Annotated in this window: 62 protein-coding genes (2 of these 62 running past the window's edge); 27 read left to right on the top strand and 35 right to left on the bottom strand. The window is 60.5% G+C overall.

Annotation, left to right across the window (positions count from 1 at the left end):
- Positions 1-2,618, top strand: the 3' portion of a protein-coding gene (polA, locus tag GH975_RS00855) for a DNA polymerase I (protein WP_153712687.1). Its footprint begins 100 nt before the window's first position; 2,618 of the gene's 2,718 nt are visible here — the last part of the coding sequence; its start codon lies beyond the left edge, outside the window; its stop codon occupies positions 2,616-2,618.
- Positions 2,619-2,786: 168 nt separating this feature from the next.
- On the opposite strand, the gene yihA is transcribed toward polA, so the two are convergent.
- Positions 2,787-3,404, bottom strand: a complete 618-nt coding sequence (gene yihA, locus GH975_RS00860; RefSeq protein WP_153712688.1) for a ribosome biogenesis GTP-binding protein YihA/YsxC — start codon at positions 3,402-3,404, stop codon at positions 2,787-2,789.
- Between the two features lie 83 nt (positions 3,405-3,487).
- On the opposite strand from yihA, the gene GH975_RS00865 reads away from it, so the two are divergent.
- From GH975_RS00865 to cysZ, 10 genes are all read left to right on the top strand, one after another.
- Complete coding sequence (locus GH975_RS00865; RefSeq protein ID WP_153712689.1) at positions 3,488-4,102, top strand: c-type cytochrome; 615 nt, start codon at positions 3,488-3,490, stop codon at positions 4,100-4,102.
- 89 nt (positions 4,103-4,191) lie between these two features.
- A complete protein-coding gene (locus GH975_RS00870) occupies positions 4,192-4,815 on the top strand; it encodes a thiol:disulfide interchange protein DsbA/DsbL (protein ID WP_153712690.1) in 624 nt (207 codons plus the stop codon).
- Positions 4,816-4,842: 27 nt separating this feature from the next.
- The gene (locus GH975_RS00875; RefSeq protein WP_153712691.1) at positions 4,843-5,889 is read left to right on the top strand and encodes a 3-deoxy-7-phosphoheptulonate synthase; all 1,047 of its coding nucleotides are present in this window, start codon (positions 4,843-4,845) and stop codon (positions 5,887-5,889) included.
- On the top strand, positions 5,882-6,538 hold the full coding sequence (locus GH975_RS00880) for a glutathione S-transferase (RefSeq protein ID WP_153712692.1): 657 nt from the start codon (positions 5,882-5,884) through the stop codon (positions 6,536-6,538). Before GH975_RS00875 ends, GH975_RS00880 begins: the two co-directional genes overlap by 8 nt.
- Before the next feature lie 103 nt (positions 6,539-6,641).
- Positions 6,642-7,676 carry a substrate-binding domain-containing protein gene (locus GH975_RS00885; RefSeq protein WP_153712693.1) on the top strand — a complete coding sequence of 345 codons (1,035 nt, stop codon included), beginning with the start codon at positions 6,642-6,644 and terminating at the stop codon, positions 7,674-7,676.
- 70 nt (positions 7,677-7,746) lie between these two features.
- Positions 7,747-9,126 carry a phosphate ABC transporter permease subunit PstC gene (gene pstC / locus GH975_RS00890; protein WP_153712694.1) on the top strand — a complete coding sequence of 460 codons (1,380 nt, stop codon included), beginning with the start codon at positions 7,747-7,749 and terminating at the stop codon, positions 9,124-9,126.
- Entirely contained in the window at positions 9,119-10,414 is a 1,296-nt protein-coding gene (pstA, locus tag GH975_RS00895) for a phosphate ABC transporter permease PstA (protein WP_153712695.1), read from the top strand. Before pstC ends, pstA begins: the two co-directional genes overlap by 8 nt.
- A 25-nt stretch (positions 10,415-10,439) precedes the next feature.
- Positions 10,440-11,282: a phosphate ABC transporter ATP-binding protein PstB gene (pstB, locus tag GH975_RS00900; RefSeq protein ID WP_246164801.1), complete on the top strand. Its 843-nt coding sequence runs from the start codon at positions 10,440-10,442 to the stop codon at positions 11,280-11,282.
- Between the two features lie 3 nt (positions 11,283-11,285).
- Positions 11,286-12,017 carry a phosphate signaling complex protein PhoU gene (phoU, locus tag GH975_RS00905; RefSeq protein ID WP_153712697.1) on the top strand — a complete coding sequence of 244 codons (732 nt, stop codon included), beginning with the start codon at positions 11,286-11,288 and terminating at the stop codon, positions 12,015-12,017.
- A complete protein-coding gene (cysZ, locus tag GH975_RS00910) occupies positions 12,014-12,748 on the top strand; it encodes a sulfate transporter CysZ (protein ID WP_153712698.1) in 735 nt (244 codons plus the stop codon). The genes phoU and cysZ overlap by 4 nt, the downstream gene beginning before the upstream one ends.
- Here cysZ and phoR read toward each other — a convergent pair.
- The 6 genes from phoR to GH975_RS00940 all read right to left on the bottom strand — a co-directional run bounded on the left by phoR (position 12,702) and on the right by GH975_RS00940 (position 20,078).
- The gene (gene phoR, locus GH975_RS00915) at positions 12,702-14,039 is read right to left on the bottom strand and encodes a phosphate regulon sensor histidine kinase PhoR (protein WP_153712699.1); all 1,338 of its coding nucleotides are present in this window, start codon (positions 14,037-14,039) and stop codon (positions 12,702-12,704) included. The genes cysZ and phoR overlap by 47 nt on opposite strands.
- A gap of 140 nt (positions 14,040-14,179) precedes the next feature.
- Positions 14,180-14,872: a phosphate regulon transcriptional regulator PhoB gene (gene phoB, locus GH975_RS00920; RefSeq protein ID WP_153712700.1), complete on the bottom strand. Its 693-nt coding sequence runs from the start codon at positions 14,870-14,872 to the stop codon at positions 14,180-14,182.
- A gap of 55 nt (positions 14,873-14,927) precedes the next feature.
- Positions 14,928-15,785, bottom strand: coding sequence for a 4-hydroxybenzoate octaprenyltransferase (gene ubiA / locus GH975_RS00925; protein ID WP_153712701.1), 858 nt, complete (start codon positions 15,783-15,785; stop codon positions 14,928-14,930).
- A complete protein-coding gene (locus tag GH975_RS00930; RefSeq protein WP_153712702.1) occupies positions 15,782-17,074 on the bottom strand; it encodes an HDOD domain-containing protein in 1,293 nt (430 codons plus the stop codon). The genes ubiA and GH975_RS00930 overlap by 4 nt, the downstream gene beginning before the upstream one ends.
- A 23-nt stretch (positions 17,075-17,097) precedes the next feature.
- On the bottom strand, positions 17,098-19,161 hold the full coding sequence (gene recG, locus GH975_RS00935) for an ATP-dependent DNA helicase RecG (protein ID WP_153712703.1): 2,064 nt from the start codon (positions 19,159-19,161) through the stop codon (positions 17,098-17,100).
- A complete protein-coding gene (locus GH975_RS00940; RefSeq protein WP_153712704.1) occupies positions 19,158-20,078 on the bottom strand; it encodes a hydrogen peroxide-inducible genes activator in 921 nt (306 codons plus the stop codon). The genes recG and GH975_RS00940 overlap by 4 nt, the downstream gene beginning before the upstream one ends.
- A gap of 4 nt (positions 20,079-20,082) precedes the next feature.
- On the opposite strand from GH975_RS00940, the gene GH975_RS00945 reads away from it, so the two are divergent.
- The gene (locus tag GH975_RS00945) at positions 20,083-20,952 is read left to right on the top strand and encodes an NAD-dependent epimerase/dehydratase family protein (protein ID WP_170272503.1); all 870 of its coding nucleotides are present in this window, start codon (positions 20,083-20,085) and stop codon (positions 20,950-20,952) included.
- A gap of 1 nt (position 20,953) precedes the next feature.
- Here the strand turns inward: GH975_RS00945 and GH975_RS00950 are convergent, their stop codons facing one another.
- From GH975_RS00950 to GH975_RS12285, 6 genes are read right to left on the bottom strand one after another with little or no spacing between them, the layout of a single operon-like run.
- Positions 20,954-21,337, bottom strand: coding sequence for a RidA family protein (locus tag GH975_RS00950; protein WP_153712706.1), 384 nt, complete (start codon positions 21,335-21,337; stop codon positions 20,954-20,956).
- A gap of 14 nt (positions 21,338-21,351) precedes the next feature.
- The gene (locus tag GH975_RS00955) at positions 21,352-23,439 is read right to left on the bottom strand and encodes a RelA/SpoT family protein (RefSeq protein WP_153712707.1); all 2,088 of its coding nucleotides are present in this window, start codon (positions 23,437-23,439) and stop codon (positions 21,352-21,354) included.
- A 9-nt stretch (positions 23,440-23,448) separates the two neighbouring features.
- Entirely contained in the window at positions 23,449-23,745 is a 297-nt protein-coding gene (gene rpoZ, locus GH975_RS00960; protein WP_153712708.1) for a DNA-directed RNA polymerase subunit omega, read from the bottom strand.
- 35 nt (positions 23,746-23,780) lie between these two features.
- Positions 23,781-24,428, bottom strand: a complete 648-nt coding sequence (gene gmk, locus GH975_RS00965; RefSeq protein ID WP_153712709.1) for a guanylate kinase — start codon at positions 24,426-24,428, stop codon at positions 23,781-23,783.
- 37 nt (positions 24,429-24,465) lie between these two features.
- On the bottom strand, positions 24,466-24,738 hold the full coding sequence (locus tag GH975_RS00970) for a glyceraldehyde 3-phosphate dehydrogenase NAD-binding domain-containing protein (RefSeq protein WP_272482786.1): 273 nt from the start codon (positions 24,736-24,738) through the stop codon (positions 24,466-24,468).
- A complete protein-coding gene (locus GH975_RS12285) occupies positions 24,738-24,875 on the bottom strand; it encodes a glyceraldehyde 3-phosphate dehydrogenase NAD-binding domain-containing protein (RefSeq protein WP_322788859.1) in 138 nt (45 codons plus the stop codon). The genes GH975_RS00970 and GH975_RS12285 overlap by 1 nt, the downstream gene beginning before the upstream one ends.
- 121 nt (positions 24,876-24,996) lie before the next feature.
- Here GH975_RS12285 and rph point away from each other — a divergent pair, with 121 nt between their 5' ends.
- Positions 24,997-25,716 carry a ribonuclease PH gene (gene rph, locus GH975_RS00975; RefSeq protein WP_153712710.1) on the top strand — a complete coding sequence of 240 codons (720 nt, stop codon included), beginning with the start codon at positions 24,997-24,999 and terminating at the stop codon, positions 25,714-25,716.
- On the opposite strand, the gene GH975_RS00980 is transcribed toward rph, so the two are convergent.
- Complete coding sequence (locus tag GH975_RS00980; protein WP_153712711.1) at positions 25,717-26,496, bottom strand: exodeoxyribonuclease III; 780 nt, start codon at positions 26,494-26,496, stop codon at positions 25,717-25,719.
- Positions 26,497-26,555: 59 nt separating this feature from the next.
- Between GH975_RS00980 and pyrE the strand changes: the two genes are divergently transcribed.
- Together pyrE and GH975_RS00990 are read left to right on the top strand one after the other, a co-directional pair.
- Positions 26,556-27,188 (top strand): orotate phosphoribosyltransferase, encoded by a 633-nt coding sequence (gene pyrE / locus GH975_RS00985; RefSeq protein ID WP_153712712.1) that lies wholly within the window; start codon positions 26,556-26,558, stop codon positions 27,186-27,188.
- Positions 27,189-27,225: 37 nt separating this feature from the next.
- On the top strand, positions 27,226-27,822 hold the full coding sequence (locus GH975_RS00990) for a hypothetical protein (RefSeq protein WP_153712713.1): 597 nt from the start codon (positions 27,226-27,228) through the stop codon (positions 27,820-27,822).
- On the opposite strand, the gene argB is transcribed toward GH975_RS00990, so the two are convergent.
- The 4 genes from argB to coaBC are packed head-to-tail and all read right to left on the bottom strand — an operon-like array spanning position 27,819 to position 32,991.
- Positions 27,819-28,712 carry an acetylglutamate kinase gene (gene argB / locus GH975_RS00995; protein WP_153712714.1) on the bottom strand — a complete coding sequence of 298 codons (894 nt, stop codon included), beginning with the start codon at positions 28,710-28,712 and terminating at the stop codon, positions 27,819-27,821. The two genes, GH975_RS00990 and argB, sit on opposite strands and share 4 nt — an antisense overlap.
- Positions 28,713-28,720: 8 nt before the next feature.
- Positions 28,721-31,312: a phosphomannomutase/phosphoglucomutase gene (locus tag GH975_RS12080; RefSeq protein ID WP_153712715.1), complete on the bottom strand. Its 2,592-nt coding sequence runs from the start codon at positions 31,310-31,312 to the stop codon at positions 28,721-28,723.
- A gap of 24 nt (positions 31,313-31,336) precedes the next feature.
- Positions 31,337-31,792, bottom strand: coding sequence for a dUTP diphosphatase (dut, locus tag GH975_RS01005; RefSeq protein WP_153712716.1), 456 nt, complete (start codon positions 31,790-31,792; stop codon positions 31,337-31,339).
- A gap of 2 nt (positions 31,793-31,794) precedes the next feature.
- The gene (gene coaBC / locus GH975_RS01010; protein ID WP_153712717.1) at positions 31,795-32,991 is read right to left on the bottom strand and encodes a bifunctional phosphopantothenoylcysteine decarboxylase/phosphopantothenate--cysteine ligase CoaBC; all 1,197 of its coding nucleotides are present in this window, start codon (positions 32,989-32,991) and stop codon (positions 31,795-31,797) included.
- A 77-nt stretch (positions 32,992-33,068) separates the two neighbouring features.
- Here coaBC and GH975_RS01015 point away from each other — a divergent pair, with 77 nt between their 5' ends.
- From GH975_RS01015 to mutM, 4 genes are all read left to right on the top strand, one after another.
- Positions 33,069-33,692, top strand: a complete 624-nt coding sequence (locus GH975_RS01015; RefSeq protein ID WP_153712718.1) for a JAB domain-containing protein — start codon at positions 33,069-33,071, stop codon at positions 33,690-33,692.
- 97 nt (positions 33,693-33,789) lie between these two features.
- On the top strand, positions 33,790-34,026 hold the full coding sequence (rpmB, locus tag GH975_RS01020) for a 50S ribosomal protein L28 (RefSeq protein ID WP_153712719.1): 237 nt from the start codon (positions 33,790-33,792) through the stop codon (positions 34,024-34,026).
- 11 nt (positions 34,027-34,037) lie between these two features.
- Positions 34,038-34,193 carry a 50S ribosomal protein L33 gene (gene rpmG, locus GH975_RS01025; RefSeq protein WP_153712720.1) on the top strand — a complete coding sequence of 52 codons (156 nt, stop codon included), beginning with the start codon at positions 34,038-34,040 and terminating at the stop codon, positions 34,191-34,193.
- A 69-nt stretch (positions 34,194-34,262) separates the two neighbouring features.
- Positions 34,263-35,084 (top strand): bifunctional DNA-formamidopyrimidine glycosylase/DNA-(apurinic or apyrimidinic site) lyase, encoded by an 822-nt coding sequence (gene mutM, locus GH975_RS01030; protein ID WP_153712721.1) that lies wholly within the window; start codon positions 34,263-34,265, stop codon positions 35,082-35,084.
- Here the strand turns inward: mutM and coaD are convergent.
- From coaD to GH975_RS01050, 4 genes are read right to left on the bottom strand one after another with little or no spacing between them, the layout of a single operon-like run.
- A complete protein-coding gene (gene coaD, locus GH975_RS01035; RefSeq protein WP_153712722.1) occupies positions 35,068-35,559 on the bottom strand; it encodes a pantetheine-phosphate adenylyltransferase in 492 nt (163 codons plus the stop codon). The two genes, mutM and coaD, sit on opposite strands and share 17 nt — an antisense overlap.
- Positions 35,556-36,521, bottom strand: a complete 966-nt coding sequence (locus GH975_RS01040; RefSeq protein WP_153712723.1) for a YheT family hydrolase — start codon at positions 36,519-36,521, stop codon at positions 35,556-35,558. The genes coaD and GH975_RS01040 overlap by 4 nt, the downstream gene beginning before the upstream one ends.
- Positions 36,518-37,054, bottom strand: coding sequence for a 16S rRNA (guanine(966)-N(2))-methyltransferase RsmD (rsmD, locus tag GH975_RS01045; protein WP_153712724.1), 537 nt, complete (start codon positions 37,052-37,054; stop codon positions 36,518-36,520). The genes GH975_RS01040 and rsmD overlap by 4 nt, the downstream gene beginning before the upstream one ends.
- Positions 37,039-37,755, bottom strand: coding sequence for a hypothetical protein (locus GH975_RS01050; RefSeq protein WP_153712725.1), 717 nt, complete (start codon positions 37,753-37,755; stop codon positions 37,039-37,041). The genes rsmD and GH975_RS01050 overlap by 16 nt, the downstream gene beginning before the upstream one ends.
- A 45-nt stretch (positions 37,756-37,800) precedes the next feature.
- Between GH975_RS01050 and ftsY the strand changes: the two genes are divergently transcribed.
- The 5 genes from ftsY to trmB all read left to right on the top strand — a co-directional run bounded on the left by ftsY (position 37,801) and on the right by trmB (position 42,293).
- Positions 37,801-38,958: a signal recognition particle-docking protein FtsY gene (ftsY, locus tag GH975_RS01055; protein WP_246164737.1), complete on the top strand. Its 1,158-nt coding sequence runs from the start codon at positions 37,801-37,803 to the stop codon at positions 38,956-38,958.
- A complete protein-coding gene (gene ftsE, locus GH975_RS01060; RefSeq protein ID WP_153712726.1) occupies positions 38,959-39,615 on the top strand; it encodes a cell division ATP-binding protein FtsE in 657 nt (218 codons plus the stop codon).
- Positions 39,612-40,529, top strand: coding sequence for a cell division protein FtsX (locus GH975_RS01065; protein WP_153712727.1), 918 nt, complete (start codon positions 39,612-39,614; stop codon positions 40,527-40,529). The genes ftsE and GH975_RS01065 overlap by 4 nt, the downstream gene beginning before the upstream one ends.
- Before the next feature lie 159 nt (positions 40,530-40,688).
- Complete coding sequence (gene rpoH / locus GH975_RS01070; protein WP_153712728.1) at positions 40,689-41,558, top strand: RNA polymerase sigma factor RpoH; 870 nt, start codon at positions 40,689-40,691, stop codon at positions 41,556-41,558.
- Positions 41,559-41,621: 63 nt separating this feature from the next.
- On the top strand, positions 41,622-42,293 hold the full coding sequence (trmB, locus tag GH975_RS01075; RefSeq protein ID WP_153712729.1) for a tRNA (guanosine(46)-N7)-methyltransferase TrmB: 672 nt from the start codon (positions 41,622-41,624) through the stop codon (positions 42,291-42,293).
- On the opposite strand, the gene hemW is transcribed toward trmB, so the two are convergent.
- From hemW to GH975_RS01115, 8 genes are read right to left on the bottom strand one after another with little or no spacing between them, the layout of a single operon-like run.
- Positions 42,290-43,405, bottom strand: coding sequence for a radical SAM family heme chaperone HemW (gene hemW / locus GH975_RS01080; RefSeq protein WP_153712730.1), 1,116 nt, complete (start codon positions 43,403-43,405; stop codon positions 42,290-42,292). The two genes, trmB and hemW, sit on opposite strands and share 4 nt — an antisense overlap.
- Entirely contained in the window at positions 43,398-43,982 is a 585-nt protein-coding gene (rdgB, locus tag GH975_RS01085; RefSeq protein WP_153712731.1) for an RdgB/HAM1 family non-canonical purine NTP pyrophosphatase, read from the bottom strand. Before rdgB ends, hemW begins: the two co-directional genes overlap by 8 nt.
- Positions 43,979-44,410: a DUF4426 domain-containing protein gene (locus tag GH975_RS01090; protein WP_153712732.1), complete on the bottom strand. Its 432-nt coding sequence runs from the start codon at positions 44,408-44,410 to the stop codon at positions 43,979-43,981. Before GH975_RS01090 ends, rdgB begins: the two co-directional genes overlap by 4 nt.
- On the bottom strand, positions 44,407-45,006 hold the full coding sequence (metW, locus tag GH975_RS01095) for a methionine biosynthesis protein MetW (RefSeq protein ID WP_153712733.1): 600 nt from the start codon (positions 45,004-45,006) through the stop codon (positions 44,407-44,409). The genes GH975_RS01090 and metW overlap by 4 nt, the downstream gene beginning before the upstream one ends.
- Complete coding sequence (metX, locus tag GH975_RS01100; protein ID WP_153712734.1) at positions 45,003-46,097, bottom strand: homoserine O-succinyltransferase MetX; 1,095 nt, start codon at positions 46,095-46,097, stop codon at positions 45,003-45,005. The genes metW and metX overlap by 4 nt, the downstream gene beginning before the upstream one ends.
- On the bottom strand, positions 46,098-46,679 hold the full coding sequence (locus tag GH975_RS01105) for a YggT family protein (protein WP_153712735.1): 582 nt from the start codon (positions 46,677-46,679) through the stop codon (positions 46,098-46,100).
- A gap of 23 nt (positions 46,680-46,702) precedes the next feature.
- Entirely contained in the window at positions 46,703-47,503 is an 801-nt protein-coding gene (gene proC / locus GH975_RS01110) for a pyrroline-5-carboxylate reductase (protein WP_153712736.1), read from the bottom strand.
- Positions 47,500-48,198 carry a YggS family pyridoxal phosphate-dependent enzyme gene (locus GH975_RS01115; RefSeq protein WP_153712737.1) on the bottom strand — a complete coding sequence of 233 codons (699 nt, stop codon included), beginning with the start codon at positions 48,196-48,198 and terminating at the stop codon, positions 47,500-47,502. Before GH975_RS01115 ends, proC begins: the two co-directional genes overlap by 4 nt.
- A 31-nt stretch (positions 48,199-48,229) precedes the next feature.
- Here GH975_RS01115 and GH975_RS01120 point away from each other — a divergent pair, with 31 nt between their 5' ends.
- The 3 genes from GH975_RS01120 (at position 48,230) to GH975_RS01130 (ending at position 51,307) form a co-directional block, all read left to right on the top strand.
- The gene (locus GH975_RS01120) at positions 48,230-49,267 is read left to right on the top strand and encodes a type IV pilus twitching motility protein PilT (protein ID WP_153712738.1); all 1,038 of its coding nucleotides are present in this window, start codon (positions 48,230-48,232) and stop codon (positions 49,265-49,267) included.
- 9 nt (positions 49,268-49,276) lie between these two features.
- Positions 49,277-50,395, top strand: a complete 1,119-nt coding sequence (locus GH975_RS01125) for a PilT/PilU family type 4a pilus ATPase (protein WP_153712739.1) — start codon at positions 49,277-49,279, stop codon at positions 50,393-50,395.
- Positions 50,396-50,467: 72 nt separating this feature from the next.
- The gene (locus GH975_RS01130) at positions 50,468-51,307 is read left to right on the top strand and encodes an MBL fold metallo-hydrolase (RefSeq protein WP_153712740.1); all 840 of its coding nucleotides are present in this window, start codon (positions 50,468-50,470) and stop codon (positions 51,305-51,307) included.
- Here GH975_RS01130 and GH975_RS01135 read toward each other — a convergent pair.
- The 5 genes in view from GH975_RS01135 to GH975_RS01155 are tightly spaced (at most 43 nt apart) and all read right to left on the bottom strand, a layout consistent with a single transcriptional unit that may run on beyond the window.
- A complete protein-coding gene (locus GH975_RS01135) occupies positions 51,272-52,153 on the bottom strand; it encodes an amidohydrolase family protein (protein WP_153712741.1) in 882 nt (293 codons plus the stop codon). The two genes, GH975_RS01130 and GH975_RS01135, sit on opposite strands and share 36 nt — an antisense overlap.
- Positions 52,150-53,118 carry an aspartate carbamoyltransferase catalytic subunit gene (locus tag GH975_RS01140; RefSeq protein WP_153712742.1) on the bottom strand — a complete coding sequence of 323 codons (969 nt, stop codon included), beginning with the start codon at positions 53,116-53,118 and terminating at the stop codon, positions 52,150-52,152. The genes GH975_RS01135 and GH975_RS01140 overlap by 4 nt, the downstream gene beginning before the upstream one ends.
- 43 nt (positions 53,119-53,161) lie before the next feature.
- Positions 53,162-53,575, bottom strand: coding sequence for a Holliday junction resolvase RuvX (ruvX, locus tag GH975_RS01145; protein WP_153712743.1), 414 nt, complete (start codon positions 53,573-53,575; stop codon positions 53,162-53,164).
- Positions 53,572-54,126 carry a YqgE/AlgH family protein gene (locus GH975_RS01150; protein WP_153712744.1) on the bottom strand — a complete coding sequence of 185 codons (555 nt, stop codon included), beginning with the start codon at positions 54,124-54,126 and terminating at the stop codon, positions 53,572-53,574. The genes ruvX and GH975_RS01150 overlap by 4 nt, the downstream gene beginning before the upstream one ends.
- Positions 54,123-54,374, bottom strand: partial view of a TonB family protein gene (locus GH975_RS01155; protein WP_153712745.1) — the final stretch only. 585 nt of this gene lie beyond the right edge of the window; 252 of the gene's 837 nt are visible here — the last part of the coding sequence; the start codon falls outside the window, past its right edge; it ends in the stop codon at positions 54,123-54,125. The genes GH975_RS01150 and GH975_RS01155 overlap by 4 nt, the downstream gene beginning before the upstream one ends.

Below are 54,374 nucleotides of genomic sequence, written 5' to 3' on the forward strand. Positions count from 1 at the left end.
TCGGTGCCACCCGCGGCATCTTGAACATGCTGAAAAAGCTGTTTGATGTCACCGGCCCGGTCGAAGCGGCGGTGATTTTTGATGCCCCCGGCAAAACCTTTCGCGATCAAATCTACCCGGACTACAAGGCCAACCGGCCGAGTATGCCGGACGACTTACGCGCCCAGATCAAGCCCATTCATGCGCTGGTCGAGGCGCTCGGGTTGCCGTTGATTGTGGTGCCGGATGTCGAAGCGGATGACGTCATTGGCACCTTGGCGGCGCAGTACGCTGCCCAGGGCAAGTCGGTGTTGGTGTCGACCGGTGACAAGGACATGGCCCAGCTGGTCGACCAGCATGTGACCCTGGTTAATACCATGGGCGACCCCTGGACCTACATGGATCCGGCCGGTGTGGTTGAAAAGTTCGGCGTCCCGCCCGAGCGGATTATCGATTTCTTGGCGTTGGTCGGGGACAAGGTCGACAACGTACCGGGCGTTGAAAAATGCGGCCCCAAAACCGCGGTCAAATGGCTGCAGGCCTATGGCAGCCTGGACGGTGTTATGGCCAATGCCGATCAGGTCGGTGGCAAGGTGGGCGAGTATCTGCGGGTGGCGCTGGACTTTTTGCCGACCGGGCGCGACTTGGTCACCATTAAACTGGATTGCGAGTGGCCGGCGGTGCCGTTGGTGGTGCGGGCGCCGGACACCGAAGCACTGCGCGCGCTCTATCAAGAATTGGAATTCACGTCCTTGATGCAGACCCTGGAGCCATCCACTGCCGGGGCTTCGGCGGCGCCCAGCGACGGTGTTTTGACACCTGCGCAGGCGCCCAATGCGCCGGCCCAAACCCATTATCAGTTAATTGAAAACCTCGACGATTTGGACACCGCCTTGGCCGCGTGCCGTCAGGCTGGGACCTTTGCGCTGGACACCGAGACCACCTCGGTGCACGCACACCAGGCCGATTTAGTCGGTGTCGCCCTCAGTTGGGCGCCGGGTCAGGGTGTCTATATCCCGGTTGCGCACCAGGTGTTGGAGCCGCAACTGGCCGTTGATGAGATCCGGGGCCAGCTGCAGGCACTGTTGAAGGATCCGGGCATGGTCTGGGTCGCTCAAAATCTGAAATATGACCTGCGGGTGCTGCGCCGGGCCGGCTTTACGGTCGCCTGCCAAACCCAAGACACCTTGCTGATGAGCTATGCCCTAAACCCGACCGGTGGGCGTCATGATATGGACTCGATGGCGACACGCTATTTGGGGGTCGCCACCACCAGCTACGAAACCGTGTGTGGCAAGGGCGCCAAGCAGGTCGGTTTTGAAACCATTGATTTGGCCACCGCCACGGCCTATGCCGCCGAAGACGCGGACATCACGCTGCGGCTGTATCGGCATTTGAGTGTCGAGTTGGCGCGGGCGGGCGAGCTCAAAGCCCTCTACGAAAGCCTGGAATTGCCATTGGTGCCGGTGATTGCTGATCTTGAAGACTTGGGTGCGCTGATCGATCCGGACGCGCTGGCGCTGCAATCCGCCGAGCTGGGTTTGCGATTGGAGCAGCTAGAGGACGCGGCGCATGACTTGGCCGGTGAGCCCTTTAACCTAAGCTCACCCAAACAGTTGCAGGCGATATTATTTGAGAAGTTGGGCCTGCCGGTGCTCAAGAAAACGCCCAAGGGCGCGCCCTCGACCAACGAAGAAGTGTTGGCTGAATTGGCCGAACAGTACGAGCTGCCAAAGCTGTTGATGGAGCACCGTTCGCTGTCCAAATTGAAGGGCACCTACACCGACAAGCTGCCGCTGGCGGCGGATGCGAATGGCCGTATTCACACCAGCTTGCACCAGGCCGTGACCTCGACCGGGCGGTTGTCATCGTCCGACCCGAATTTGCAGAACATCCCGATTCGAACCGAGGAAGGGCGCCGGATCCGGGCGGCCTTTATTGCGCCGGCGGGGCATGTGTTGATGGCGGCCGACTATTCACAGGTCGAGCTGCGGGTGATGGCGCACTTTAGCCAAGACCCTGGCATGATCGCCGCCTTCCAGGCCGACCAGGACATCCACAGCGCGACCGCCGCCGAAGTGTTTGGCGTCGACACCGTGACGGCGGATCACCGCCGCGCGGCCAAAGCGATTAACTTTGGCTTGATTTATGGCATGAGTGCGTTTGGCTTGGCACGCAACCTGCACATCAGCCGCGGCGAAGCGCAGGACTACATTGATCGCTATTTCGCCCGCTACCCGGGGGTTCTACGGTTCATGGAAACGACCAAGGAAAACGCCCAAGCCGACGGCTATGTCGCCACCCAGCGCGGCCGGCGGCTGTACTTGCCGGACATCAATGGGCGCGATCAAATGCGCAAGCGCGCGGCCGAGCGCCTGGCCATCAATGCGCCGGTCCAAGGCACCGCGGCTGATTTAATCAAACAGGCGATGCTGGATGTGGATGCCTTGATTCGGCGCGATTTCCCAGACGTGCGTATGCTGTTGCAGGTCCACGATGAATTGTTGTTCGAAGTGCCATTGGGCCGGGCCGACGCGTTCGCGGCGGCGTTGAAGCCGGCGATGGAAGGGGTTAAAGGCTTGGATGTGCCGCTGAAAGTCGATATTGGCCGTGGTGCCTCTTGGTATGAGGCCCACTGAAAACTTTTTTAAGAAAGTTGGGAACTTTCCTAAACTGGGGGTGTCTATCTTTGTAGATGAACATGATTCCCTCTTAGGAATGTTCTCCTAGCGCTAGCTTTACCCCAAAGCGAAACGCCTTGACCCCGCCAACGTTTGGCCACGTTTCGGGGTTTTATTTTGCCTGCGTTATTCCGTCTCCGGCGCGCTGGCGTCGGGCAGCATCCATGACTTCAAACGCTCGTCCAACTCTTCAATGCCCTGGCGTTTAAGCGCACTGAACAGTTGCGTGGTACAGCCCTCGGGCAATTCCTTGCGAACTTTCATCAGGGTTTGGTTTTGGACGTTACGCGACAGCTTGTCCGCCTTGGTCAGCACCGCGTGCAGCGGCAACTGCCGCGCCAGCGCCCAGTCCATCATTTGCTGGTCCAGCGGTGACATGGGGTGGCGTGAGTCCATGATCATGACCAAACCGGCGAGGCAGCGACGGTTTTCCAAGAACGCTTGGATGTTGCGTCCCCAGTTCGCGCGCATCGCCACGGGCACCTTGGCGTAGCCGTAGCCGGGCAGGTCGACCAACTTTAACTGTTCGTCCTGTAGGCTAAAAAAGTTGATCATTTGCGTACGCCCGGGTGTTTTTGAGACCCTAGCGAGCGCTCGCTGGTTGGCGATGACGTTGAGGCAGCTACTTTTGCCCGCGTTTGAACGGCCCGCGAAGGCAACTTCGACGCCTTCATCGGCGGGAAAGTTCTGGGGTTTGGTGGCGCTGATTTGGTACTTTGCAGTACGCAATAAGTTGAAAGCCATGCCTTATGCATTCCGTGTATAAGCAATAAAGGTTTATACTACCGAAAGTTATTAGACACTTTTCCTATTTAACGGACTTAGACATGAAACAGCTTGTAATTTTGGCCCTCAGCAGCCTTTTGTCCTTCGCCGCTAGCGCGACCGAAGTCCCGGAACTCGGTCCGCAGGGCGATGCCGCTGCCGGCGAAGCCAAGGCCGCCGTTTGTGCAGGCTGTCACGGTGCAGATGGCAACAGCGCCACCGGCGGTTTCCCGAAATTGGCCGGCCAGCACGCCGCCTACCTGGCGACTCAGTTGGCCAACTTCAAATCCAAAGAACGCGACAACGCCATGATGTATGGCTTTGCGGTCGGCTTGTCGGACCAAGACATGCTCGATTTGGCGGCGTTTTACGCAGCTAAAAAAGTCGCCCCGGGCGTCGCCAAGGCTGAACTGGCCGCGCGCGGCGAGCAGATCTACCGATTTGGTGACGTCGAGCGCGGCGTCGCTGCATGCGCCGCCTGCCATGGTCCGCAGGGCAAAGGCATTGCCAGCGCTAACTTCCCAAGCCTGGCCGGTCAGTGGTCCGAATACACCCTGGCTCAGCTCAACACCTTCAAAAGCGGTGCGCGTCAGAACGCGATGATGAATGGTGTGGCGGTCAACATGCGTGCGGCGGATATGGAAGCCGTGGCCAGCTACATCGAAGGGCTTCGTTAGAGCGGCGAAACCTTTCGTTACAAAGGCGGTCTATTGATCGCCTTTTTTGTGCCCATACTGGGGCCAGACGAATAATTTGGAGTAACGCGATGAAATGGTTGATGGCCGTGCTGGCTTCGGTGTCTTTGTGTGTGTCGACGGCCCAGGCCGCGGATTTTGTCGAGGGCCAGCATTACCAGGCGCTGCCGTTTGCGGTTAAAACCCGAGATCCGGCCGTGGTCGAAGTGGTGGAGCTGTTTTGGTACGGCTGCCCGCACTGCTTTCGTTTAGAGCCCGCGGTTGATTCGTGGAAGGCCGCCATGCCCGCAGGCGTCAGCTTCGAACAGGTGCCGGCGGTATTGGGCCGTTCGTGGGAGCCGCATGCGCGCGCTTTTTGGACCGCCAAGGCACTGGGCGTGCAAGACCAAGTGCACCAACCGATTTTCAACGCGATTCACCTGGAACGCGAACGCCTGGTGCGCGAAGACGACGTGCGTGAATTATTTGCCCGCTATGGTGTCGATGAAAGTGCCTTTAATGCCCAATGGCGCAGTTTTGGCGTCGAATCGCGCTTGAAGCAAACCGAATCTCGGATCAACGCCTATGGCATTACCGGGGTGCCTGCGTTTATTGTGAACGGCAAGTACCGCGTAACTGAGACAACCGCCGGCGGCCAGGCCGCTCTGTTTGACGTCATCAATTACCTGATTCAACAAGAACAAGCCCAGATGTAAGCGTCTGGGCGCTGAAAAGAGCCCAGCATGACTTACTCGAACATGGTGATCGACGACGTTCGCATCGCCCGCATGAAGCCCCTGATTCCTCCGGCCATTTTGCTGGAGGAGTTACCCGCCACCGACCAGATGGCGGCCAACGTGACCCGCCACCGCAATGAAATCCAAGACATCCTGCACGGTCGTGACGATCGCTTGCTGGTGGTGGTCGGTCCGTGCTCGATTCATGACCCGGATGCGGCGCGCGAATACGCGGCGCGCTTGAAACCGCTGGCCGATCGCATCAAAGACAAGGTCAAAGTGGTCATGCGGGTGTACTTCGAAAAGCCGCGCACCATCGTCGGTTGGAAAGGGCTGATTAATGACCCCTTCTTGGATGACAGCTTCCAGATCAACAAGGGCCTGCACATCGCCCGTGACTTGCTGCGTGACATGGCGGCCATGGACATGCCGACCGGCGTCGAGTTCTTGGATTCGATCACGCCGCAGTTCATTGCCGACTTGGTCAGCTGGGGCGCCATTGGCGCACGCACCACCGAGTCTCAGGTTCACCGCGAACTGGCCAGCGGCCTGAGTGCCACCATTGGTTTCAAAAATGGCACCGACGGCCAAGTCGGCATCGCCATCGATGCGATCCGCGCCGCGTCCCACGGGCACCAGTTCTTATCGGTGACCAAGCAGGGTGTGTCGGCCATTGTCGAGACCCGTGGCAACCCGGATTGCCATTTGATCCTGCGCGGGGCGACCTCGGGCCCCAACTATGACTCCGCGCATGTCGGTGCCGCCTGTGACGCTCTCGAAAAGGCAGGGCTGCGCCCGACCGTGATGGTTGATGCGTCCCACGGCAACTCAATGAAAGACCACCGCAACCAGGCACTGGTGCTGGATTCGGTGATCCAGCAGCGGCGCACCGATGCCAGTCGAATTTTCGGTGTCATGATCGAAAGCCACTTGGTCGCCGGTCGCCAAGACTGCAAGGACCCCTCGAACCTGGTCTACGGTCAATCGATTACGGATGCCTGCATCGGCTGGGAGGAAACCGTCAAGGTGCTGGAAGATTTGCACCGTGGCTAAGCTGTGGATTGGTCAGCCCAACTACAGTTCCTGGTCCTTGCGCGGTTGGTTGGCCTGTAAAATTGCCGGCCTTGAAGCGGATATCCGCTGGGTTCGCTTTGATCAAGACGATTGGCACGCCGAGGTCCCGTCCAACGCCACGGTGCCGGTGTTGGCGCTGGACGATGCCACGGTGTGGGATTCCGCCGCCTTGATCGAGGTCTTGGCCGAGCGCCATCCTGGCGCGCCATTTTGGCCGGCGGACCCGGGTCTGCGAGCGCATGCGCGCTCGATTGTGGCCGAAATGCACTCGGGTTTTGTGCCGCTGCGGATGGCCTGTCCGATGAACATTCGCGCGCGAACCACGGACTTCCCGTTGTCGGACGCGGTATTTGCGAATATTGCGCGTATTCAGGACCTGCTCGAAACCGCGTTGATCAATTCCGGCGGACCATTTTTGTACGGCCCCGAGTTTGGCGCCGCCGATGCGTTTTATGCGCCGGTGCTGTATCGCCTGCGGACTTACGCGCCGGTTGCCCAATGTGCATTGGCGGACTACAGCGAGCGCGTCATGGCGCACCCGTGGCTGGTCGAGTGGGAAGCCATGGCGGCGGATGACCCGGCTTTTGCACGCTCCGATGCGCTGTTAAATAATGGCGCAGTGGAGTGATCTGAGAATTTTTTTGGCTCGTCATAAAGCTGTCATAATTCAGGCTTAGAGTGCGCACATCGGCTCAGAACGGGTCGCATTTTTTCAGCTTTGGAGTATCACCATGTTTGTACGTTTAGGATTGGCTGCGGTTGTCGCAGCAAGCATTTCAAGCGCAGCAATGGCACGTGACTACGTCAGCATTGCCGGTTCATCGACCGTGCTTCCGTTCTCAACGATCGTCGCTGAAGCCGCCGGCAAGCGTCCGGGTGTGAAGACACCGGTGGTCGAGTCGGGCGGCTCATCCGTGGGCAAGAAAGGTGCCTGCACGGGCATTGGTACCGAAAACATCGACATTGGTAATGCCTCAAGCCGTATGAAAGTGAGCGAGCTGGACGTGTGTGCCGAAAACAACGTTGAAGTCACCGAAATTAAAGTCGGCTATGACGGCATCGTATTGGCGTCGGATCGCAGCGGACCTGAGCTGGATGTGACCCGCGAGCAGCTGTGGTTAGCCTTGGCGGCCAATGTGCCGAATGCCGAGGGGACTGCGTTTGTGCCGAATTTCTACACCACGTGGAACGAAATCGACGCGTCACTGCCGAACATTGCGATTCGCGTACTGGGCCCGCCGACCACGTCCGGCACCCGTGCATCCTGGGAAGAAATGGTCAATGAAAAAGGCGGCTGTAAGCAAAACGCAGCGGCCAAGGCCATTTTGAAGGCCGAAGGCAAATCCGCCAAAACCTGCCGTCCTTTGCGCACCGATGGCGGCTACGTTGAAGCCGGCGAACAGGACAACCTGATCGTGCAAAAGCTGCAAGAAGACAACAGCTCATTCGGTGTCTTTGGCTTTTCTTACTTGGACCAAAACTCGGACGTCTTGCAGGCGGCGAAAGTGGGCGGTGTTGCGCCAACTTTCGAGGACATTGCGGCGGGCGACTACCCGGTCTCGCGCTCGTTGTTCTTCTACATCAAAAAAGCCCACGTCGGCGTGGTGCCCGGTATCCAGGAGTACGCTCGTGAGTGGACCAAGCACTGGGGCGAGGATGGCATTTTGGCCGAATCTGGCATGATCCCGATGGGCGAAGACGAGCGTGCAGTGTATGCTGATGCCATCGAAAACTTGCCCACCTTGACGGCTGACATGCTCGATTAATTGAGCGGTTGAGGTCGGGTACGACAGAGCTGGCTCGCGAGGGTCAGCTCTTTTTTAATGGAGACGACGAATGTCATCTGATTTGCTGTTGATCGTGCTGCTGGGGATTGGGGCCGCCTGGTTCTTTGCTTCGCGCCGCGCGATTGTGTCCCAGGGCCAAAGCCGTGGCGGCATTAAAGCGATGCACTCTTTACCGCATTACTACGGTTTCTGGGCGGCCATTGCCGCGGTCATACCGGCGTTTATTTTCTTTGTGGTCTGGAGCGCAGCCGAGGAGTCCGTTTTTCGGTCGCTGGCTGAACAGTATTTCCCGGCCGATCGCGCCGACGATTTTCGTCCTGATATTGCCCTGACCCAAATTCAAAATGTGGTCGCCGGCATCCGCGTGGGCGAGGTGCCCGCGTGGGTCGACGAAGCCGCGCTGGCCTGGGTGCGATGGGACGCGCTGGCGTCCAACGCCCTGGCCGCCATCGTGATTGGCATGGCGGCGCTGCTGGGCTTTTTGGCCTACCGTGCGGTCAATCCGGACTTTCGCGCTCGCAATTGGGTTGAACGCACCATCACCGTGCTGTTGGCGGCCTGTTCGTTGGTGGCGATTTTCACCACCATCGGCATCGTGTTCTCGGTCATTTTCGAATCCATTCGATTTTTCGGGATGATTTCGCCGATGGACTTTTTGTTCGGCCTGAAATGGAACCCGCAAATCGAGTTTGGTGAAAATGCCGGCGTCGGCGTCAGCAACTACGGCGCCGTGCCGCTGTTTGCGGGAACGCTGCTGATTTCAGTGATCGCGTTGCTGGTGGCGGTGCCGACCGGTTTGTTCAGCGCGATTTACCTGTCTGAGTACGCGTCGCCGCGTTTGCGCTCGGTGGTCAAGCCGCTGATGGAAATCTTGGCGGGCATCCCGACCGTGGTCTATGGCTTCTTTGCGGCCTTGACGGTGGCGCCGTTCTTTCGTGAATTCGGCCAGTCGATTGGCCTGACGGTGTCGTCGGAGTCCGCGCTGGCCGCGGGTGTGGTCATGGGCATCATGATTATCCCGTTCGTGTCGTCGTTGTCCGATGACGTCATCAACGCGGTGCCACAATCTTTGCGCGATGCGGCGTATGGGCTTGGCAGCACCAAAAGCGAGTCGATTAAGCAGGTGATTTTACCGGCCGCACTGCCGGGCATTGTCGGCTCGGTGTTGTTGGCAGTATCACGCGCGGTCGGTGAAACCATGATTGTGGTGATGGCCGCGGGCTTGGCGGCCAACTTGACCGCGAACCCGCTGGACGCGGTGACCACGGTGACCAGTCAGATCGTGACAATTTTGGTTGGCGACCAAGAATTCAACTCGGCCAAGACGCTGTCCGCGTTCGCGCTGGCCCTGACCCTGATTTGTATCACCCTTGTGCTCAACATCGGTGCCCTGCAGATCGTTAAAAAGTATCGAGAGCAGTATGACTAAGCCGATGATCACGCCGCAGATTGCGGCTGAACGTGTTGCCCGCGGTGTTCAGGCGCGCTATGCCCGCGAACGTCGATTCCAGCTGATCGGCAAGTCCGCGATTGGCTTGGCACTGACCTTTCTGGCGGTGTTGATGACCACGATTTTGATTCGTGGCATCCCGGGATTTTTTCAATACTACGTTCAGGTCGATGTCACCCTGGATGCGCAGCTGATGGATCCGCGTGGCGACCAGAGCATCGACTCGTTCTACGACGGCAATCCGCGCAAGATCATGCAGGGCGCGATTTATGGGTTGACCGGCGCCGAGGGGCGTTCGGCCAAAAAAGAAGCCTTTAAGTTGCTCAGCATCGGCGGTACCGACCGTATTCGTAACATGGTGGTCAACGACCCCAGTTTGTTGGGGTCCGAGCAAAACCTGTGGATCGCGGTGGATGACGATGTCGACAGCTACCTGCGCGGTCACATTAAACGCGCCACCGACGAAGACAACCGCCGCTTAAGCGACCGTCAACTGGACATGATTGACGATTTGGTCGATCGGGGGCTGATTCAGTACAAGATATCCAACTACCTTTTCCAAGGCGGCGCGTCGCGCAATCCGGAATTGGCGGGCGTCAAAGGCGCAGTGGTGGGGTCCTTGTTTACGCTCGCCATTACCCTGATTTTAGCCTTTCCGATCGGGGTCGCCACCGCGGTTTACCTTGAGGAGTTCGCGCCGAAAAACCGCCTGACCGAGATCATCGAGGTCAATATTAACAACCTGGCGGCCGTGCCCTCGGTGGTGTTCGGTATTTTGGGCTTGGCGGTGTTTATTGGGTTCTTTGGGTTCCAACGGTCCTTGCCGCTGGTCGGCGGTTTGGTGTTGGCGCTGATGACGCTGCCGACCATTATTATTTCGTCGCGTGCGGCACTTAAGGCGGTGCCGCCGAGCATCCGCGACGCCGCCTTGGGCATGGGCGCCAGTCGCGTTCAGGTCATTACCCACCATGTCTTGCCGCTGGCGCTACCGGGCATGTTGACCGGCACCATTATTGGCATGGCCCAGGCGCTCGGTGAAACCGCACCGCTTTTGATGATCGGTATGGTGGCCTTTATCGTCGATACGCCCGCTTCGGTGATGGACCCGGGCACGGTGTTACCGGTCCAAATCTTTATGTGGGCGGATTTCGCCGAACGCATGTATGTGGCTAAAACCTCTGCCGCGATCATTGTGCTGTTGTCGTTTTTGATCTTGATGAACGCCATCGCCGTGGTCTTGCGGAAAAAATTCGAACGCCGTTGGTAGGCAAAGGGTAGTAGACTTTATGGACATGACATTGACCACCAGCGAACCCGTATTGACGATCAAGGAGCCGAGTTCTGTGACTGAAAAAACTGTGGGGTCCGTGCACGTGGATAACCCCCGCATGCAGGCCAAAAACGTCGATGTATATTACGACGACAAGCATGCGATCCAAGACGTCACCATCGATATCGGTGCCAACGAAGTGATTGCCTTTATCGGCCCTTCGGGCTGTGGCAAGTCGACCTTTTTGCGCTGTTTGAACCGCATGAACGACACCATTGATATTTGCCGGGTCGAAGGCTCGATTACCATCGATGGCAAGGATATTTACGATCCGTCGGTTGACGTGGTGCCGCTGCGCGCGCGCGTCGGCATGGTGTTCCAAAAACCCAATCCCTTTCCGAAAAGCATTTATGACAACGTCGCCTACGGCCCGCGTATTCATGGCTTGGTCGAGAGCAAAGCCGAGCTGGACGAAGTGGTCGAGCAATCCTTGACCCGGGCCGGTTTGTGGGGCGAAGTCAAAGACCGCCTGGACCAGCCGGGGACCGGTTTGTCGGGCGGTCAGCAACAACGCCTGTGCATCGCCCGCGCCATTGCGGTCAGCCCGGAAGTGATCTTGATGGACGAGCCCTGCTCGGCGTTGGATCCGATTGCGACCGCGCGCATTGAAGAGCTGATCCATGAGTTGTCGGACCAGTTCACGATCGTGATCGTGACGCACTCAATGCAGCAAGCCGCACGCGTGTCCTCACGCACCGCTTATTTCCACTTGGGTAAATTGATTGAAGTGGGGCCGACCAAGCAAATCTTTACGTCGCCTCAGCATGAACTCACCCAGGATTACATCACCGGACGCTTCGGATAACCCATGGACCTTAAATCGTCAGATCTAAACCAGCATATTTCGTCACAGTTCAACGAAGACTTGGAAAGCCTGCGCACGCACGTGCTGAAGATGGCTGGCATGGTCGAACGCAACCTGCGCGATGCGCTGATTGTGCTCGAAACCATGGAGTCTGGGCTGTTGCCGTCGATTGAACAGGCCGAGCACCAGATCAACGCCTTTGAAGTGGCGGTCGATCGCGAAGTCATCAGCATCATCGCGCTGCGCCAGCCGGCGGCGTCGGATCTGCGCGTGGTCATGGCCATTTCCAAGATCGTTCGCGACCTTGAGCGCATGGGTGATGAAGCCTACAAAATTGGCAAGTTGGCGACCGACCTGGCGGGCGATCCGCCGCCGGCGATGGCGCTTAACCTGTCGGTTAGTTTGGGCCGTCAAGTCGCCGAGCTGGTCAAGCGAGCGGTCGATAGCTTTGTACGTTTGGATGCGGATCAGGCCCGCGAAGTGGGTGTCGAAGACCGGAATATTGACGCCGACTACGAAAGCGCGCTGCGTGCGGTATCGACCTTTATGATCGAAGACCCGCGGGCGATTGGCCGATTGGTTAAGTTGTTATGGATTTTCCGTGCCCTTGAGCGCATTGGTGATCACGCCACTAACGTCAGCGAGCAGCTGATCTACGCCGTGCGCGGCAAAGATGTTCGCCACGCCGACGTCACCGAAAGCCAAATCGAAGACATCGTCGAAAACCGCGAATGAATGGACTTAAGGCCCTGTTCGAGGGCTTTGAGCTGATTCTGTCGCCGGGGCTCAAGCGCTTTGTGCTGGTTCCGACGCTGGTCAACCTGATTGTTTTTATGGCGCTGATGGCCAGCCTGTGGGGCCTGTTGGCGGGCTGGGTGCTGGCGGTCACGGACTTTCTGCCTGGGTGGCTCGACTGGGTCAGTTTTCTGATTCAGCCGCTGGCGATGATGATTGCGCTGGTGTTGTTTGTGTTTGGCTTTACCGTCATCAATGGCTTTTTGGCGGCGCCGTTTTACGGCATCTTGGCCGAAAAAGTCGAGCGCAAGCTGGATCCTAATGCGGCCTTACCGGTCGAAAGCTTGGGTCAACTGGTCGGCCGCACGCTGGGCCGCGAAGTGACCAAGTGGTTGTGGTACCTGCCTCGGGCGTTGATGCTGTTGGTGTTTTCGCTGGTTCCGGTGATTAATTTGCTGGCGCCCTTTGCCTGGTTTGCCTTTGGCGCCTGGGTGTTGCTGATTGAATACCGCGACTACCTGAACGACAACCACGCCCAGCCGCTGTCGCTAACCCGTGCCCAAGCCTGGGAACACCCGCTGGACTCATTGGCGTTTGGCGGCTCGGTGTTGCTGCTGATTAGCGTGCCGCTACTGAACCTGTTGATTCCCAGTGCCGCGGTCGCCGGTGCCACCGCGTGGGGCGTCAGGCGTCGTCAGCTTTCACAATCGCCGGCATTGCCGCCGGCTTAACTCGGCTCAGTGGGAACTGGCAGATAAAGCGACTGCCGCTGCCGACCCGGGATTTAATCGTCAGGCGTCCGCCATGACGGTCCATCACATGCTTAACAATGGCCAGGCCCAGCCCAGTGCCCCCAGTCTCGCGTGCGCGGCCCTGGTCAACGCGATAAAAGCGTTCGGTCAGGCGCGGCAGGTCGCGCCGCGGAATGCCCGGTCCGGTGTCAGCCACGGTCAGCAGCGCGTGCGATTCGGTGACCTTCCACGACAGTGTCACCGAGGCACCGTCCGAGCTGTAGCGGACTGCGTTGACCGTTAAATTACGTACCGCGGTCATAACTTCTTTGTGGCTGCCGTTGAGCAGCCAGGCGTCGTCGGCCTCGACCTGGGGGGTGATGGATTTGCCCAGCGCAGTGGCCAGCTCCGCGGCGTCTTGGGCGACACTGTTGAGCAGCGCGCCGACGTTCAGTGGCGTCGGGTCAATCAGGCGGGTATTTTCCAGGCGGTTCAACCACAGCAAGTCCTCGACAATATCTTGCATGCGGTCCGCTTGGCCGGCGATCTGCTGGATCGCCTTGTTGACCGGCGCCGGTAGGCTGTCGGTCATGTCGCCGAGGGTTTCGGCGTAGCCCTTGATGACGGTAATGGGTGTCTTTAACTCGTGCGAGACGTTGCCGGCGAAGTCGCTGCGGGTCTGTTCTAGCTGGCGCACGCGGGTGATGTCTCGAATGATCACAGCCTTGCCATCATCGCCGTTAGGGAAGACGTTGAACTCCAAGGTGCGGCGGTCGTCGCTGGGGCAGGGCGCTACGACTTGCAGCGGTTTGGAAATATCTCCGAGCACGATTTCAAAGGCTGGGTCGCGTAAATAGTTGTCCAGCGGCCGGCCCAAATCTCGCGCCTCACTCAGCGCCAGGAATTTCTCAGCGCTGAGGTTCCACCAGCGCAGGTAGTTGTGTTCCCCAAGCAAAATAAATCCGCGGTCAACCGACGCCAGCGCGGCTTCAATGTGCTCTAGGCGCTCGCTGACGTGCTGCTGGTGTGTGGTGTTGAGGCGGTCGGTTTTGTGGATCTGGTAGGCAATGTCGCTTTCCAGCCCGTCCATAAACGGCAGGATGCGTTCATCACGGGTTTCGACGTAGCGGTGCAGATTAATCCGCGCGCGCGCCGCGATCAGCATCGCGCTGACCAGGACCAGTACACCGGTAATCCAAAATTCGCCGGTGACGACAAACAGGGTGGCCCAAATGGCCAGCACGATCATAGCGTCCTGGACGGTTTGGCGGGTCGCTTTGCTGGTGCTCATGGGGCCCGTCGATATCCAAGTTCGCGAAACACACGCATTGTCGGCCACCCCTAACAGGTCTGGTTATCAAGATCGCCCGGTTGTAAGTGGGCCGCGCTTACCTTAGTCGTCCGAGGCCGGGATGCAAAGCCCAATGCGGTCTATTTTTCGTTTGGACTAAACCGGTAGCCCGTGCCGCGCACGGTTTCGATCAAGGCTTCGTGGTGGCTGCCGATGGCTTTGCGCAATCGGCGAATGTGGACATCGACGGTTCGGTCTTCGACATAGACGTCACCGCCCCAGACCCGGTCCAGCAATTGCGCCCGGGAGAAGGCACGGTTGGGGTGGGTCATAAAGGTTTGCAGCAGCCTAAATTCGAGAGGACTTAGGGCCAGCGGAGCGTCTTGGATCGTGGCTTTTTGGCTAATTGGATCCAGCCGTAGTCCGCTAAATTCGACCGGTTCGTCAATGCCTTTGGGCGTCGTGCGGCGCAGTATTGCTTTTAATCGAGCGACCAGTTCGCGTGGCGAAAATGGCTTGGTGATGAAGTCGTCGGCGACGGATAGCCCGGTAATTTTAGCGTCCTCGTCTTCTTTGGCCGTCAGCATGACAATCGGCACGCCCTGATGGTCGGGGTTATTGCGGACCTTACGCGCGACCTCAAGGCCACTGGCACCGGGCATCATCCAGTCCAGTAGCATCAGATCCGGTTGGTGGGTCGTCAGCATGCGCAGGGCTTGGTTGCCGTCGGCGGCTTCCAGCGTTTCGTAGCCGGCCATTTCCAGTGCCAATACGATCATCTCGCGCACGGCGGTTTCATCGTCAACAATCAGTACGCATCGGGTCGTGTTCATGGTCAAGCATCCTCGTTAGTACGGCGCAGTAAACGCGACAAATGTGACAGTCGTGTTACTGCGCTTGAAAGGCATAGTCCAACAGGACCCCGACAAAGATCACCAGACCGACGCGGTGGTTGGCGACAAAAGCCGCGAAAATCGTTGAGCGGTCGGCTTTTACTATGCTTTTGTGTTGATTGACGAACAAATTGGCGGCAATGCCCATGCCGAGGATAAATGCGAAGCCTAAGCCGGCCTGCCAACCGGCTAGTGCCCACAGCACCCAAGCTGCCGCTTGTAACACGCCGACCATGCGCTGATCGTTGTCGCCAAAGGCGATTGCGGTGGATTTGATGCCGACCTTTACGTCGTCCGGTTTATCGACCATGGCGTATAGCGTGTCATACGCCAGCGTCCATAGTAGGTTGGCAGCGAACCAGGTCAGGGCGTTGGCACCAATCGGTTGGCCGGCGGCGACAAAGGCCATGACGATGCCCCAGCTAAAAGCCGCGCCCAAGAACAGCTGTGGGTAGTTTGTAAAGCGCTTGGTAAAGGGGTACAGCGCGGCCAGTGCCACGGCCACGATGCTGGCCAGCCAAACCATGGGTGTCAGCGTCAATACCAAACCAAAGGCCAGCACCATCAGCAGACCAAAGCAGGCTAATGCCTGACGTGGCGACAGTGCGCCGGTGACCAGAGGCCGCTGGCGGGTGCGCTCGACACCACCGTCCCAGTGGCGGTCGGCGTAGTCGTTGATGGCGCAGCCGGCGCTGCGGGTCAAAAACACGCCGAGCGCAAACACCAGCACCATGTGCACACTGGGGTTGCCGTTGTTGGCGACCCAGACCGCAATCAAGGTTGGCCAAAGCAGCACCAGCCAACCGACCGGACGGTAAAACCGAATTAGGTCCAAGTAAGGTGCCAGCGTCACGCGTCTAAATCCCGGGCCATCGAGTCAAGGTTAGCCGCCCCACCGAGGACCTGAGTCAGTGTGCTGTCCAGCACCGAGCGGGTCAGTCCTAGCTCGTCCAGCAGGGCGTCACTGATGTCGCCAGGTCGGGCTGAGACGCGGCCGTGAGCAGCCAGTAGGCGGGTCGCCACGAACAGCAATTTTGAGTAGCGCGAATTTTCGGTGTTGACGGTGGGCTGGTGCTGATAGCGCAGGGCGTCACACACGGCCTCGGGCAGTCGCCAGCTTTCAAGCAACTCGGCGCTCAGCTGTTCGCGCTCCAAACTCAGCAGGTGACGGTCGATATAGCGCGACGGCACATGCGGATTGACCTGCTGGTAACGCTCAATGTCCCGGGCCTGATCGGGGAACACGTGGGTCAGCACCAACTGGCCAAAGTTAAACAGCAGTCCGCTTAAGTAGGCCAATCCGACGTTCGGGCGGTGGTTTGGCGGGATGGCCTGTGCCAGCGCTTGCATGCTTGCCGCGCAGTAAACGCTTTGGGTCCAAAATGAGGGCTCGCCGCGCCGGCCCTTGGGCGGCGTCACGCTTTTGCCCAGCGACAGCCCCAGCGCCAAGTTAATCACCATGTCGTAGCCGAGCACGCGAATCACGGCGTCGGCGACCGAGGCGACCTGGCCGGGCGCGGCGTAGTACGGCGAATTGGCCCAGGACACCACCTGCGCGGCCAGCGAGGCATCCGTTTCGACGGCCGCGGCGAGCTCGTTGGTGCCGGCGTCCGGATCCAGCTTAAGCCGGATGATTTCGGTGGCCGTGTGCGGCAGCGGCGGCATTTCCAGCGTCTCGTCCAGGCGCTTGCGCACGCGCCGGCCGGTCAGGTTTTCGATCTGGCGGGTGATATGGGCGGTATTTTCCAGCAGCTCCGGCGTCAGTGAGGCCAATGGCCGTGTCAACACATGCACGGCCGTGCGCGGCCAATGGCTGGCGATCTCGCGTTGGGCCATGGCAACCCAGCCCAGCTCGGTTTCGATGTGCCACATGGGTTGATCGGCCAAGGCCTGGTCGAGCAGGGTCGGCGCGTTGGCAATACTGGCGCAACTGGCGGCCTGGCCACCGATGTTGAGGGTCACGGGTGAGCCCGCGCTGCGGCTGATGCGGCCGCCTAAAATACGCTCGACCGCGCCCAAATCCAGCAGCCGGTCGGCGCTGAATAGCAGTTGCAACGGCTGGCCCTGATCGGTGCTGCACAGTACCCCGACCAAGGTTTTTGACGGCGTTGGCCTGTCGCTTAAAAAATGGGTCTCAGACATGGTCAAATTATAGGCCGATTTGGTCACACTTGGGTGTAAATCAGACGCGAGCCGACCCAGCGCTGGATCAGCTTTTGTGCGCGTTGTGGATCATCCGACAGAAGCCGCTGGGCCAGTTGCGCCGTGACCGGCAATAGGTCGCGGTCGCGCGCCAGGTTAGCGACGCGAAAGCTGAGGTCGCCGGTTTGGCGAGTACCTAGCATGTCGCCGGGACCGCGCAGCTCCAGGTCCTTTTCAGCAATCACAAAACCGTCGTTACTGTCACGCAGAGTCTGCAGGCGTTCGCGGCCGTTTTCTGACAGCCCAGGCTCATACATCAGCAGACAATAGCTGGCCCGCCGGCCACGTCCGACACGTCCACGCAGCTGGTGCAGTTGGGCCAGCCCCAGGCGCTCGGCGTTTTCGATCACAATCAAGTTGGCGTTGGGCACATCGACCCCGACTTCGATCACCGTGGTCGCCACCAGAACCTGTGTGGCGCCTTGCTTAAAACCTTCCATCGCGGTTTGTTTTTGCTCGGCGCTCATGCGGCCATGGACCAGGTCCACGGTCAGCCCGGGCAGGGCGTCGGTCAGCCAGGCGTGGCTGGTTTCGGCGGCCTGCGCCGCCAGATGCTCGGACTGCTCGACCAGCGTACAGATCCAATACACCTGGCCGCCCTGGGCGACCAAATGGCCGATCCGTTCGGCCACCAAGTCGCGTTTGCGGGCGCTGATGACGCGGGTGTCGATCGGCGTGCGCCCGGGCGGCAATTCGTCGATCACGCTCATGTCCATGTCCGCGTACAGGCTCATCGCCAGCGTGCGCGGAATGGGGGTCGCGGTCATGATCAGTTGATGCGGGGCTTGGGTGCCGCCTTTGCCGGTCAGCGCCAGGCGCTGGTGGACCCCAAAGCGGTGTTGTTCGTCGACCACCACCAGTCCTAAATCGGCAAATTCGACACCGTTTTGGAACAGCGCGTGGGTGCCTACCGCGATCGCCGCTTGGCCACTGGCCAGTTGGGCCAGGGCGTCGCGCTTGGCCGCGGCTTTCATTGAGCCGGATAGCCAAACCACGCCATAGCCCAAGGGCTCAAACCAGGCTTTAAAGGCGTCCCGATGCTGCTCGGCCAATATTTCGGTGGGCGCCATCACCGTGATTTGGTGGCCTTGCGCCAACACCGGCAGTGCCGCCATCGCCGCGACCAGGGTCTTGCCGGCGCCGACATCGCCCTGGATTAATCGGTGCATCGGCTCGGGGCGGTCCAGGTCGGCCTCAATTTCGGCGACCACGCGCTGCTGGGCGGCGGTTGGGGTGTACGGCAGTGCGGCGCTGAATCGGGCCTTAAGGGGGGTGTCGAGAGGGCAGCGCGGGGCCGGCTTTTGCTTGCGGATGGCTTTGCGCTCCAGCAGCGCCAAACGGTGCCCCAACAATTCCTCGATCACCAGGCGCGAGCGCTCCGGGGCGTCTTCGAAGCGTGCCCATTGGGCCGGCGTGGGGTGGTGCAGGCGCTTCAATGACTGCAATAGATCCGGCAGCTGAAACTCGGCCTCGATGTCGGCGGGAATCAGCGGCTCTAATAGACCATGCGCCTCGACAAAGCTGAGCGACTGGGCGACCAGTTTGCGCAGGCTTTTTTGCTGCAGCCCATCGGTGATCGGATAGATCGGGTCCAGCGTATCGCTCAGTGTGATCAGATCGTGTTCGCCGAATTGAATTTCCGGGTGAACCATTTCCAGCGAATGGGCGCCGACTCGTGCCTCGCCAAAGCAGCGCAAGGCGTCGGCGTTTTCCAGTGACGTGCGCATGCCGCGCGAATAGTGAAACAGTCGCAGGGTCAGGGTGCCGGTGGCGTCGCCGACGGTCACCAGTAGGCTGCGGCGCTGACCCATGACTTCACGGATACCGATTTTTCGGCCCTCGATCAGCACCCGCATGCTGGGCTGTAATGACGCAATCGGTGCCACGCGGGTGCGGTCTTCATAGCGCAGGGGCAAGTGAAAGGCCAGGTCCAGGATCGAGTGGACGTGTAGTTTGCTGAGCTTTTCGAGGACCTTGGGGCCGACCCCGGTCAGCTGTGACAGCGACAGGTCCGCAGCCTCGCTCATGCGTCGACCGGCTCGGCATTGAGATCGCGCGCCAGTGCCTTCAATAGCTGGGCCATCAGCGTAATCGCCCCGGGACGCGGGAAGCTTGCGCGCCACGCCAGCGCGACCGTGCGCTTCATGTCGGCTTCGGCAAAGGGCTTGTTGACCAGGTGCCCGGGCGCGTAGCGATCGGTGCCGATTGCAGAGCAGGGGAGCACGCTGATGCCGAGGCCGCCGGCGACCATGTGACGTAGGGTTTCAAGGCTGGAGCTTTCGCGGTTGTGGTTGGCGCTCAGGCGCTCGCCCAATCCCGGGCAGGCGGACAGTATTTGATCGCGCAAACAGTGGCCTTCACCCAGCAGCATCAGGTCATCGCGGTTGAGGTCGGCCTTGGCGATGCTGGTTTTGCTGGCCAGCGGGTCGCTGTGGTTCATCACCACTTCGAAATGTTCGTCGTACAGCGGCAGGGTCAAGACGTCGACCTCGGTGAACGGCAGCGCGACGATGGCGGCGTCCAATTCACCCCGGCGCAGTCGTTCTCTAAGCTGGGCGGTGTAGGCCTCTTCGATAATCACCGGCATGTCGGGTGCGGCGTCGAGTGCGCGCGGGATCAAGGATGGGAATAGATAAGGGCCGACGGTGTGAATGGCGCCGAGGCGAAATGCGCCGGTCAGGGGGTCGCGCTGCTGGCTTGCCATCTGGGCAAAGTCATGGGCATGCTCCAACACGCGTTGGGCCTGCAATACCAGCGGCTCGGCACTGGGCATCAGGCGCACACCGGCACGGGCGCGTTCAAATAACGCCAGCCCCAGCTCATCTTCCAAGCGCTTGATACCGGCGCTCAGGGTGGGCTGGGATACGAAGCAGCGCTCGGCGGCGCGGCCAAAATGTTTTTCTTGGGCAAGGGCTACAAAGTAGCGAAGGCCAGTAAGGGTCATAAGTGTGACGCAATTAAATCGATGCCTCATTCTGGGGGCAGGGGCGCTAGGCATCAAGCTGGGTTTGCAGCTGCAGCAGGTCGGTCACGAGGTGATTGGCATTCGGCGCAACCCGAGCCGCATTCCGCCGGGGCTAACCGGTGTGGCTGGGGACCTCTCGGACCCGGCCGGCCTGACCTCGATTTGGCGCCGGCATTTGCCGCCCGACGGCGGTGAGCTGTGCTTGATACTGACCCCGGATGGGGGCACGGAAGCGGCCTATCGGCGGACCTTTGTGGAAGGACTGGTGAATGTGGTCGAGTCATTGCGCGTGGCGGACCGTCGTCCGCATGTGACCTTTGTGTCGTCCACCAGCGTTTTTGGTGACTTGGAAGGCGAGGTCAATGAGTTGAGCGCGGTGGCCCCCAAAGCGCCAGGCGCCAAAATACTTTGGCAGGCCGAGCAGTGGCTGGCCGGCCAGGACCTGAAGTTAACCCGGGTCCGTTTTAGTGGGATTTATGGGCCCTCACGCCTGCGCCTGATCGATAACGTGCGCGCGGGTTTGGTGCCGGGCGTGGCCAATGCGCCGACCAACCGAATTCACGAAGACGACTGCGTTGGGCTGTTGCGCTGCATTGTGCGCTCCGCTCAGGCGGGGCTGGCGGTGCCTGGGCTGATTCATGGTACGGACGAAGACCAGGCCACGCTGGGCCAGGTGTGCGCCTACATTGCGCGCAAGCTTGAGCTGCCGTTGCCGGCGTTTGATGGCGTCCCCAGTCGCCGCGGCGGGCGGCGCTGGGTCAACTCATTGGGTATTGATGCGCTGGGGTACCAGCTGCTGTACCCCGATCACCAAAGCGGCTATCAACAGGTGTTGTCGACGCTGCCGCGCTGACTTAATGCAGCTCTAGGACGCCGTCCATTTCGATGCTGGCGCCTTTCGGCAGTGCCGAAATTTCGATTGCCGCGCGCGCCGGGTAGGGCTGGGTGAAGTGCTGGGCCATGATCTCGTTGACCGTGGCAAAGTTCGACAAATCGGTCATGAAGATATTCAGCTTGGCGATGTCGTTGAGCGTGCCACCGGCCGCTTCACAGACGGCGCTCAAGTTGTTGAAGACCTGGTGAACCTGGCCTTCAAAGTCCTCGACCAGTTCCATGGTCGCCGGCACCAGCGGGATCTGACCGGACAGGTACACGGTTTTACCGACTTTGACGGCTTGACTGTAGGTGCCGACGGCGGCGGGGGCTTGGTCGGTGTGGATAACGCTACGGTTGCTCATAAAACTTCCTAAAGTTATTTGCCGCGGCTGATGCCGAGGACGCATTTTTGGGCCCGCAGTCGGCGCATGACCCGAGATAGGTGCAGTCGATCGCGTACGCTGACGGCGATACGAACGACGCTAAGGCGGGCGTCACGCTCTTCGCGTGTAATGCCCTCGATGCTGGCGTCAGCATCAGCGATGGCCGCGGCCATCTGAGCGATCACGCCGTTGGTGTTCTCGACTTCGATGGTCAAATAGGTTTCGAACTCGCCTTGGACATCGTCCGCCCAGGTCACCGCCACCGTGCGCTCGGGGTCGCTTAGCGTTTCGGCAATGTTGCGGCAGCGCTCGCGATGCACAACGACGCCCTTGCCGCGGCTGACACTGCCGATAATCGGGTCACCGGCGATCGGCATGCAGCATTTGCCGTAGGAAATGACTACACCTTCGGTGCCAGCAATGGCCAGCGGTTTGTCACCTGCCTCGGCGGTTAGCTCGCCGCTTAAGCGGTTGGCGATGGTTAGGGCAAAGCGGTCGCCCAGGCCAATTTGCTCCAACAGGGTTTCCCAGGTTTCGGCGCTGTAGACCTCGAGCACTTCGCTGCGCTGCTCGTCGGTAATGTCGTCGTGGGACAGGCCAAAGGAGGTCAGGGCACGGCCCAACAGGCGCTCGCCCAGCTTGATGGATTCGCTGCGCTGGCGTGTTTTCAGGGTGTGTCGAATGGCGGCGCGGGCTTTGCCGGTGGTGACAAAGTTGAGCCAGTCGGACGAGGGTCGTGCATTGGGTGCGGTCAGCACTTCAACGGTTTGACCGCTTTCGAGTGGTCGCGACAACGGCGCCAGCGTCCGATCAACGCGGCAGGCCACACAGCGGTTGCCGACATCCGTGTGCACGGCATAGGCAAAGTCGACCGCGGTGGCGCCGCGCTGCAGTTCCAGTATTTTGCCTTTCGGCGTGAACACATAGACCTCGTCCGGGAACAGGTCGACTTTCGCGTTCTCGATAAATTCGAGGCTGTCGCCGGCGCGCTGTTGCAGCTCCATCAAATCGCGGACCCAGCGATGGGCGCGATCCGAGGTGCCGCCGTCCTGGCCCTCTTTGTAGAGCCAATGCGCGGCAATACCGACCGCCGCCATCCGCTCCATTTCTTCGGTCCGAATTTGGATCTCGATGGGGATGCCGTGCATGCCCACCAGCGTCGTGTGCAGTGACTGGTAGCCGTTGGCTTTGGGGATGGCAATGTAGTCTTTGAAGCGACCGACGCGGGGCTTGAACAGACCGTGCATGGCGCCCAGCACGCGGTAGCAGTCATCCACCGACTCGGTAATCACGCGGAAGCCGTAAACATCCATGATTTCGGCGAAGCTTTTGTGCTGGTCTTTCATTTTGCGGTAGATCGAGTTGGCTTTTTTCTCGCGGCCGATGACATGGCCTTTGAGGCCAAATTCGGCCAGCCGGTTTTCAATCGACGTGGCGATTTCCTCGACCACGCGTTTGCGGTTGCCGGCAATTTTAGCGACTGCTTGTTCAAGCCGCCCCAAGCGCATGGGGTGCAGGGCGCGGTACGACAGCTCCTGCATTTCGCTGCGCATTTCGTACATGCCTAAACGGTTGGCAATGGGGGCGTAGATGTCCAGAGTCTCGCGGCCAATGCGCCGGCGCTTCTCCGGTTTTAGGGCGCCGATGGTGCGCATGTTGTGCAGCCGGTCGGCCAGTTTGACCATGACCACACGAATGTCCTTGGCCATGGCCAGCGCCATTTTTTGAAAGTTTTCGGCTTGCTGCTCGGCGGCGGTTTCGAACTGGATATGGGTCAGTTTACTGACGCCGTCGACCAGGTCCGCTACGGGGGCTCCAAATTGCGCCGTCAAGGCACGCTTGGACACGCCGGTATCTTCGATAACGTCGTGCAGCAAGGCCGCTTGCAGGCTTTGATGGTCCATGCGCATGTCCGCCAGCACACCGGCCACCGCGAGGGGGTGGATGATGTACGGCTCGCCGGAGCGGCGTGACTGACCGGTGTGGGCTTGTTCGGAATAGAAGTAGGCCCTGCGCACTTGGCGGATTTGCTCGAAATCGAGGTAGTCCGCCAGGCTATTGCACAGTGAGTCGATGGTCATCGACAGGTCTTAGGCGTCGTAGGAGTGGTGATCCAGGTGGCTGCTGGTTTTACGCATTTCTTCGCGTGCAGCGTCCTCGGCAGCTTGCTGGCGATCTGCTTCGTCCTGGGCGGCCATAAAGTCACGGTTGACCTTGTTTTCGGCGATTTCACGCAAGGCCAATACTGTCGGTTTGTCGTTTTCAAGCGCGACCATGGGCTCTTTGCCCTGGACGGCGATCTGACGGGCGCGACGCGAAGCCAGCATGACCAACTCAAAACGGTTTTCTACGTTGTCCAAGCAGTCTTCAACGGTTACTCGTGCCATTCGGTGATTCTCCAAAAAAGTGGTAGTAGCGTAGTTTAGCCCAGATCGGTCGTCGGCAACAGTTTTGCAAGCAACGGCGCAATTTTAGGTGCGTAATGCGTGGTTCGGCTGCGCCGGGCGGTGACGATGGTGGCCAATTGATCCAGCGCGGTATCGAAATCGTCGTTGACCACCAGGTAATCAAATTCGTGCCAATGCTTGATCTCGTTTTCCGACGTGTCCATGCGCGCCGCGATGACCTCGGCGCTGTCGGTGCCGCGTCCGGTCAGGCGACGTTCGAGCTCTTCGCGCGACGGCGGCAGGATGAAAATGGACTGGGCGGAGGGCATCCGTGACTTGATTTGCTGGGCCCCTTGCCAATCAATTTCCAACAGCACGTCGTGGCCTTTGTTGAGGTGCAACTCGACCGCGGCGCGGCTGGTGCCGTAGCGGTACTTGAAGCCAAACACCTGGGCGTGCTCCAAAAAGGCTTCGTGATAAACCATATCGACAAAGGTGGCGTCGTCGACAAAGTGGTATTCGCGGCCGTCAATTTCACCCGGTCGTGGGTTTCGCGTGGTGTGGCTGACGGAGAGGTATAGGTTGTCCATGCGTTCGAGCAGGGCACGGGTCAGGCTGGATTTTCCGGCGCCGGAGGGCGCGGCGACGACAAACAAGGCGCCTTGGGGGGTCAATGATTTCATCGATGGAGTTTAACTGCTTTTGGTGGGGGCGTCAGTGTCAACGCTGAGCCAAATCGCACGCGCATCCCACGCCGCCAGCCCCAGCAGCAGTGCGGACGCGAGCAAACAGGCGCCGAGCCCGGCGAGTGTGTAAAGAAATCCGGACCCAACGCGGCGCGCTGGCCTCAATCACCAGGTCGCAGCCGGACCAGTCGGTCGCGCTAATGGCCTGTTCGTGGCTCAGCCGGATGGGTTGTCCGGCGACTGACACACCCTCGTTGCAGACGCTCATGCTTTGGTGCCAGCGCCCGTGAACGCTGTCAAAGTTCATCAAGTGGGCGTGTGTCTTGGCATCCCGGCGGGGTCATTGATGGCCACGCAGACCAACGCTGGATGGTCGCAAATGACTCGCATCGCAAGTCGGCCAATGCGGCCAAATCCATTGATGCCAATGCGAATTTTGCCCATTCAGGGTCTCCAATTTTGAAGCGGATGGCCGGCTTTTAGCATGAAGCAATCGCGCCTTGCCACCCTTGCGCGTAACGCGCGAGTCGGTATGGTGGCGGCTCAACGTCATCCAGGAGCCAGCATGCGCCCAAGCCAACGAGCCGTCGACCAACTACGCGACATCCAAATCGAACGTAATTTCACCTGCCACGCCGAGGGCAGTGTGCTGATCAGCATTGGGCGGACGCGGGTATTGTGCACGGCCACGATCGAGGAAAGCGTGCCACGTTTCCTGCGTGGCAAAGGTCAGGGGTGGATCACCGCTGAGTACGGCATGTTGCCGCGCTCGACGCACACGCGTATGGGCCGTGAGGCGGCGCGTGGCAAGCAGCAAGGCCGTACGGTCGAGATTCAGCGCCTGATCGGACGCTCGCTGCGGGCCATGATCGACTTAAAGAAACTTGGCGAACGCCAGATCACGATTGATTGCGACGTATTGCAGGCGGACGGCGGCACGCGGTGTGCGGCCATTACCGGCGCGGCGATTGCGGTGGTCGATGCGCTGAATCGACTGCAGCGCGACAAGCGCTTAAAAGAGGACCCGGTCATCGGCATGATGTCCGCGATCAGTGTTGGCGTTTACAAGGGCACGCCGGTGCTGGATCTAGACTACGACGAGGACTCCAGTGCTGACACCGACATGAACGTGATCGCGCTTGAGGGTAAGGGATTGGTTGAAATTCAGGGCACGGCGGAGGGCGAGGTATTCGATCGCAGTCAGTTAAATCTGCTGTTGGACCTGGCCGAAACCGGAACCCAGGCGTTGTTTGACGCCCAGCGCGCGGCTCTGGCCCAGGGCTGATTACAGGTCCAGATCGTAGTCGACAATCACCGGCGCATGGTCACTGAACCGGCGCTCGGTGTAGATGCTGGCGGTCAGCACCTTGGGCGCCAGTTGTTCCGAACAAATTTGATAATCCACGCGCCATGCGCCCGGGTCGGCTTTGCTGCCGAGGTCGTCGTGGCTGGGCCACCAGCTGTGATAGCCATCATCACGTGACACTTCACGCAGGGCATCACGATAGCCCGTGGTGCTTAACAACTCGTCCATCCAATCGCGCTGTGCGGGTAAAAAGCCAAGGGTATTGGAGTGCAGGTCCGGGTCCGTCAGGTCTCGCTGTTGGTGGGCCATTTGGAAGTTGCCGGCGTAGATAAACAGGCGCCGTTTACGCCGTACTTTGCCCATGTGGGCGTTCAGCGTTTCCATGAAGTGCCACTGCAGATCCAGGCCTTCCGAGTCGCGTCCGGGCGGGATCCACAGGCTGGCGATCGACACTTCGTCGTAATCGGCTTGAATTAAGGTGCCGTGTTTATCCAGGTCGTAGTTAGCCAAGCCACGCATGATGGCCTTGGGCGTTTGGCGCACGTAAATCGCGGTGCCGCCGTAGTCCTCGTCTTCGCCTTCACAGAAAAACGCTTCGTAGCCCGGCAATTGGTAAGCGGGGTCATCGGCGATCTTGTATTCACGGCAGCGCACATCCTGAAGCGCAATGACCTCGGCGTCTTTGGTGGCGGCCCAATCGAAAAAGCCGCGTTCAGCCGCGTCAACGATGCCGTTAACGGTAAGGTTGATTACCCGCATCTTTGTTATCCTTCAAACCTATCAATTAACCGGGCACGTCCCTTAGACGAGATGATAACTTGACTCAAGCCGACTATAAACAACGCTTTTTGCAAGCCTGTGTCGATTACGGCGCATTACGCTTTGGCCAGTTCACATTAAAGAGCGGTCGTGTCAGCCCCTATTTCTTTAACGCGGGCGCTTTTAACGACGGCAACGCCTTCGCTTTATTGGGTGAATGCTACGCCGAGGCGATCGCTGGCGTCGAATTCGATGGCCTGTTTGGCCCCGCCTACAAGGGTATACCGCTGGCCACGGCGCTGTCGGTGACGCTGGCTCAGCAGGGCCGCAACGTGCCGGTGACCTTTAATCGCAAGGAAGTCAAAGACCATGGTGAGGGCGGCGTGTTGATGTGCGCCGAACCTAGCGGCCGTATTTTGCTGGTGGATGATGTGATTACCGCCGGCACCGCGGTGCGCCAGGCGATGGAGCAATTAAAAGGTGTTGATGTGTCGGCGTTGGTCGTGGCCTTGGATCGTCAAGAGCGCGGCCAAGGCAGCACCAGCGCGATCCAGGAGCTGCGAGCCCAGGGCTTGGACGTGCGCACCATTGTGACCTTGGATGATGTCTTGGAATTCGCCCGTGCGACCCAGTCCGCCGAGCACGTCGCGGCCATGGTCCAGTATCGCGAAACCTACGGCGTTCTCGCCTAGCACCACGTTCACCGCAGGCTGTACTAGACTCAGTCGCATGCGGTGGATAGTGGTAGTCGTCAGTGCGTTCTCGTTTTGGGCTTCGGCCCAAGGCATCCCCGCGTACTACCGTTTTATTGATGAAGCGGGGCGCACCCAGCTATCGGACAAAATTCCGCCAGCACAGGTCAAACGCGGCTACGAGGTGCTGGATTCACAGCTGTTCGTGATTCGCCGCGTGGCGCCGGAGTTGACCCCGGCGCAATTGGCGGCGCGCGAACTGGAGCGCCAGCGCCAGGCTGAAATCGCCGCACAGGCCGCCAAAGATCAGCAGCTATTGATGCGCTACCCAAGCGTGGCGGATTTGGACATGGCCGAGCGCAACGACATTGAACGGCTGGAGTTGCAGGTGCTGATTGCGGATAAGACCTTGGAAATTCAGCGCACGGCGCTGGCTCAGGTCGAGCGCCAGGCGGCGCGCGAGGAGCGTAACGGTGCCATCAGCGACGACACCCTAAACCGGGTCAGCGAGCGCAGCCTGGACGTCGCCAAGTTAGAATTGGCGCTGGCGAAACGCCACATAGAGATCAACGACTTGCGGGCGCTGTATGCTGCCCGCCGCGCCCGGATCGAGCGTTTGGTCGGGCAACGCTAGGCGTCGTTCTCGCGGATGATCATGGTGCCAATGCCCTGATCGGTAAACAAATCCAATAGCAGCGCATGCGGTACGCGGCCATCCAAGATGACGCTGCTGCTGACGCCATTTCTAACGGCGCTGAGGGCGCACTCAATTTTTGGCAGCATGCCGCCATACAGGGTGCCGTCGTCGATCAGGCCTTTAACGCGGGCAACGTTTAGCCCGGTTAACAGCTCGCCTGACTTGTCCAGCACACCCGGCGTATTGGTCAGTAGGTACAAGCGCTCCGCCCCCATCACCTCGGCCACTTTGCCGGCCACCGTGTCGGCATTGATGTTGTAGCTGGCGCCGTCGCGCCCGACCCCGATCGGGGCGATCACGGGAATCACCGAGCTTTGGGTCAGCAAATCCAGCACGCTGCGGTCGATGGACTCGACGTCGCCAACGTGGCCCAGGTCTATGATCTCGGGCGGCTGGTCAAGCTTGGCTTCGCGTTTGAGGTTGAGTTTGGTGGCGCGGATGAAGCTGGCGTCTTTGCCGGTTAGGCCAACGGCCTTGCCGCCGGCTTGATTGATCAGGCTGACGATGGACTTGTTGACCTGACCGCCGAGGACCATTTCGACCACGTCCATGGTGTCCGCATCGGTCACCCGTAAGCCATCGATGAACTCGCTTTTGATGTTCAGCCGTTCCAGCAGACTGCCGATTTGCGGGCCGCCGCCGTGGACCACGATCGGATTGACGCCGACTTGCTTGAGCAGGGTGACGTCTTCGGCAAACTGGCGCTGCAACTGTGGATCGACCATGGCGTTGCCGCCATATTTGACCACGATGGTCTTGCCGGCGTGGCGCTGAAAGTAGGGCAGCGCTTCGATTAGGCCTTGCGCATTATCGGCGGTGTAGGACATGGGCTTCCTTAAAAATCCAGTGACAGAGTCGGCTCAACCAGAGCCAGCTGTGTCTTAAATTGGTGCACGATGCGATCCAGCCTGGCGCTGTCGGCGGCTTCAAAGCGCAGCACCAGCACCGGTGTGGTGTTGCTAGCGCGGACTAGGCCAAAGCCATCGTCGTAGTCAACGCGGACGCCGTCGATGGTCGACAGGTCGCCGCCTTCGAACCAGCCTTGGTCGCTGAGGCGCTGAACGATATCGAATTTGCTTTGATCGGTCACGGTCAAGTTGATTTCCGGGGTACCGACATCGGCGGGCAGGGCGGCCAACAGCGTGTCCAGGTCCGTGTCCGAGCGGGCCAGTAAATCCATGATCCGGGCGGCGGTGTAGAGCGCGTCGTCAAAGCCGTACCACTGCTCTTTGTAGAATACGTGGCCGCTCATTTCGCCGGCCAGTAAGGCGCCGGTTTCGCGCATTTTCTTTTTGACCAAGGAGTGCCCGGTTTGACACATGATCGGGTTGGCGCCGGCATCGCGAATAATGCCGGCCAAATGGCGCGAACATTTGACGTCATACAGAATCGAGGCGCCAGGATTACGCGCAGCGACATCGCGCGCCAGCACCATCATTAACTTGTCGGCGAATACGTTGTCACCGGCGGCGGTAATGACGCCGACGCGGTCGCCGTCACCGTCAAAGGCAAAGCCGATGTCCGCGCCCAGTTCCGCGACCTTGGCCTGTAAATCGGCGACGTTGGCGGGCTTGGACGGATCCGGGTGGTGGTTGGGGAAGTTGCCGTCGACCTCGGTGTAGAGGCTCGTAACCTCGGCACCCATGGCCTCGAAAAAGCGCTCGGCCATCATGCCGGTGACGCCGTTGCCGCAGTCGATGACGATTTTCATCGGGGTTTTTAAGCGTAATTGCTTGCTGACTTCGCCGATGTAGCTGTCGGTCAGTTCACTGTGTTTAATTTCGCCCTGGCCGTGGCGCCAGTCCTCGTTTTGGATGCGGGTCAACAGCGCCTGGATTTCATCACCAGCCAGGGTGTTGCCGTCGATCACCATTTTGAACCCGTTGTAGTCCTTGGGATTGTGGCTGCCGGTGACCATGATGCCGGTTTGGGTGTTGGTCACGCAGGTGCCGTAATACACCAGCGGTGTCGGCACGGTGCCAATGTCCAGCACGTCCGCGCCGGTCGATGCGATGCCTTGATTCAGCGCGGCTTTGAGTGCCGGCGTGCTCAGTCGGCCATCGCCACCGGTGACGATACGGGTCTGACCCTGCGCAAGCGCTTCGCTGGCCAGGGCCTTGCCCAGTGCGTAGGCCAGTTGTTCGTCGAGCCCGTCGGTAACGATGCCGCGGACGTCATAGGCGCGGAACATGTTGGGGTCGGGGCGGTAGTGATTGGGGAGCTGCATGCGGCTGTCTTCCAAGGGTTCAAGTTCAAGGCTGAGGCCCGAGCCGGATGTGGCGTCAGGTGTGGCGTCAGGTGTGGCGTCAGGTGTGGCGTCAGGTGTGGCCGTGGAGGCCGGAAATTCCAGATCCGGCTGGTCGGCGGCTACCACCGGCGATTCGGCCGGGCTTTCGATATCGTTTCCCTCGGCCACCGGCTCCGGGGTGGGCGGCACGTCTGGCGCCGGAGCGGGTGCCGGGGTGGGTGCCGGCGGCGGTGTTTCCGGCTGTTCGTCAGGGCGACCTTTAAGGCTGAGGGCCTTGGCGGTGCGCGCGATCGCCGGGTCGACAAAGCTCGGTGCCTCGAGCCCGGGTTGGCGATGGCTGGCCAGAATGAACTGACTCATGCGGCTGAGTTCGGTGTGCCACGCGCCACGTTGTAACCGCAGCGCGACAAAGGCAGCCGCAATCAGCGCCAATAGGGCCGTCAAGCCAATCGCGCCGGCTTCGACCAGATTGATGCCAATGCCTTGGCCCAGGTAGCGGTTCGGGGTCAGCTCGACCTGCCAATAGGGGTGGCGGGTGCTCATAGTGAGGGCTTCACCGATGCCCTCGCCGCGGTCCAAAATGGGCTGGGGATCGGCTCCGTCGAAGGCTTGGATGATGCGCAAACGGCCCAGGTCACTGGAGGTCAAGACGTGTTTCAGCGCCAGATTCTGATCGACCACGACCAGCAAGGTGCCAACCTGTTCGGTGCCGTTCATGACCGGTCGTGCCAGTCGAATGTGACGTTGGGTGTCCTGCGGGTAGCTTTCCGGTGGCGGTAGCCCGCCTTTTTCGACTTGACCGATAAGGTCCAGTGTGGCGAATGAAATCGGTGGATTGGCATCGGTTTCCAGGCGCGCTTCGCCCAGCGTATACAAGCGCGTGACGATGCCGCCGGGTAGCAGTGAGGTGAAGTCCGCTTCCAACGCCAAGCGTTGGGCTTGCGTCAAGCCGCGGGCCAGCGCCTGACCCAGGCCAGGGCGCGAGGCGGCAGCCGCGGCGAGGCGCTCGAGTTGCTCGGTTTGGGCGTTGACCACCGTCACCAAGCGTTCCAGACCGATCGCAGCTTGGGCGCGGCGGATTTGGGTTTGCTCGGCCGGCACGGTAAACAGCGCCAGGCCGCCAAGCCAGACCGCGAGGGCCAAAACCAGGCCAAAAATCAGGGTTAAACGGGCCGCCACACGGACTCCTTAGAACATTTGCAGTTAGGTGGTGCCTGAGCTGCCGTAGCCGCCGGCGCCGCGCACACTGTCCTCAGCATAGTCCTCGACCCAGTTAAATTCTGGGATTCCGACCGGGACCATGACCATTTGTGCAATGCGTTCACCGACGTCGATGGTCTGGGGCTGTTGGCCGCGGTTCCACAGCGACACCATCAGCGGCCCCTGGTAGTCCGAATCAATGAGGCCAATGGTGTTGCCCAAAATGAGCCCGCGCTTGTGGCCTTGGCCCGAGCGCGGCATCAGCATGGCGCACCAATTCGGGTCGCCAATGTGAATCGACAGCCCGGTCGGGATCAGTTCGCGTTGCCCCGGCGCCAGCGTTAACGGCGCATCCAGCATGGCGCGCAGGTCAACCCCGGCGGAGCCCTCGGTGGCGCGTGCCGGCAATGGAAACTCGCTGCCCAGTCGCGGGTCCAGCAATTTAGCGTTCAGTTGCATGCCTATTCCTTAGCTAAGTCGATGATGCGCCGTACCAGTGCCTCGGCCAGCACGCGCTTGGGCGCATGGCCCAAGTCTGTGTCGCCATGGGCATCTATCCAGTGCAGGTGATTGTCGTCGGTGCCAAACGCTTGGTTGTCACCCACGGTGTTGGCCAAAATGGCATCTAGGCCTTTGCGGATCCGTTTGGCGCGCGCGTTGTCGATGGCGTTTTCGGTTTCGGCAGCAAAGCCAATGACCCAGCGCGGGCGGCGCTTGGCCCCGGCCACGGCGGCGACGATGTCTGGGTTTTCGACCCAATGGACGTCGTTAAGATCGCCTTGGCCCTTTTTCAGTTTGTGCTCGGCGGCCATGGCGGGGCGGAAATCCGCGACCGCGGCGCAGGCTATAAAGCCGTCGGGGTTGACCGCTTGGCATGCGGCCAGCATTTCAAGCGCGCTGTTGACTGCGACGCGCTCGATCCCGTCGGGGCAGTCCAGCGTGGTCGGGCCGGACACCAGGGTTACTTGGGCGCCCGCGTCACGTAGGGCCGCGGCAATGGCGTAGCCCATTTTGCCGCTGGAATGATTGGAGACATAGCGCACCGGGTCGATCGCCTCGCGGGTTGGGCCGGCGCTGACCAGCCAGTGCTGGCCGGCCAACTGGCCGCTGACCAGGGCGCGTTCAACGGCCTGATGCAGCGCCACAGGTTCGAGCATCCGGCCCAGGCCGACGTCGCCGCAGGCTTGTTCTCCGGCGTCCGGGCCATGCACCTGAATGCCGCGCGCCAGTAGCGTGGCCAAATTGGCTTGGGTGCTGGCTTGGGCCCACATTTGTTGGTTCATGGCCGGTGCGATGTGAACGGGGGCGGGGGTGGCCAGCGTTAATGTGGTCAACAAGTCATCCCCGCGACCTTGGGCCAGGCGGGCCATGGTGTCGGCGGTGCACGGCGCGATCAGCAATAGCTCAGCCCAGCGCGCCAGCTCAATATGGCCCATGCCGGCCTCGGCGCTGGGGTCCAGTAGCGTGGTTTTGACCTCGCGTCCAGACAGCGCCTGCAAGGTCAGCGGGGTTACGAACGCTTGGGCGGCCTCGGTCATCACGACCTGCACCTGAGCGCCGGCGCGCACCAATGTGCGTACCAGTTCGGCGGCTTTGTAGGCGGCGATGCCGCCGGTGATGCCGAGGATGACACGGCGTTGGGATAAAACCTGCGTCACAACAGTCCTTGGGTACTCGGGAAATGAAAACTGTCATCAGGATACGGATTCACTGACCCAAGGCAAGCGAGGAAACCATGCCACGACTGCAACACTTCGGCCCCCACAGCCTGACCGATGCTGAGTTGGCGCGCTGGGTGTTTGGCAATGCCGGCCCGAAACAGATACCCGCGCTGCGACGCTGCTACTTACGCCAGCAATGGGACGCCAGCGTCCCGGGCATTAATCCGGCCGCCATGCGCCGCATTCAGGCCTGGCAGCACTTGGCGCGGCGCTGGACCCAGCAGCATTTACAGCGGCGCCCGTTGTTGGCTGATCCGGCCGCTGCGGCGCGTTATTTGGTCCAAACGCTGGCCCATCGGCGGGTCGAAGTGTTCGTGGTTTTGATGCTCGATAGCCAGCTTCGGCTGTGTGAAACCCAAGAACTTAGCCGTGGCAGTGTGCGTGAAGCGCGGGTCTATCCGCGCGAGGTTGTCAGGGCAATTTTAGAATCAGGTGCAAGTTCCGTGGTTTTGGCGCACAATCATCCCAGCGGACAGACCGAGGCTTCAGCGGCGGATCATGCCCTGACGGAGTGCCTCGCACAGGTCCTGACACCTTTGGATGTCGACCTCATCGATCATTTCGTTGTGACCCGAGCCTGGGTTACCAGCATAAAATTTGGAACAAAGACGGCGACGGGGCTTGAGCTTTGCTCATAGTATTGGTATGGTCTCGCGCCATTTTTAACGGTTGGCTACGATAGCCGACGGGGCTGGCCGCCCTAACTTAAGCCACAACTGATTAGAGAGGACCATCATGTCAAAGGTGTGCCAAGTGACCGGCAAGCGGCCTGCTACCGGCAACAACGTTTCGCACTCAAAAGTTAGAACGCGTCGTCGCTTTCTTCCTAACCTGCAGTACCACCGTTTTTGGGTAGCGTCTGAAAATCGCTTTATCCGTTTGCGTGTTACGAGCAAAGGAATGCGCATCATCGACAAGAAAGGCATCGACGCCGTTCTTGCTGACATGCGTGCCGACGGCCAGAAAGTTTAAGGAGCTGAATCATGCGCGATAAAATTAAGTTGGTTTCTAGTGCCGGTACCGGTCACTACTACACAACCACTAAAAACAAACGCAACATGCCTGACAAAATGGAGATCAAAAAGTTTGATCCCGTGGTTCGTCAGCACGTGATGTATAAAGAAGCCAAGATCAAGTAACTCGATCTTTGCTGCAAAGGGCCCCACACTGCTGGGGCTTTTTTGTGGCCGTCGTTTGAGGATCCTGAAATGCCTGAATTGCCCGAAGTGGAAACCACAACCCGTGGCTTGGCGCCGCATTTGACGGGTCAGCGAGTGGCTGAATTTCAGGTCCGCAACCCGCGCTTGCGCTGGCCGGTGGTCGCGGACGCCAACGCCCAGCTGGCCGGACGCGTCATCGAGCGACTCCACCGCCGCTCCAAGCTGATGTTGATTCAGATGTCGGGCAATTTGACCGCGTTGTCGCACCTGGGCATGAGTGGCAGTTGGCGCATTGCCGACCCGTCGTTGACGCCCAAGCCGCATGACCACTTGTTGTTGTCGCTGGAAAATGGTGTTCAGGCCCGTTACCACGATCCACGCCGGTTTGGCAGCTTTGAGCTGTGTCCGACCGATCAGCTGGATCAGCATCCGCGCATCCGCAGCCTAGGCCCGGAGCCCTTGACCGATGCCTTTGACGCGGCGCGTTTGTACCGCCTATCGCGTGGCCGCAAGGCGCCGGTTAAAGCATTTGTGATGGACAACCAGGTGGTCGTTGGGGTCGGTAATATTTATGCGACCGAGGCGTTGTTTGCGGCCGGCATCCACCCCAAACGGGCGGCCGGACAGGTGTCCCAGGCGCGCTACCAGCGGTTGGTGGTCGAAATCAAAGCGGTGTTAGCGCGGGCTATCGACAGCGGCGGCTCTACATTGCGCGATTTCGTTAACTCCGATGGCCAGCCGGGGTATTTCGCCCAGACCCTGACCACCTATGGCCGTGCCGGGCGGCCCTGCGTGGGGTGCGCGACGCCGTTGAAGTCGATGGTAATCGGTCAGCGTACCAGCGTTTGGTGCCCTAGTTGTCAGCGCTAGCGTAGACCTGGTTTAGGGCGTCGGCGACGTTCGGGGTCACGAACGGTGTGATGTCACCGCCCAAGCGGGCGACTTCGCGGACCAGGGTTGAGCTGATATACGAGAAGTGTTCGACCGGGGTCAAAAATAGCGATTCCAGTTCGGGCTCCAGCGCGCGGTTCATATTGGCCAGCTGTAACTCGTATTCAAAGTCCGCGACTGCGCGTAAACCACGCAGCAGCACCTTGGCGTTTTGTTTGCGGGCGAACTGAGCGAGTAGCCCCGAAAATCCCATGATGCTGACGTTGTCCAAGTGTTTAATGGCGCTGTGGGCCAGTTCGACCCGTGTTTCGAGGTCAAACAGCGGTTGCTTGTTGGGGCTCTCGGCGACGGCGACCACTAAATGGTCAAACAGTTGTGAGGCGCGCTCGATTACGTGCACGTGCCCCAGGGTAATGGGATCAAAGGTGCCGGGGTAAATCGCTTTGACGCTCATGTTCGCTCCATCTGTGCGCGGACAAATTCTAATGCCCGAGTTTGTGCGTAAAACTCGGCGCTCCATGGCCAACGGCCTTGTACGAAGCCTACATGGCCCCCGCCCGAGGTCAATTCCAGCGTCAACGACTTTGGCCGTATGCCGGTGGGTTCAAGTGGCGCGGTGAACAGCGGGTCATCATCGGCTTGCACGACCAGGGTCGGGGTCTGGATGGCGCTGACGACTTGATCCGGATCGACCTGGCGGTACAGGTCCGTGGCATCGGCGAAGCCGTTCAGGGGCGCTGTGATTCGATCGTCAAAGTCGGCAAAGCGGGTCAGACGTGCCAGCTCAGCGTCATCGGGCAGGCGCCGAGCCCAGTCCAGGCCTTGGCTGACGGCCCAGTTGCGCTTGCGCTGGGTCATCCGGCGCAGCCGCCCAAGCAAGTAGCGGCGGTACAACCAGGTTGAGGGGCCATCCAGGTGCGCGGCGTTTTTGACAAAGCCAAAGGGGCAGCTGATGGCGACCGCAGCTTTGACCGTGCTTGGGCAAGCCGCAGGGCGGCCGACCAAATTAATCAGCATGGCCGCGCCCAGGCTAAACCCCACCAGCGCGACCGGGCGCTGACCGGCACTGTCGACGAGGTCGGCGACATCGGCGAAGCGACCGCCGTGGTAAGTGTCCGGGCGCAGGTTGGGTCGCACCGCACCGCGCGCGTTCCATGCCCAGGTGTTGTAGCCGGCCTGGTGAAACGCAGACTGCATGCCCGTGACGTACAGGCTGCTGGCACAGCCACCAAGGCCGTGCAGCAGTATTACCAGCGGGCCGTTGCCGGTGTCGAGCTGCTCGACCAGCAGCTCGTCCTGGTCGCGGGTCCGAACAATGGCGCGGGCGCGCCCCGGCAGGTCGATCCGCCGTAATCGTGTTGGAATAATTGATTGCAGGTGCGGATTGGCAAGCCACCACGCCGGGCGAAAGCTCATGCCGGCTCGATTAGCTTTAAATGCTCTTGGCCGGCGCGGGTCGATTTCATCACGCTCCAGCCGCCGGGCAAGGTCCAGTCCGGCTCGTGTTCAATCGCCACCAAGGCGTCCGCGGCCAATACAGGGCGGATGCGCTCCAGCGCCGGTTCCAGCAGGCCTTGTCGAAAAGGGGGGTCCAAAAAGACCAGGTCATACGGCCCGTTCAGCGCGGCGCTGAGTCCGCTGCCGCGTTGGCAGTGGCCGTTCGCAAGGTCCCAGTCGATCAGGGTTTGACTCAGCGCCGCGGCCAAACGTTTGTCCTGTTCGATGGCGTCCAGGTGCGCCGCCCCCCGGGACAAGGCTTCCAGCCCAAGGGCGCCGGTGCCGGCAAAGGCGTCCAGCACGCGGGCGCCGTCGAGCCAGCCCTGAAGCCAGTTAAATAAGGTCTCGCGGACGCGGCTCGGGGTCGGGCGCAGGCCCTCGCGCTCGGGTACCTGGATGCGCCGGCCACGGTGAGTGCCGGCGATGATGCGAAGGTTTACGGGGTTTGCCACGTGCTGAACTCGTTATAGGTGATCGATTGAATGGCGTCGGCTAGTTGCGTGTTCCAGCGTGGTGACAGGTTTTCGAGTGCCATCCGTTCGAGCAGCGGCAACGCCGTCGCGGTGCTGTCCAGGGCGCCGTTCAGCTCACGTTTGAGGGTGCGCTGGACACCTTCAAAGAGGCGCACGGGCTCCGCTTGGGGTGTCCGCGCCATGGCGCTTTCAAAACGCGCCGCCAGCGCCTGGTAGGCAAACTGGGGGTGCGACCGTGGGCTGGCGCCATCGATGCCGATAATGCGGTTGACCACCGCGTCCCAGCCGGCCAAGTCAAGGTTGCCTAGGGCTGCGGCGGCGCGCGGCTGGCCGGGCCAGGGCTGCTGGGTCCAGTCACCGGGGCCGTCGATGCGGACCCAGATCAGTGTGCCCATGCGCCGCGTGCTGATGGCATGGTCGGCTAAGGCGTCGTCCGCCCAGCCCATAAACGGGACCGGGTCGTCGAACGCGAGGCTGATGTGCGGGCGCAGGTCACGGTCCAGCCAGCGCGCATGGTCGGCGCTGGTGGGTAGGGTGGGACGTTCGGGCATGCTCAAGTTGAGCAGCAAAATAATGCCCATCAGCACCGGGATCATGATCCACAGTGTGCTGCGATCGGCTTTTAACTTGCGAAGTGGGCCGGCGCCAACTTCGGTCTCAGATTTCGACTGCGATTTCACCTGAAAATGATACCATGCGGGCGCACAAAATTAGGGGAGTTGCATTTGGAATCTTGGGTGGCGGTGATGGAGCAAGGCTGGCCTTATGCGGTAGGCCTGCTCGCGGGTGCGGTGGTACTGGCGTTGATTGTGCGTGCCAGCAAGAAAATGGACGCCCCAAGCGAGCCGGCGCTCAAGACTGTGCCTGCCGCCAAGGTTGCGGTTGCACCCAAGGCCGTCGATGCCTCAGCGGATCCGGCTTCTGAGGCGCCGGTCGATGCGGCTGACCCAGTCGATTTGGCGACGGTCTCGCCGGTCAGCTTAGGCGAGCGCCTAAAAACCGGACTTTCGCGCACCCGCGGTGCCTTTGCCGGCCTCGGTGCGGTGCTACAAGGGGACTTCACGGACGAGCTGGAAGAAGAGCTCGAAGAAATTCTGCTGACCTCGGATTTGGGCATGCAGGCGAGCACGGAAGTGATGGCGCGCTTGCGCGTTCGCGTCGAGCGCGACGGCCTCAAAGGTGACGGCATCCGCGATGCGCTCAAGGCGGTGCTGTTGGACATTATTGCCCCCTGCGAGGCGGCGTTCGAGCCCGGCCCCGGCACCAACGTGGTGATGATGGTCGGCATCAATGGCGCCGGCAAGACCACCACCTTGGGCAAGCTCGCCGCCCAGCACAAAGCCTGCGGCCGCAGCGTCACCTTGGCCGCCGGAGACACCTTTCGCGCAGCCGCGGTCGAGCAGCTCAAAGCCTGGGCCGATCGCGCCGGCGTACCGGTGATCGCACAGGACACGGGGGCCGATAGCGCCTCGGTCATTTTCGACGCCTTGGCCAGCGCGCGCGCCAAGGACCAAGACATTTTACTGGCCGATACGGCAGGCCGCCTTCAAAACAAAGACCACCTGATGGACGAGCTGTCAAAGGTCGTTCGGGTGCTCAAAAAGCAAGACGCCAACGCGCCCCACGAGGTACTGCTGGTGCTGGACGCGGGCACCGGCCAGAACGCTATTTCCCAGGCCGAATTATTCACCCGAGCGGTCGGCGTCACCGGTATCGTGTTGACCAAGCTGGATGGCACTGCCAAGGGTGGCGTGGCCTTTGCTATCGCCCTGAAATTTGGCCTCCCGATTCGCTATATCGGCGTCGGTGAGGGCATCGAGGACTTGCAGGCGTTCAGCGCCCAAGCCTTTGTTGATGCACTGTTTGAACCGGCGAACGCCTAGATGATCGAGTTTCAAAATGTCAGCAAGCGTTACGGCGCACGGGTTGCGCTGGATGACGTGAGCTTTCGTTTGGATCCGGGCGAGATGTCGTTTTTGGTCGGCCACAGTGGCGCCGGAAAATCGACTTTGCTGCGCCAATTGATTTGCCTTGAAGCGCCGACCGAGGGGCGGGTGTTGGTCGGTAACTTTGACTTGCGCCGGCTGACTGCGGAGCAACTGCCGATTTATCGGCGCAAGGTCGGGGTCGTTTTTCAGGATCCGCAGCTGCTGATGGATCGCTCGGTGTATGACAACGTAGCGTTGCCGCTGCAGGCCTCGGGCTTTGATCGCAAGGCCATCCCGCACCGGGTCGAGGCGGCACTGCAGCAGGTTGACCTCAGCGAACTGGCCGGTGTGTTGCCGACCGCGCTGTCCAGCGGCCAACGCCAGCGCGTTGGCATCGCCCGGGCCGTGGTGCATCGACCGGCATTGCTGCTGGCGGACGAGCCGACCGGTAACTTGGATCCGGACCTGTCGAAAAAAATCATGAAGTTGTTTACCCAGTTTCGTAACCATGGAGTCACGGTGTTGATCGCGACTCACGAGCAAGCGCTGGTGGAAAGTCAGCCGTTTCGAGTCCTGCGCTTGGATGGCGGCCGGCTGGTGGAAGGCCAATGAGTATCAGTATTCACGGTGGCTACCATGCCCACTGGGAGGCTATGCAAGACGCGATCCGACGCCTGCGTAACGACCCGATTCGCCACAGCGTCGGGGTGCTGGTGATGGCCATCATGCTGGCGTTGCCTGGGGTGTCGTGGGTGGCCTTGCGCGGTTTGGACTTGCTGATCCCGGCTGAGGCGCTGACCCCGGGGGTTTCGGTATTCATTCAAAAGGATGCTGACGAGGCGGGGCTGGACGCGCTGGCGGACCGATTAAACCTTGAGGCTGGGGTGTTTTTGGTCGAGTTGGTCAGTGCCGATCGCGGGCTGCAGGCCCTTAGCGAACTCGCAGGGCTGACTGAATTGAGCGGCGCGTTCGAACAAAATCCCTTGCCCAACGTGTTGCGCGTGTTGCTGGACCCGGATGCCCCGGTCGAGCGGGCGCGTGGGTTGGCGTTGCAACTGGAAAGCGATCCCCTGGTCGAGTTTGTTCGTATCGACCAGGGTATCAGCGTAGAAATGCGTAACGCCCTGGTGCTGGGCCAGCGCTTGGTCATGGTGTTGGCGGTGATGGTGGTGTCAGCGATCGTGCTGGTGGTGACCGGTGCGACTCGTATCGAGGTGACCCGCGCGCGCGCCGAAATTGCCCTCGTCGATTTGGTTGGCGGGACCATGCGTTATGCGCGTCGCCCATTCATCTATATGGGCTTGCTTCAGGGCGCCGCTGGTGGCTTGCTGGCGGCGGGCTTTGTCTGGTTGGGTGCCGAGCTGGTCGGCGCGCCGTTATCGCGGCTGGTGGTGCTGTACGGCGATACCGGCAGTGCGATTGGCGCCGACGCCGGTGATTTGCTGTTGCCGTTGTTAGTCGGCACTTTATTAGGCGGTTTGGGCGCGCGTTTGGCGGCACGCACCCAGAGCATCGCGTTTTCCTGAGTAGATGCAAAAATTAGCGGTAATGCGTCCGTTTTGTCAGTGCATTAGTTACAAACTGTAACGAGTCGGAACTATCCTCGCGCGTGGGGTGTCTATATACTGAATTCAAGACAGTCCCACTCCACCTCAAGGAATGAGGGTCACCTCCGAGAGGAAACTATGGCTACTAAAAGTCTAGCGCCGATCAACTCCATGGTTCCGGGTCAAAACCTGGACGCCTACATCCAATCCTGCAGCGCGATCTCTATTTTGACGGCTGATCAGGAACGTGAACTGGCTGACCGTCTTTACTACGAAGAAGACGTCGAAGCTGCGCGCCAGTTGGTCATGTCGCACCTGCGCTTCGTGATCCACATTGCGCGCTCCTACTCGGGTTACGGCTTGCCCCAGGCCGACCTGATCCAAGAAGGCAACGTTGGCTTGATGAAAGCCGTGCGCCGCTTTAACCCCGAAATGGGTGTGCGGCTGGTGTCATTCGCGGTCCATTGGATCAAAGCGGAAATGCACGAATACATTTTGCGTAACTGGCGCATCGTTAAGGTCGCGACCACCAAGTCCCAGCGTAAAATGTTCTTTAATCTGCGTGGCCAAAAGAAAAAACTGGCGTGGTTTACCGCGGCTGAAGTTAACTCAGTCGCCGAAGACTTGGGCGTAACGCCCGAAGTCGTGCGCCAAATGGAAGGCCGTCTGACCAGCATTGATATGTCGTTTGATGGCTACGATGACGACGACGACGGCCCGGCGTTGGCACCGGCCCAGTACTTAGAAGACAAAATGTCGGACCCTGCCGGTCTGGTGATGTCGGCTGACCGAGCGCTGGATAGCCGCGAAAAACTGCACGGTGCACTGCGTGCGTTAGATGATCGTTCACAGGACATCATCACCCAACGTTGGTTGCTGGACCAGAAATCGACCTTGCACGAGCTTGCGGAGACCTACGGCGTTAGTGCCGAGCGAATTCGTCAGCTTGAAAAGAACGCCATGAAAAAAATTCGCGACGCCATGGGCGAAGACTTCTTAGCGGCGTAAACCGCGAGCGATGTGACAAAGCCGGTGCCTTGGGTGCCGGCTTTTTTTATTGAAAAGGGCCCTATGACCGACAACCAAGAGCTTAGCCACCGCCGTATCCGCTCGTTTGTGGTGCGTGCTGGGCGTATGACCCCCGGCCAGATTCAGGCGCTGGAAACCCATTGGCAGCGCTACGGCTTGGACTTGAACGGCGGCATGATCGATTGGCCGGCCGGGCCGCGCGTGCTTGAACTGGGTTTTGGCATGGGTGCCTCGTTGCTGCAACAGGCGCAGGACGCACCGGACTCGCAGTTTGTCGGCATTGAAGTGCATCCGCCCGGTGTCGGGCGCTTGCTGTCGCAGGCCTCGGACGCGGACGTTGGCAATCTGAGGGTGTTCAAGGACGATGGCATCGAAGTGCTGAACCAGTGCATTGCCGACGCCAGTGTCGATCGTTTCCAGCTGTACTTCCCGGATCCATGGCATAAAAAGCGCCACAACAAACGGCGCATCGTGCAGCCGGCGTTTGCAGCGCAGGTGCGAGCCAAGCTCAAGCCCGGTGGACTGCTGCATATGGCCACCGACTGGGAGCCCTATGCCGAGCACATGTTAGCCGTCATGCAGGCCGCGCCCGGTTATCGCAATACGGTTGCGGACTTCGCGCCGAAACCGGATTGGCGCCCGGTGACCAAGTTTCAGACGCGCGGCGAGAAGCTCGGCCATGGCGTTTGGGACCTGATCTTCGAAGCGATCTAGTCGGGTAAAAACAGTGCCGTGAGGTTGTTCAAAAACAGCCAACCACGGTCACTCGCTTGTAACCGTGTCGGGTGCATCAGCCCAAGCTCGCGGGCGCGTGCCAAGGGCTTTGCAATGGAGGCCAACGACTGGCCTGTTTGGCGGCTAAACTCCGTTTCTTCGCAGCCGGCCCGCAGCCGCAACCGGTTGAGCATGAACTGGAACGCCAGCTCGTCCGCCGCGACCGCTTTGAATGATGCCGCGCGCCCCTGCATATAGGCATCCGGCATGCGCGTTTTTTGGCTGCGCTCGACACCGCCGCTGCGGGTTAACTTGCCATGGGCGCCGGCTCCGATACCCAAGTAATCGTCAAACTGCCAATAGGTCAGGTTGTGCCGCGATGCCCGGCCTTGCTGGCTAAAGGCCGACACCTCGTAATGCTCAAACCCGTGCTCGGCTAACATCGCCCAACCCATGTCTTGGATGTCGGCCAGGTCATCCTCTGGCGGCAGCGGTGGTGGTGCGCTGTAAAAGGCGGTGTTCGGCTCAATCGTCAGCTGGTACCACGACAGGTGAGTCGGGCCAAATGACAGCCCTTCCATCAAGTCAGCGGCGGCGTCGCTGACACGTTGGCCTGGCAGGCCATGCATCAGGTCAATGTTGAAGTTATCGAACCCGGCACTGCGGGCGGCCTCGATGGCGGCGCGCGCCTGGGCGGGGTCGTGGATCCGGCCGAGCGCACTGAGGGCGCCGGCGTGGAAACTTTGGATACCCAACGACAGTCGGTTGACCCCGGCACTGCGAAAGCCGGCGAACTTGCGCGCTTCGCTGGACCCGGGATTGGCTTCCAGGGTGATTTCGACGTCGTCGGCGAACCCCAGTTCGCGGCCCAAACCGTCGATGATCCGACCGATCGCGGTGGGCGAGAACAACGAGGGGGTGCCGCCGCCAAAAAACACCGAGGTGATCGGGCGTGGGCGTTCGACGAACTGCGCATCCTGGGCCAGGTCCGCTAGCAACGCGTCGACGTAGGCGCGCTCTGGGATGTCACTGCGCTCGTGGCTATTAAAGTCGCAGTAGGGGCACTTGCGCTCGCACCACGGCAGGTGCACATAGACGCCAAAATCAGCCAAGTAGCTGGCGCTTTAGGCTGGCTACGGCGAGGGCTCGATGACTGATCGCACTTTTTTCAGCGCCACTGAGTTGGGCTGCGCTGACGTCGAGGCCGTCGGGTTGGAAAATGGGGTCGTAGCCGAAACCGCCGTCGCCGGCCGGGGCGTCCAGCAATTGACCACGCCAGATGCCCTGGGCAATCAGCGGCATGGGGTCGGTGGCGCTTTTGCACACCGCCAACACACAGATGAACTGGGCGGCGCGGTTGTTTTGGCCCTGCATGTCCGCCAGCAGCTTGACCAGATTGCCGCCGTCGTTGCCGTGGGCGCCGGCGTAACGGGCCGAATGAATACCCGGGGCGCCGTCCAAGGCATCGACCGCGATGCCGGAATCATCTGCAAGGGCCGGGCGTCCGGTGGCCGCTGCCACGTGGCGCGCCTTAAGCAGGGCATTTTCGACAAAGCTGAGGCCGGTTTCGTCGGCGCCGGCGACGTCAAAGTCCGACATCGGCCGTGTCTGGATGTTAAATGGCCCCAACAAGCCAGAAAACTCGCGTAATTTGCCGGCATTGCCGCTGGCGATGACCCATTCAATCATTGGCGGTAAAAGGTTTGGTTGAATGTCAGGTCGATCGCTTGGTTGCTGCCGTCCGGAGTCACTTCGATGGTAAAGCGCATGATTTCGTCGTCGCTGATACGAAACGGCGCCAGGTAATAAATCGCATCGCCCTCATCGATGGTCTGGAAGGTCAAATCAAAGGCCTGACCCAGCAAATTTTGGTGGCTGCCGCTGATGCGCGCCGGCACGGTTTTGACCGCGCTTTGCAGGCGGGTGTCGTAGACCGACAGGTTTAACAGCGCCTGGGTTTCCGATCGCACCAAACCATAGGTGCTGGCGATGTCCGGGGTCAGGAAGGTCGATGGGAAGGGTGTCACGCGGACCTCGAAGGGGCCGCGCTTGAACACCTCATCGCTGGCACTGGCGGCGCTTGCCAGTGCGATTAGGATGCTGAATAACCATTTCATCGGGTTTTGCCTCGTACACGGTAAAGCGCCAAATCGCCCAGTAGGTTGGGTCGCAGGCGCGCCAGGGTTTGTCCAAGTCCGGTCCGTGTCATCACTTGGCGTTCGATAATGTCGGCGCCTTGCTCGTGGCATAGGCGCTCGAAATCTTTGAAGGTGGATAGGTGAATGTTGGGGGTGTCATACCACTGGTGCGGCAGCGCTTTACTGACCGGCATGCGACCCAAAATGCCGAGCTGGATGCGGTGGCTGATGTGGGCAAAGTTGGGAAAGGTGATGATCGCTTCTTGACCGATTCGGAGCATTTCGGCCAATGCCAGGTCCGGGCGCTGGGTCGCTTGCAAGGCCTGGGTCATGATCACGGTGTCAAAGGTCTTGTCACCGAACATCGACAGGCCCTCATCCAGGTTTTGTTCGATCGCGTTGACGCCTTTGCTGACCGCGCTGATGATGCAGTCGCGATCAATTTCCAAGCCATAGCCGGTGCAGGCCTTATGGGCCATCAGGTGGGCCATCAAGGTGCCATCGCCACAGCCCAAGTCGAGCACCCGTGCACCGGGTTGTACCCAGTGAATCACTTGCTGCAGGGATGACCTCATGCGCTGACCTCGATCCGGGCCAGGTACTCGCGCACCATGCCCTCGTATTGGGGGTGCGGCAGCAAAAAGCCGTCGTGGCCGTGCTCGGTTGGAATGCAGCAGTAATTCACCGACTTGTCGGCGTCGACCAGCGCGCGCACTAACTCTTCGCTGCGTTCGGGCGTAAAGCGCCAGTCGCTGGAAAAACTGATGACTTGGAAGTGGCAGGTCGCCGCCGCCAATACCTCGGCCAAGGTGCGTTCCCCGGCGGGGTCAAATTCGTCCAACGCGCGCGTCATCAATACATAGGTGTTGGCGTCAAAGCGGTTGGTAAAGGCCTCGCCTTGGTAACGCAGGTAGCTTTCGATTTGGAACAGCTGATCGGCGCCGTGCTGGCGTGCGCGGCCGAACTTACTGCCCAGGCCGGCATCGGAGAGGTAGGTGACGTGCCCGATCATGCGAGCTAAACCCAGCCCAGCCCGCGGCACCGCGGCTTGCTCGACGTAGCGACCGTCGAAAAATTCGGGATCCCGGGTGATCGCCTGGCGGGCGATTTCGTTGAACGCGATGTTTTGCGTGCTCAGCTTGGGGGCCGCGGCAATGACCAAGGCATGGCGCAGCCGATCGGGGTACTGAATCGACCATTGCAGGGCTTGCATGCCGCCTAAGCTGCCGCCGATGACCGCGGCCCATTGCTGGATGCCCAGTCGATCCGCTAGCCGCGCTTGGCTGGTGACCCAGTCGCGCACACAGACGTCGGGGAAATCAGGTCCCCACAGGGCGCCGGTCGCCGGGTTATGGGTGGTCGGCCCGCTGGAGCCACCGCACCCGCCAAGGTTGTTCAGTGACACCACGTAAAATCGGTCGGTATCGATCGGTTTGCCCGGCCCAATGTAGGCATCCCACCAGCCCGGTTTGGCGTCGTCGGGGTGGTGGCGCCCGGCGGCATGGTGATCGCCACTTAGGGCGTGGCAAATCAGCACCGCGTTGTCGCAAGCGGCATTCAGTTCGCCGTAGGTCTCGACGCGCAGGTCGTAACTGTCCAGGCGCGCGCCCTTGACCAACTCCAGTGGCGTGTCGAAATGCAGGTCAAACGGGGTGGACAGCAGCATCTACAGGCCCATAAACAGTGACGTTGGCATCTGTAGCGCGCGTGCCAGACCGGCCAGCACGCTGCCTTGGAACATTTGAATAAGCAAAAACACCACGATCGGTGACAAATCCAACCCGCCCAGGTCGGGCATCACCTTGCGCACCGGCGCCATCAGCGGTTCGGTCAATTGCCATACCAGCTCGGCGCCGGGGTGGTCGGCCTGGGGCGCCACCCACGACAGGATGATCATGATAATCAGGGCAAAGAAAAACAGCTTGATAACCATGCCGATGACCGACAGTAGTGACCACAGCACCAGCATCACCAGTGGCAGCACTTGCCCGTAAACGGCGTAGGCCAGGCCACCGGCGAACAGCGCTTGCAAGGCCACCGCGATGACCAGGGTGTTTAGGCTGATCGGGCCGACATCCGGAATCAGGCGTGCTGTCGGCGCCAGCAGCGGCGCGCTGAGTTTGTTAATGCCCTGACAGATCGGGTTGTAGTAATTGGCCTGGACCGCTTGCAGGACTAATCGCAGGACCAAGAAAAATACGATCAGGCTGAACACGCTATTGAGTGGGCCAATCAGTGCCTGTGACATGAAGTTCTCCTAGCAAAATGGGGTTATGACTGGGCAGCCAGCTCTTGGGCGCGCGCATAGGCGGCTTGCATACCGGCTTGAATGGTCGCATTAAAGTCGCCGTCCTCAAAGCGCTCCAGCGCCGCGGCCGTGGTACCGCCCTTGCTGGTGACGCGCGTGCGCAGCTCGGTTGGGCTGGCGTCCTCGGACAGGGTCATCTGGGCGGCGCCGAGGGCGGTTTGGCACACCAGCTGTTTGGCTGTGTCCGAATCCAGGCCGAGCGCAGTGGCGCCTTGGATCATGGCTTCTATCAGGGCGAAAAAGTAGGCCGGTCCGGAGCCGGAGGCCGCCGTCACGGCATCGATCAACGCTTCGCTTTCGACCCAGCGCGCCACGCCGCCGGCGTTGAATAGCGCGTCAGCGGCACCGCGGCCGGCGTCGCTAACGGCGGCTGTGGCGTACAACCCAGTCGCACCCAGCCCGACCAATGCTGGGGTGTTGGGCATCGCGCGGACCACCGCAACGTCCCCCAGCACACCTTCGAAAAACGCGCACGGCAAGCCAGCACAGATGCTGATCAGGGTTTTGCCGGTGAACTGGCCGGCCAGCGGTGTCAGCACCTCGCGCGCCATTTGTGGTTTGACCGCGATCACCACAACCTCGGCCCAGGCCACGGCGGCGGCGTTGTTGTCATCGGCCGCAACCCCGAGCGCGCGCATGGCGTCAAGGCTGGGCGCGTAGGGGTCGGTGGCGCGAATCGAGGTGGCGGTATGGCCGCTGTTTAACAGGCCTCGAATCAGGGCCGTCGCCATGTTGCCGGCGCCAATAAATGCAATGCGTGTCATAGGGTTTCCTTGGTCGGGCGTGGCCCAAAAATAGCAGTGCCGATGCGAACTTGGGTGGCGCCAGCGGCGACCGCCTCACGCATGTCACCACTCATGCCCATCGACAGTTCAGTCATGCCAAAGTGGCGGTCTTGTAAATCGTGCAGGCACTGGGCCAAGCGCTGGTGTGCCCGCGCCGGGTCCTGTGGATTGGGTTTGGGGATGCTCATCAAACCTTTCAATTGTAAACGCGGGTAGGCGGCGATGGTGTCGGCCAGATCGGCTAACTGATCGATCCGGCAGCCGGCTTTTTGTGGTTCGTCGTCGATGTTGACCTGGATCAGTACTTTCAAGGGCGCCATCTGGGCGGGGCGCTGATCGTTCAAGCGTTGGGCGATCTTGGCCCGGTCCAGTGTATGCACCCAATCAAAGTGCGCGGCGATGTCCGCGGTCTTGTTCGACTGGATGGCGCCGATGTAGTGCCACTGGCAGCCCGGACCCAGCGTTTCGATCTTTTCGAGCGCTTCGCTTAAGTAGTTTTCGCCCAGCGCCAAGGCCTGACCCTGTACCAAGGGGGCGAGTCGGGCGGCGCTTTGCGTTTTGCTGACTACTATTAGAGAGCATGAATCCGGATCTCGCCCGGCTGCGCTGAGTGCGTCGGCGAGCTGAGATTGGACCTGCTCGAGCCGGTGTTGGTCGGTGTCGGTGGGGTTCATGGCGCAAACATACCACAAGGCACTAAACGTTATGGATATCACAGAGTTATTGGCCTTTAGCGCCAAACAGAAGGCCTCGGATTTACACCTGTCGGCGGGTTTGCCGCCGATGATTCGGGTGGACGGTGATGTCCGGCGTATCAATGTGCCTGAACTTGACCATAAAACCGTGCATGGGCTGATTTACGACATCATGAACGACAAGCAACGACGTGACTTTGAAGAGAAGCTGGAAACAGACTTTTCGTTTGAAGTGCCCGGTGTGGCGCGTTTTCGTGTCAACGCCTTTAATCAAAACCGTGGCGCGGCGGCGGTGTTCCGGACCATTCCAACCGAAATTTTGAGTATGGAAGCGCTCGGCATGGGGCAGGTGTTCCGCAACTTGTCGGACAAACCGCGGGGTTTGGTGCTGGTGACCGGCCCGACCGGTTCGGGCAAGTCGACCACGCTGGCGGCCATGGTGGACTACATCAACGAGACCCGAAACGATCACATCTTGACGATCGAAGATCCGATCGAGTTTGTGCACCCGTCGAAAAAATCCCTGGTCAACCAGCGTGAAGTCCACCGCGACACCCATGGGTTTAGCGACGCCCTGCGCAGCGCCCTGCGCGAAGACCCGGACGTGATTTTGGTCGGCGAGATGCGTGATTTAGAAACCATTAGCTTGGCGCTGACGGCGGCTGAAACTGGCCACCTGGTGTTCGGCACGCTGCACACTACCAGTGCCGCCAAAACGATCGACCGTATTATCGACGTCTTCCCGGCGGCCGAGAAAGACATGGTCCGCTCGATGCTGTCCGAATCCTTGCAAGGCGTGATCAGCCAAACGCTATTGAAAAAGAATGGCGGCGGCCGGGTCGCGGCCCATGAAATCATGATGGGTACACCGGCGATTCGTAACCTGATACGCGAGGACAAGGTCGCGCAAATGGTCAGTGCGATCCAAACCGGCAGCTCGATGGGCATGGTTACCTTGGATCAGTCCCTACAGACCCTGGTCGATAAGGGGGTGGTCTCTAAAGAGGTTGCCCGGACCAAGGCATCCCGCCCCGATACGTTTAATTAGGACATCGCTGTGAAAACTGCTTTCCATCAATTGTTGGTCGAAATGGGGCGCCTGGGGGCGTCGGATTTGTTTCTGTCGGTTGGCGCGCCGCCGTCGCTGAAAATTAACGGCCGCATGGTCCAGGTGGGCGATCAGGTGATGCAGAGCCCTGCGCTGTTGGAGATGATTCACGATGTTATTCCGGCGCCAGCCAAGCGCCGGTTCGAGGCTGAGCGAGAGGCCAACTTTGCCTTTGCCCCGGACGGATTGCCGCGCTTTAGGGCGAATGCGTTTTTTCAGCGCAATACGCCAAGCATGGTGATTCGCCAAATTCGTGCCGACGTGCCAACCCGAATGGAGTTGGGGCTGCCGCCGATTATTGACGAGCTGTCGCTGTTAAAACGCGGCATTGTGTTCGTGGTCGGTGCCACCGGCACTGGTAAGTCGACTACGCTGGCGAGCATGGTTCATCAGCGCAACCTGTTTGGGTCCGGGCACATCATCACGGTCGAGGATCCGATCGAATTTACCCACAAACACGGCGGTTGCATCGTCACCCAGCGCGAAGTGGGGGTCGATACCGACTCGTTCGAGGCGGCGCTGACCAACACGCTGCGCCAGGCCCCGGACTGCATTGTGATTGGCGAAATTCGTTCGAAGGAAACCATGCAACAGGCGATTACCTTTGCCGAAACCGGGCACCTGTGTCTGGCGACCTTGCACGCCAACAATGCCAACCAGGCGATCGAGCGGATCCTGCACTTTTTCCCCAGCGACGAGCACGACCGGATTCGCTTGGATTTGTCGCTAAACCTAAAAGCCATTGTCGCCCAGCAACTGATGCCCAACGTCAATCGCAACGGCATGGCGCTGGCCTGTGAAGTGCTGCTGAATTCGCCGCTGGTCAGCGAAAAAATCCGTACCAACGAGATTCATGTGTTGAAAGCGATCATGGCCAAGGGTGGCAATGAGGGCATGCAGACCTTTGATCAGTCGCTGTTCCAGCTCTACCGAGACCAGCGCATCAGCTACGAGTCGGCGCTGTCGCACGCGGACAGCGTCAATGATTTGCGTCTGAAAATTAAACTCAGTCGGGGCAGTGCGCCGACCGGGGAGGGCGAGTTTGCGCGCGCCGGATTGAAGGACTAAAAAGCGGGCCCCAGGTCACTGCGACGCGATTTGCGGTGGACAAATGCGGCGCGGGCGTCTGTAATTCTGTGTATGAGTAATCATCAGATCGCCTTTTGGGGGACCCGCGGGTCAATTCCCCGCAGCGGCAAAGCCTTTCAGCGTTACGGCGGTGCGACCTCGTGTGTCGAGTTAATCGGCGATGGCGAATCGCTGATATTTGATGCCGGCAGCGGCATCGTCGAGGCCGGTGACGCGGGCTTGGCGCGCGGCCAGCGCACTTTTCATGTGCTGTTATCGCACCTGCACTTTGACCATATTATGGGGTTGCCGTTCTTTCAGCCGCTGTGGCGGGCGGACTGTGAGGTTCACCTGTACGTCGGCAACCTGTGGCCGAATCGCCTGGTCGATGCGCTGGATGACTTGATGCGGGCGCCGTTCTTTCCGGTTACCCCGGGGGCGTTTCGATGCCAGCTTCGGACCCACGATTTTGAGGCCGGCGCGGCGCTGCAGGTGGCGGGCATTGATATTCAGACGCTGGCGCTGACGCACCCGCAAGGGGCCACGGGTTATCGAGCCCAGGCCCGCGGCGGCGACGTCTGTTACATCACCGACATCGAACCGGATGCGGCCATGCAGGCGCGGTTGCAGTCATTTGTGCGCGACGCCGAGGTGATGCTGTACGACTGCACCTTTGATGACGACGAATTTCAGCCGGATCATGGTCATTCGACCTGGCAAAAGTGTTTGGCGGTCGCCGCCAATGCCGGCGTCGCGACGCCGGTGATCTATCACCATCACCCGCGTGCGGACGACGACGCCATGGACCGTATTGCGGATGCCGCGATGGCGATTAACCCTAATGTCTGCATGGCACGCGATGGTTTGCGCTGGACCCTAGAGTCCGAGCAGGCTGCGCGGCACGCGGTTTAACGCCTGTTCGACGCGGGCGCCGGATAGGGCGCCTTGGCGGATCAGTCCATTGACCCCATCGCGCCACAGCGCCAGTGTTTCCGTGCCCGGTTTGGCTTGGGCAAAGGGCAGTCGCTTGTCGGCCACCGGCCAGGGCGTGTGGTCGCTGACAATGGCGTCGATAACGCCGGATTCAACACCGGCAATCAGCGCCTGGCGGTCTTCGTCGCTGCGCAGCACCGGCTGCAGTCGGTAGTTAAAGTCGTAGCCTTCAATCTGCCGCTCGTCCCACATCAGGTGAGTAATCGCCACGTCACAGGTCACGTCCAAGCCTTCGTGTTTAGCGCGTGCCATCAGGCGCACGGATTCGGCACTGGATAGGCGCCCCATGTGGGCGGTCACGCCGGTCTCGGCGACCAACTGCAGGTCGCGCGCCAGGGCGATGGTTTCGGCCGCGCTGGGCTGGGTTTCCAAGCCGAGGCGCTGGGCCACCGCGCCGTCGTGGGCGACGCCCAAGCCCAGCACCGGGTCCAGCGGCGATAGAAACACCCGCAGCCCCAGGCTTTTGGCATAGCGCATGGCGTTTAGTTGGACTCGGGTATTCTTCCAAGGCGCGTAGCCTTGACCAACGCCAACCGCACCGCCGCGTTGCAGTCGGGCCATTTCGGCCAACTGCTCGCCATCCAAATTGGCCGTCATCGGTGCCAACGAGCGCACCGCGAGGCTGCCGTTTTGCGCGCCCACGGCTTCGTCCGGCGGCGTCAATAACCCCTTGACGCCGCAGCGCTCGGCGAGCGCCAGTGTGTGGCCCGGTTGTGGCCCCAGTCGGCACGCCAGGTCGTAAAAATCCAGGTCCAGTATGCTCATGCCAGTGCCTCCATCTTGACGCCCATGACCATCGACAGCACCGCCATGCGAATCGCGATGCCGTTGGTGACCTGGTCCAAAATGACGCTGCGCTCGCTGTCCGCCAGCGCACTGTCCAGCTCGACTCCGCGGTTGATCGGCCCTGGGTGCATCACAATGGCGCCGGGCGCAGCCCAGGCCAGGCGATCCAAGGTCATGCCGTAGCTGTCGTGGAACTCGGCTTCGGAGGGCAGTAAGCCCGCGTCCATGCGCTCGTTTTGCAGGCGCAGACAAATCACCACATCGACCCCTTCGATCCCCGGCCGCAGCTGATCAAACAGCGTGCCGGCCAGTCCTTGGCGCGGCAATAGCGTGCCCGGGCCAACCAGCCGTATGTCACGGCAGCCGAGGCCGGCGAGGGCGTGAACCTGTGAGCGCACCACGCGGGAGTGGCGAATGTCGCCGATGATCGCGACTTTAAGGTTGGCGAACTCCCCCTTGTGTTTGCGGATGGTGAACATGTCCAACATGGCCTGGGTGGGGTGGGCGTGCAAACCGTCCCCCGCATTGACGATGGCCAGGTTTGGGGTGCAGTGCTGGGCGATGAAATGCGGCGCACCGCTTTGATTGTGGCGCACTACAAACAGGTCCGCGCCCATGGCCTCAAGGTTTTTTAGGGTGTCCAGCAGGCTTTCGCCCTTGGCCGTGGCCGAGGTCGAAATGTCGAGGTTAACGACGTCGGCGCTCAGGCTTTTTGCGGCGATCTCGAAGGTGGTGCGGGTGCGGGTCGAGTTTTCGAAGAACAGGTTAACAATGGATTTGCCTTTCAGCAGCGGCAGCTTGCGCAGGTCGCGCGGGGTGTCACCCAAAAATTGCGCCGCCCGATCCATGATTTCGGTCATTAGGCTGGCGGGTAGGCCCTCGGTGGTCAAAAAATGTCGGAGCCGGCCATCCGGTGTCAGTTGCAGTTCGGCGGTCGAGGGCATCCGGAGGTCCTTGCAGGCAGATAAGGTGCGCGCAGTTTACTCCCTAGGGCGCGTGTTGCAAAAACTGATTTAGGATGACGCACGCGGCGGCGGTATCGAGTGCGCCGTCGTGCTCAATATCGGTGCCGTGGCGCGCGGTCAGTCCACGCGCTTCTTGGGTGCTCAGGCGCTCGTCGACCAAATGCGCGGTCAGGTGAAAGCGGCCATGCAGGCGTTTAGCGAACTTGCGCGCCCGCACCGTGATGGGGTTGTCGCTGCCGTCCATATTGATCGGCAACCCCACCACCAATGCGGCCGGCTGCCACTCGCTGATCAGGGCACCGATGTGCTCCCAGTTGGGGGTGCCGTTGCGCGCTTTCAGGACCGTCAGTGGTGACGCTGTGCGGGTCAGGGTCTGGCCGGTGGCGACGCCGATCCGAGTCAGTCCGTAGTCAAACGCCAGGTATAAATCGCTCATGCGTGGCCCGGCGTTGCGCTCAGCTGGTTCCAGCTAAAGCCGAGGCTGGCGACCGTGCGTTCAAGCAAGCTGTCGCGCGGCGTGCTGAACGCCAGATCCGCGCGGTAGGGCGCCGCAAGCCATGAGTTGTCGCGAACTTCCTGGGCCAGTTGGTCCGCGTCCCAGCCGCTGTAGCCGAGCACAAAAAGGGCCTCGCCACTAATCAGATGCGGCGTGTAGGCGACCAGATCCGACGTGTGGGTGTTGATGTACAGCCCGTCGGTGGCTTCGGAGCATTGGCCTAATGCATGTCGGGACAGGATAAAACCGCGCTGGGTTTCAACCGGCCCGCCGAGTAACGCAAAGATATCACTCAGGGCGTCGGTGACCGCCAGGTCCATGTCGCGAAACAGGGTTAGCAGGCTGAAATCCGAGGGTTTGTTGAGGGCAAACCCGAGGGCGCCGTTGCGGTCGTGTTCGCACATGACGATGACGCTGCGTTCAAAGAAGCCGCCGGTCAGGCCGGGCATGGAAATCAAAAATTGACCGCGAAGGTCGAAGGGGTGCGTCATCGCGCTAGGGTAGGTCCCCCTAGGCGGAATTGCCAGACACGGGTGATGGTAATTCGCTCAAGTCGGGCGCGCATGGCGTCCGGGAATGGGTCAAACGGTGAGGCGCTGGCGAGGATCTCACGGGCCGCTTTGTCGACCGCCAGGTCACCGCTGGAGTGGACAATGTGCTGGGACATCAGTTCGCCGCGCGCATTCAAGGTCGCGCTGACTTCGACGGATCCGGTTAAGCCTGCGTCTTGCAGGTAGCG

Origin of the sequence: Litorivicinus lipolyticus (genome assembly GCF_009650135.1) — a bacterium.
GTDB classification, from domain to species: domain Bacteria; phylum Pseudomonadota; class Gammaproteobacteria; order Pseudomonadales; family Litorivicinaceae; genus Litorivicinus; species Litorivicinus lipolyticus.

What these genes read in the sequence shown, in the direction of transcription:
- pstA (WP_153712695.1), top strand. Translation starts at nt 9,119, where the DNA reads ATGACTAAGCCGATGATCACGCCGCAGATTGCGGCTGAACGTGTTGCC.
- GH975_RS01150 (WP_153712744.1), bottom strand. Translation starts at nt 54,126, where the DNA reads ATGACGCACCCCTTCGACCTTCGCGGTCAATTTTTGATTTCCATGCCC.
- GH975_RS00870 (WP_153712690.1), top strand. Translation starts at nt 4,192, where the DNA reads ATGAAATGGTTGATGGCCGTGCTGGCTTCGGTGTCTTTGTGTGTGTCG.
- recG (WP_153712703.1), bottom strand. Translation starts at nt 19,161, where the DNA reads ATGAGCGAGGCTGCGGACCTGTCGCTGTCACAGCTGACCGGGGTCGGC.
- dut (WP_153712716.1), bottom strand. Translation starts at nt 31,792, where the DNA reads ATGCAACTGAACGCTAAATTGCTGGACCCGCGACTGGGCAGCGAGTTT.
- argB (WP_153712714.1), bottom strand. Translation starts at nt 28,712, where the DNA reads ATGTCCTACACCGCCGATAATGCGCAAGGCCTAATCGAAGCGCTGCCC.
- rdgB (WP_153712731.1), bottom strand. Translation starts at nt 43,982, where the DNA reads ATGATTGAATGGGTCATCGCCAGCGGCAATGCCGGCAAATTACGCGAG.
- metW (WP_153712733.1), bottom strand. Translation starts at nt 45,006, where the DNA reads ATGAGGTCATCCCTGCAGCAAGTGATTCACTGGGTACAACCCGGTGCA.
- GH975_RS00875 (WP_153712691.1), top strand. Translation starts at nt 4,843, where the DNA reads ATGACTTACTCGAACATGGTGATCGACGACGTTCGCATCGCCCGCATG.
- GH975_RS01115 (WP_153712737.1), bottom strand. Translation starts at nt 48,198, where the DNA reads ATGAACCCCACCGACACCGACCAACACCGGCTCGAGCAGGTCCAATCT.
- GH975_RS00865 (WP_153712689.1), top strand. Translation starts at nt 3,488, where the DNA reads ATGAAACAGCTTGTAATTTTGGCCCTCAGCAGCCTTTTGTCCTTCGCC.
- pstB (WP_246164801.1), top strand. Translation starts at nt 10,440, where the DNA reads ATGACATTGACCACCAGCGAACCCGTATTGACGATCAAGGAGCCGAGT.
- GH975_RS01040 (WP_153712723.1), bottom strand. Translation starts at nt 36,521, where the DNA reads ATGAGCTTTCGCCCGGCGTGGTGGCTTGCCAATCCGCACCTGCAATCA.
- GH975_RS00940 (WP_153712704.1), bottom strand. Translation starts at nt 20,078, where the DNA reads ATGACCCTTACTGGCCTTCGCTACTTTGTAGCCCTTGCCCAAGAAAAA.
- proC (WP_153712736.1), bottom strand. Translation starts at nt 47,503, where the DNA reads ATGACACGCATTGCATTTATTGGCGCCGGCAACATGGCGACGGCCCTG.
- GH975_RS00955 (WP_153712707.1), bottom strand. Translation starts at nt 23,439, where the DNA reads ATGACCATCGACTCACTGTGCAATAGCCTGGCGGACTACCTCGATTTC.
- rpoH (WP_153712728.1), top strand. Translation starts at nt 40,689, where the DNA reads ATGGCTACTAAAAGTCTAGCGCCGATCAACTCCATGGTTCCGGGTCAA.
- phoR (WP_153712699.1), bottom strand. Translation starts at nt 14,039, where the DNA reads ATGAGCACCAGCAAAGCGACCCGCCAAACCGTCCAGGACGCTATGATC.
- yihA (WP_153712688.1), bottom strand. Translation starts at nt 3,404, where the DNA reads ATGGCTTTCAACTTATTGCGTACTGCAAAGTACCAAATCAGCGCCACC.
- rpoZ (WP_153712708.1), bottom strand. Translation starts at nt 23,745, where the DNA reads ATGGCACGAGTAACCGTTGAAGACTGCTTGGACAACGTAGAAAACCGT.
- GH975_RS00970 (WP_272482786.1), bottom strand. Translation starts at nt 24,738, where the DNA reads ATGAACTTTGACAGCGTTCACGGGCGCTGGCACCAAAGCATGAGCGTC.
- GH975_RS01140 (WP_153712742.1), bottom strand. Translation starts at nt 53,118, where the DNA reads ATGCCCTCGACCGCCGAACTGCAACTGACACCGGATGGCCGGCTCCGA.
- GH975_RS12285 (WP_322788859.1), bottom strand. Translation starts at nt 24,875, where the DNA reads ATGGGCAAAATTCGCATTGGCATCAATGGATTTGGCCGCATTGGCCGA.
- cysZ (WP_153712698.1), top strand. Translation starts at nt 12,014, where the DNA reads ATGAATGGACTTAAGGCCCTGTTCGAGGGCTTTGAGCTGATTCTGTCG.
- GH975_RS00990 (WP_153712713.1), top strand. Translation starts at nt 27,226, where the DNA reads ATGCGGTGGATAGTGGTAGTCGTCAGTGCGTTCTCGTTTTGGGCTTCG.
- ruvX (WP_153712743.1), bottom strand. Translation starts at nt 53,575, where the DNA reads ATGAGCGATTTATACCTGGCGTTTGACTACGGACTGACTCGGATCGGC.
- GH975_RS01065 (WP_153712727.1), top strand. Translation starts at nt 39,612, where the DNA reads ATGAGTATCAGTATTCACGGTGGCTACCATGCCCACTGGGAGGCTATG.
- coaD (WP_153712722.1), bottom strand. Translation starts at nt 35,559, where the DNA reads ATGAGCGTCAAAGCGATTTACCCCGGCACCTTTGATCCCATTACCCTG.
- GH975_RS00885 (WP_153712693.1), top strand. Translation starts at nt 6,642, where the DNA reads ATGTTTGTACGTTTAGGATTGGCTGCGGTTGTCGCAGCAAGCATTTCA.
- GH975_RS00930 (WP_153712702.1), bottom strand. Translation starts at nt 17,074, where the DNA reads ATGTCTGAGACCCATTTTTTAAGCGACAGGCCAACGCCGTCAAAAACC.
- gmk (WP_153712709.1), bottom strand. Translation starts at nt 24,428, where the DNA reads ATGAAATCATTGACCCCCCAAGGCGCCTTGTTTGTCGTCGCCGCGCCC.
- GH975_RS00950 (WP_153712706.1), bottom strand. Translation starts at nt 21,337, where the DNA reads ATGAGCAACCGTAGCGTTATCCACACCGACCAAGCCCCCGCCGCCGTC.
- GH975_RS01090 (WP_153712732.1), bottom strand. Translation starts at nt 44,410, where the DNA reads ATGAAATGGTTATTCAGCATCCTAATCGCACTGGCAAGCGCCGCCAGT.
- GH975_RS01120 (WP_153712738.1), top strand. Translation starts at nt 48,230, where the DNA reads ATGGATATCACAGAGTTATTGGCCTTTAGCGCCAAACAGAAGGCCTCG.
- rpmG (WP_153712720.1), top strand. Translation starts at nt 34,038, where the DNA reads ATGCGCGATAAAATTAAGTTGGTTTCTAGTGCCGGTACCGGTCACTAC.
- GH975_RS01135 (WP_153712741.1), bottom strand. Translation starts at nt 52,153, where the DNA reads ATGAGCATACTGGACCTGGATTTTTACGACCTGGCGTGCCGACTGGGG.
- GH975_RS01105 (WP_153712735.1), bottom strand. Translation starts at nt 46,679, where the DNA reads ATGTCACAGGCACTGATTGGCCCACTCAATAGCGTGTTCAGCCTGATC.
- ftsE (WP_153712726.1), top strand. Translation starts at nt 38,959, where the DNA reads ATGATCGAGTTTCAAAATGTCAGCAAGCGTTACGGCGCACGGGTTGCG.
- trmB (WP_153712729.1), top strand. Translation starts at nt 41,622, where the DNA reads ATGACCGACAACCAAGAGCTTAGCCACCGCCGTATCCGCTCGTTTGTG.
- GH975_RS01130 (WP_153712740.1), top strand. Translation starts at nt 50,468, where the DNA reads ATGAGTAATCATCAGATCGCCTTTTGGGGGACCCGCGGGTCAATTCCC.
- phoB (WP_153712700.1), bottom strand. Translation starts at nt 14,872, where the DNA reads ATGAACACGACCCGATGCGTACTGATTGTTGACGATGAAACCGCCGTG.
- GH975_RS01015 (WP_153712718.1), top strand. Translation starts at nt 33,069, where the DNA reads ATGCCACGACTGCAACACTTCGGCCCCCACAGCCTGACCGATGCTGAG.
- mutM (WP_153712721.1), top strand. Translation starts at nt 34,263, where the DNA reads ATGCCTGAATTGCCCGAAGTGGAAACCACAACCCGTGGCTTGGCGCCG.
- rpmB (WP_153712719.1), top strand. Translation starts at nt 33,790, where the DNA reads ATGTCAAAGGTGTGCCAAGTGACCGGCAAGCGGCCTGCTACCGGCAAC.
- pstC (WP_153712694.1), top strand. Translation starts at nt 7,747, where the DNA reads ATGTCATCTGATTTGCTGTTGATCGTGCTGCTGGGGATTGGGGCCGCC.
- GH975_RS00980 (WP_153712711.1), bottom strand. Translation starts at nt 26,496, where the DNA reads ATGCGGGTAATCAACCTTACCGTTAACGGCATCGTTGACGCGGCTGAA.
- phoU (WP_153712697.1), top strand. Translation starts at nt 11,286, where the DNA reads ATGGACCTTAAATCGTCAGATCTAAACCAGCATATTTCGTCACAGTTC.
- metX (WP_153712734.1), bottom strand. Translation starts at nt 46,097, where the DNA reads ATGCTGCTGTCCACCCCGTTTGACCTGCATTTCGACACGCCACTGGAG.
- rph (WP_153712710.1), top strand. Translation starts at nt 24,997, where the DNA reads ATGCGCCCAAGCCAACGAGCCGTCGACCAACTACGCGACATCCAAATC.